Annotated in this window: 60 protein-coding genes, 1 other RNA gene and 1 other annotated feature (1 of these 62 running past the window's edge); of the genes, 14 read left to right on the top strand and 47 right to left on the bottom strand. The window is 40.3% G+C overall.

The features are described 5' to 3' along the window. The 10 genes from hisB to LKD41_RS00260 form a co-directional block, all read right to left on the bottom strand. A protein-coding gene (gene hisB, locus LKD41_RS00305; protein WP_022243844.1) for an imidazoleglycerol-phosphate dehydratase HisB crosses the window boundary here: on the bottom strand, positions 1–371 show its 5' portion. Its footprint begins 223 nt before the window's first position; 371 of the gene's 594 nt are visible here — the first part of the coding sequence; the start codon lies at positions 369–371; its stop codon lies off the left edge, out of view. Between the two features lie 15 nt (positions 372–386). Continuing rightward, a complete protein-coding gene (hisD, locus tag LKD41_RS00300; protein WP_022243845.1) occupies positions 387–1,685 on the bottom strand; it encodes a histidinol dehydrogenase in 1,299 nt (432 codons plus the stop codon). Positions 1,686–1,687: 2 nt separating this feature from the next. Beyond that, positions 1,688–2,341, bottom strand: a complete 654-nt coding sequence (gene hisG, locus LKD41_RS00295) for an ATP phosphoribosyltransferase (RefSeq protein WP_022243846.1) — start codon at positions 2,339–2,341, stop codon at positions 1,688–1,690. A 2-nt stretch (positions 2,342–2,343) separates the two neighbouring features. Next, the gene (gene hisZ / locus LKD41_RS00290) at positions 2,344–3,537 is read right to left on the bottom strand and encodes an ATP phosphoribosyltransferase regulatory subunit (protein WP_227700072.1); all 1,194 of its coding nucleotides are present in this window, start codon (positions 3,535–3,537) and stop codon (positions 2,344–2,346) included. Positions 3,538–3,630: 93 nt separating this feature from the next. Next, on the bottom strand, positions 3,631–4,164 hold the full coding sequence (locus tag LKD41_RS00285; protein WP_117698628.1) for a Holliday junction resolvase RecU: 534 nt from the start codon (positions 4,162–4,164) through the stop codon (positions 3,631–3,633). Next, positions 4,164–4,811, bottom strand: coding sequence for a histidine phosphatase family protein (locus LKD41_RS00280; RefSeq protein ID WP_227700071.1), 648 nt, complete (start codon positions 4,809–4,811; stop codon positions 4,164–4,166). Before LKD41_RS00280 ends, LKD41_RS00285 begins: the two co-directional genes overlap by 1 nt. Before the next feature lie 50 nt (positions 4,812–4,861). After that, the gene (locus tag LKD41_RS00275; protein ID WP_227700070.1) at positions 4,862–5,818 is read right to left on the bottom strand and encodes an RluA family pseudouridine synthase; all 957 of its coding nucleotides are present in this window, start codon (positions 5,816–5,818) and stop codon (positions 4,862–4,864) included. A 12-nt stretch (positions 5,819–5,830) separates the two neighbouring features. Continuing rightward, entirely contained in the window at positions 5,831–7,801 is a 1,971-nt protein-coding gene (locus LKD41_RS00270; RefSeq protein WP_227700069.1) for a YgiQ family radical SAM protein, read from the bottom strand. Between the two features lie 4 nt (positions 7,802–7,805). Beyond that, a complete protein-coding gene (locus LKD41_RS00265) occupies positions 7,806–8,522 on the bottom strand; it encodes a pseudouridine synthase (RefSeq protein ID WP_227700068.1) in 717 nt (238 codons plus the stop codon). A 98-nt stretch (positions 8,523–8,620) separates the two neighbouring features. Next, positions 8,621–9,475 (bottom strand): M23 family metallopeptidase, encoded by an 855-nt coding sequence (locus LKD41_RS00260; protein ID WP_227700067.1) that lies wholly within the window; start codon positions 9,473–9,475, stop codon positions 8,621–8,623. A 194-nt stretch (positions 9,476–9,669) separates the two neighbouring features. Between LKD41_RS00260 and LKD41_RS00255 the strand changes: the two genes are divergently transcribed. Next, positions 9,670–10,431, top strand: a complete 762-nt coding sequence (locus LKD41_RS00255; RefSeq protein WP_331470869.1) for a hypothetical protein — start codon at positions 9,670–9,672, stop codon at positions 10,429–10,431. Positions 10,432–10,438: 7 nt separating this feature from the next. Here the strand turns inward: LKD41_RS00255 and LKD41_RS00250 are convergent, their stop codons facing one another. From LKD41_RS00250 to LKD41_RS00205, 10 genes are all read right to left on the bottom strand, one after another. Continuing rightward, positions 10,439–11,071 (bottom strand): hypothetical protein, encoded by a 633-nt coding sequence (locus LKD41_RS00250; RefSeq protein WP_022243855.1) that lies wholly within the window; start codon positions 11,069–11,071, stop codon positions 10,439–10,441. Positions 11,072–11,083: 12 nt separating this feature from the next. Beyond that, on the bottom strand, positions 11,084–11,569 hold the full coding sequence (coaD, locus tag LKD41_RS00245) for a pantetheine-phosphate adenylyltransferase (RefSeq protein ID WP_022243856.1): 486 nt from the start codon (positions 11,567–11,569) through the stop codon (positions 11,084–11,086). Between the two features lie 6 nt (positions 11,570–11,575). Further along, positions 11,576–12,130 carry a 16S rRNA (guanine(966)-N(2))-methyltransferase RsmD gene (rsmD, locus tag LKD41_RS00240; RefSeq protein WP_022243857.1) on the bottom strand — a complete coding sequence of 185 codons (555 nt, stop codon included), beginning with the start codon at positions 12,128–12,130 and terminating at the stop codon, positions 11,576–11,578. Continuing rightward, the gene (locus LKD41_RS00235; protein ID WP_227700065.1) at positions 12,130–12,624 is read right to left on the bottom strand and encodes a CinA family protein; all 495 of its coding nucleotides are present in this window, start codon (positions 12,622–12,624) and stop codon (positions 12,130–12,132) included. The genes rsmD and LKD41_RS00235 overlap by 1 nt, the downstream gene beginning before the upstream one ends. Before the next feature lie 11 nt (positions 12,625–12,635). After that, a complete protein-coding gene (gene pgsA / locus LKD41_RS00230) occupies positions 12,636–13,178 on the bottom strand; it encodes a CDP-diacylglycerol--glycerol-3-phosphate 3-phosphatidyltransferase (protein ID WP_022243859.1) in 543 nt (180 codons plus the stop codon). Next, positions 13,175–14,497: a 30S ribosomal protein S12 methylthiotransferase RimO gene (rimO, locus tag LKD41_RS00225; protein ID WP_227700064.1), complete on the bottom strand. Its 1,323-nt coding sequence runs from the start codon at positions 14,495–14,497 to the stop codon at positions 13,175–13,177. The genes pgsA and rimO overlap by 4 nt, the downstream gene beginning before the upstream one ends. Before the next feature lie 89 nt (positions 14,498–14,586). Then, positions 14,587–14,841, bottom strand: a complete 255-nt coding sequence (gene rpoZ / locus LKD41_RS00220; protein ID WP_022243861.1) for a DNA-directed RNA polymerase subunit omega — start codon at positions 14,839–14,841, stop codon at positions 14,587–14,589. Between the two features lie 3 nt (positions 14,842–14,844). Next, positions 14,845–15,480: a guanylate kinase gene (gmk, locus tag LKD41_RS00215; RefSeq protein WP_117946976.1), complete on the bottom strand. Its 636-nt coding sequence runs from the start codon at positions 15,478–15,480 to the stop codon at positions 14,845–14,847. Between the two features lie 3 nt (positions 15,481–15,483). After that, on the bottom strand, positions 15,484–15,747 hold the full coding sequence (locus tag LKD41_RS00210; protein ID WP_117698639.1) for a DUF370 domain-containing protein: 264 nt from the start codon (positions 15,745–15,747) through the stop codon (positions 15,484–15,486). A 42-nt stretch (positions 15,748–15,789) separates the two neighbouring features. After that, complete coding sequence (locus LKD41_RS00205) at positions 15,790–16,668, bottom strand: YicC/YloC family endoribonuclease (RefSeq protein ID WP_022243864.1); 879 nt, start codon at positions 16,666–16,668, stop codon at positions 15,790–15,792. Positions 16,669–16,819: 151 nt separating this feature from the next. Between LKD41_RS00205 and LKD41_RS00200 the strand changes: the two genes are divergently transcribed. The 4 genes from LKD41_RS00200 to LKD41_RS00185 all read left to right on the top strand — a co-directional run bounded on the left by LKD41_RS00200 (position 16,820) and on the right by LKD41_RS00185 (position 19,950). Continuing rightward, on the top strand, positions 16,820–18,571 hold the full coding sequence (locus LKD41_RS00200) for an Rqc2 family fibronectin-binding protein (RefSeq protein WP_227700063.1): 1,752 nt from the start codon (positions 16,820–16,822) through the stop codon (positions 18,569–18,571). Between the two features lie 65 nt (positions 18,572–18,636). Then, on the top strand, positions 18,637–18,864 hold the full coding sequence (locus tag LKD41_RS00195; RefSeq protein WP_022243866.1) for a hypothetical protein: 228 nt from the start codon (positions 18,637–18,639) through the stop codon (positions 18,862–18,864). A gap of 401 nt (positions 18,865–19,265) precedes the next feature. Next, complete coding sequence (locus tag LKD41_RS00190; protein ID WP_022243868.1) at positions 19,266–19,595, top strand: hypothetical protein; 330 nt, start codon at positions 19,266–19,268, stop codon at positions 19,593–19,595. Between the two features lie 64 nt (positions 19,596–19,659). Next, positions 19,660–19,950 carry a hypothetical protein gene (locus tag LKD41_RS00185; protein WP_227700062.1) on the top strand — a complete coding sequence of 97 codons (291 nt, stop codon included), beginning with the start codon at positions 19,660–19,662 and terminating at the stop codon, positions 19,948–19,950. A gap of 76 nt (positions 19,951–20,026) precedes the next feature. Here LKD41_RS00185 and leuS read toward each other — a convergent pair whose 3' ends face one another. The 3 genes from leuS to LKD41_RS00170 form a co-directional block, all read right to left on the bottom strand. Then, on the bottom strand, positions 20,027–22,447 hold the full coding sequence (gene leuS / locus LKD41_RS00180; RefSeq protein ID WP_117698990.1) for a leucine--tRNA ligase: 2,421 nt from the start codon (positions 22,445–22,447) through the stop codon (positions 20,027–20,029). Between the two features lie 111 nt (positions 22,448–22,558). Continuing rightward, positions 22,559–23,860 carry an InlB B-repeat-containing protein gene (locus tag LKD41_RS00175; RefSeq protein WP_227700061.1) on the bottom strand — a complete coding sequence of 434 codons (1,302 nt, stop codon included), beginning with the start codon at positions 23,858–23,860 and terminating at the stop codon, positions 22,559–22,561. 73 nt (positions 23,861–23,933) lie between these two features. Then, positions 23,934–26,027: an elongation factor G gene (locus LKD41_RS00170; protein WP_117946982.1), complete on the bottom strand. Its 2,094-nt coding sequence runs from the start codon at positions 26,025–26,027 to the stop codon at positions 23,934–23,936. A gap of 318 nt (positions 26,028–26,345) precedes the next feature. On the opposite strand from LKD41_RS00170, the gene aroF reads away from it, so the two are divergent. From aroF to aroA, 3 genes are read left to right on the top strand one after another with little or no spacing between them, the layout of a single operon-like run. Continuing rightward, on the top strand, positions 26,346–27,362 hold the full coding sequence (gene aroF, locus LKD41_RS00165) for a 3-deoxy-7-phosphoheptulonate synthase (RefSeq protein WP_022243873.1): 1,017 nt from the start codon (positions 26,346–26,348) through the stop codon (positions 27,360–27,362). A gap of 1 nt (position 27,363) precedes the next feature. Beyond that, on the top strand, positions 27,364–28,461 hold the full coding sequence (locus LKD41_RS00160) for a prephenate dehydrogenase (protein ID WP_227700060.1): 1,098 nt from the start codon (positions 27,364–27,366) through the stop codon (positions 28,459–28,461). A 54-nt stretch (positions 28,462–28,515) separates the two neighbouring features. Continuing rightward, on the top strand, positions 28,516–29,793 hold the full coding sequence (aroA, locus tag LKD41_RS00155) for a 3-phosphoshikimate 1-carboxyvinyltransferase (RefSeq protein ID WP_227700059.1): 1,278 nt from the start codon (positions 28,516–28,518) through the stop codon (positions 29,791–29,793). 148 nt (positions 29,794–29,941) lie between these two features. Here the strand turns inward: aroA and LKD41_RS00150 are convergent, their stop codons facing one another. The 9 genes from LKD41_RS00150 to deoC all read right to left on the bottom strand — a co-directional run bounded on the left by LKD41_RS00150 (position 29,942) and on the right by deoC (position 39,952). Beyond that, positions 29,942–30,283: a PilZ domain-containing protein gene (locus LKD41_RS00150; protein ID WP_022243876.1), complete on the bottom strand. Its 342-nt coding sequence runs from the start codon at positions 30,281–30,283 to the stop codon at positions 29,942–29,944. Positions 30,284–30,357: 74 nt separating this feature from the next. Next, positions 30,358–31,383: a tRNA preQ1(34) S-adenosylmethionine ribosyltransferase-isomerase QueA gene (gene queA, locus LKD41_RS00145; protein WP_118172547.1), complete on the bottom strand. Its 1,026-nt coding sequence runs from the start codon at positions 31,381–31,383 to the stop codon at positions 30,358–30,360. A gap of 17 nt (positions 31,384–31,400) precedes the next feature. Then, positions 31,401–33,824, bottom strand: coding sequence for a phenylalanine--tRNA ligase subunit beta (gene pheT / locus LKD41_RS00140; protein WP_227700058.1), 2,424 nt, complete (start codon positions 33,822–33,824; stop codon positions 31,401–31,403). 82 nt (positions 33,825–33,906) lie between these two features. Further along, complete coding sequence (gene pheS, locus LKD41_RS00135; RefSeq protein ID WP_022243879.1) at positions 33,907–34,926, bottom strand: phenylalanine--tRNA ligase subunit alpha; 1,020 nt, start codon at positions 34,924–34,926, stop codon at positions 33,907–33,909. A gap of 100 nt (positions 34,927–35,026) precedes the next feature. Continuing rightward, positions 35,027–35,243 (bottom strand) — a binding site (T-box leader). Between the two features lie 47 nt (positions 35,244–35,290). Further along, the gene (locus LKD41_RS00130; RefSeq protein ID WP_022243880.1) at positions 35,291–36,145 is read right to left on the bottom strand and encodes a YihY/virulence factor BrkB family protein; all 855 of its coding nucleotides are present in this window, start codon (positions 36,143–36,145) and stop codon (positions 35,291–35,293) included. A 2-nt stretch (positions 36,146–36,147) separates the two neighbouring features. Further along, entirely contained in the window at positions 36,148–38,376 is a 2,229-nt protein-coding gene (locus LKD41_RS00125) for a SpoIID/LytB domain-containing protein (protein ID WP_227700057.1), read from the bottom strand. Positions 38,377–38,558: 182 nt separating this feature from the next. Continuing rightward, positions 38,559–38,738, bottom strand: a non-coding RNA gene (gene ssrS / locus LKD41_RS00120) — 6S RNA. Positions 38,739–38,821: 83 nt separating this feature from the next. After that, a complete protein-coding gene (locus LKD41_RS00115) occupies positions 38,822–39,229 on the bottom strand; it encodes a cytidine deaminase (RefSeq protein WP_227700056.1) in 408 nt (135 codons plus the stop codon). A 78-nt stretch (positions 39,230–39,307) separates the two neighbouring features. Continuing rightward, positions 39,308–39,952: a deoxyribose-phosphate aldolase gene (gene deoC, locus LKD41_RS00110; RefSeq protein WP_022243883.1), complete on the bottom strand. Its 645-nt coding sequence runs from the start codon at positions 39,950–39,952 to the stop codon at positions 39,308–39,310. A gap of 221 nt (positions 39,953–40,173) precedes the next feature. On the opposite strand from deoC, the gene LKD41_RS00105 reads away from it, so the two are divergent. Further along, the gene (locus tag LKD41_RS00105) at positions 40,174–41,535 is read left to right on the top strand and encodes a citrate/2-methylcitrate synthase (RefSeq protein ID WP_227700055.1); all 1,362 of its coding nucleotides are present in this window, start codon (positions 40,174–40,176) and stop codon (positions 41,533–41,535) included. A 125-nt stretch (positions 41,536–41,660) separates the two neighbouring features. Here LKD41_RS00105 and LKD41_RS00100 read toward each other — a convergent pair whose 3' ends face one another. Further along, positions 41,661–42,005 carry a hypothetical protein gene (locus LKD41_RS00100; RefSeq protein ID WP_022243885.1) on the bottom strand — a complete coding sequence of 115 codons (345 nt, stop codon included), beginning with the start codon at positions 42,003–42,005 and terminating at the stop codon, positions 41,661–41,663. Between the two features lie 216 nt (positions 42,006–42,221). Here LKD41_RS00100 and LKD41_RS00095 point away from each other — a divergent pair, with 216 nt between their 5' ends. Both LKD41_RS00095 and LKD41_RS00090 read left to right on the top strand, forming a co-directional pair. After that, positions 42,222–42,599: a response regulator gene (locus LKD41_RS00095; RefSeq protein WP_117698987.1), complete on the top strand. Its 378-nt coding sequence runs from the start codon at positions 42,222–42,224 to the stop codon at positions 42,597–42,599. 2 nt (positions 42,600–42,601) lie between these two features. Next, positions 42,602–43,483, top strand: a complete 882-nt coding sequence (locus LKD41_RS00090; RefSeq protein ID WP_227700054.1) for a chemotaxis protein CheX — start codon at positions 42,602–42,604, stop codon at positions 43,481–43,483. Positions 43,484–43,605: 122 nt separating this feature from the next. On the opposite strand, the gene thrC is transcribed toward LKD41_RS00090, so the two are convergent. Both thrC and LKD41_RS00080 read right to left on the bottom strand, forming a co-directional pair. Continuing rightward, the gene (gene thrC, locus LKD41_RS00085; RefSeq protein ID WP_022243888.1) at positions 43,606–45,096 is read right to left on the bottom strand and encodes a threonine synthase; all 1,491 of its coding nucleotides are present in this window, start codon (positions 45,094–45,096) and stop codon (positions 43,606–43,608) included. 72 nt (positions 45,097–45,168) lie between these two features. Beyond that, a complete protein-coding gene (locus LKD41_RS00080) occupies positions 45,169–46,575 on the bottom strand; it encodes a WD40/YVTN/BNR-like repeat-containing protein (RefSeq protein ID WP_227700053.1) in 1,407 nt (468 codons plus the stop codon). 281 nt (positions 46,576–46,856) lie between these two features. Between LKD41_RS00080 and LKD41_RS00075 the strand changes: the two genes are divergently transcribed. Continuing rightward, positions 46,857–47,666 carry a hypothetical protein gene (locus LKD41_RS00075; RefSeq protein WP_227700052.1) on the top strand — a complete coding sequence of 270 codons (810 nt, stop codon included), beginning with the start codon at positions 46,857–46,859 and terminating at the stop codon, positions 47,664–47,666. Here the strand turns inward: LKD41_RS00075 and leuD are convergent. Beyond that, positions 47,653–48,141, bottom strand: coding sequence for a 3-isopropylmalate dehydratase small subunit (gene leuD, locus LKD41_RS00070; protein ID WP_022243891.1), 489 nt, complete (start codon positions 48,139–48,141; stop codon positions 47,653–47,655). The genes LKD41_RS00075 and leuD overlap by 14 nt on opposite strands. 12 nt (positions 48,142–48,153) lie before the next feature. Continuing rightward, the gene (leuC, locus tag LKD41_RS00065) at positions 48,154–49,413 is read right to left on the bottom strand and encodes a 3-isopropylmalate dehydratase large subunit (RefSeq protein WP_227700051.1); all 1,260 of its coding nucleotides are present in this window, start codon (positions 49,411–49,413) and stop codon (positions 48,154–48,156) included. A 131-nt stretch (positions 49,414–49,544) separates the two neighbouring features. On the opposite strand from leuC, the gene LKD41_RS00060 reads away from it, so the two are divergent. Next, on the top strand, positions 49,545–50,447 hold the full coding sequence (locus tag LKD41_RS00060; RefSeq protein ID WP_022243893.1) for a LysR family transcriptional regulator: 903 nt from the start codon (positions 49,545–49,547) through the stop codon (positions 50,445–50,447). 252 nt (positions 50,448–50,699) lie between these two features. On the opposite strand, the gene ilvC is transcribed toward LKD41_RS00060, so the two are convergent. From ilvC to LKD41_RS00010, 10 genes are all read right to left on the bottom strand, one after another. Next, positions 50,700–51,722 (bottom strand): ketol-acid reductoisomerase, encoded by a 1,023-nt coding sequence (ilvC, locus tag LKD41_RS00055; RefSeq protein ID WP_117698982.1) that lies wholly within the window; start codon positions 51,720–51,722, stop codon positions 50,700–50,702. 24 nt (positions 51,723–51,746) lie between these two features. Beyond that, entirely contained in the window at positions 51,747–52,247 is a 501-nt protein-coding gene (ilvN, locus tag LKD41_RS00050) for an acetolactate synthase small subunit (RefSeq protein WP_022242269.1), read from the bottom strand. A gap of 187 nt (positions 52,248–52,434) precedes the next feature. After that, positions 52,435–52,803: an Hpt domain-containing protein gene (locus LKD41_RS00045; protein ID WP_117698981.1), complete on the bottom strand. Its 369-nt coding sequence runs from the start codon at positions 52,801–52,803 to the stop codon at positions 52,435–52,437. 71 nt (positions 52,804–52,874) lie between these two features. Next, positions 52,875–53,027, bottom strand: coding sequence for a hypothetical protein (locus LKD41_RS00040; RefSeq protein WP_227700050.1), 153 nt, complete (start codon positions 53,025–53,027; stop codon positions 52,875–52,877). Beyond that, complete coding sequence (locus LKD41_RS00035; protein WP_227700049.1) at positions 53,024–53,218, bottom strand: hypothetical protein; 195 nt, start codon at positions 53,216–53,218, stop codon at positions 53,024–53,026. Before LKD41_RS00035 ends, LKD41_RS00040 begins: the two co-directional genes overlap by 4 nt. Beyond that, positions 53,215–53,562, bottom strand: a complete 348-nt coding sequence (locus LKD41_RS15715; protein WP_304621906.1) for an ATP-binding protein — start codon at positions 53,560–53,562, stop codon at positions 53,215–53,217. Before LKD41_RS15715 ends, LKD41_RS00035 begins: the two co-directional genes overlap by 4 nt. Before the next feature lie 323 nt (positions 53,563–53,885). After that, positions 53,886–54,128 carry a hypothetical protein gene (locus tag LKD41_RS00025; RefSeq protein ID WP_227700048.1) on the bottom strand — a complete coding sequence of 81 codons (243 nt, stop codon included), beginning with the start codon at positions 54,126–54,128 and terminating at the stop codon, positions 53,886–53,888. Positions 54,129–54,216: 88 nt separating this feature from the next. Continuing rightward, positions 54,217–54,378 carry a hypothetical protein gene (locus LKD41_RS00020; protein WP_227700047.1) on the bottom strand — a complete coding sequence of 54 codons (162 nt, stop codon included), beginning with the start codon at positions 54,376–54,378 and terminating at the stop codon, positions 54,217–54,219. 1 nt (position 54,379) lies between these two features. Then, positions 54,380–54,595, bottom strand: coding sequence for a helix-turn-helix domain-containing protein (locus LKD41_RS00015; RefSeq protein WP_022025722.1), 216 nt, complete (start codon positions 54,593–54,595; stop codon positions 54,380–54,382). Between the two features lie 907 nt (positions 54,596–55,502). Then, complete coding sequence (locus LKD41_RS00010) at positions 55,503–55,742, bottom strand: helix-turn-helix domain-containing protein (RefSeq protein ID WP_117841102.1); 240 nt, start codon at positions 55,740–55,742, stop codon at positions 55,503–55,505. 230 nt (positions 55,743–55,972) lie between these two features. Here LKD41_RS00010 and LKD41_RS00005 point away from each other — a divergent pair, with 230 nt between their 5' ends. After that, entirely contained in the window at positions 55,973–57,346 is a 1,374-nt protein-coding gene (locus tag LKD41_RS00005) for a ParB/RepB/Spo0J family partition protein (protein WP_331470859.1), read from the top strand. The last annotated feature ends 49 nt before the right edge of the window (positions 57,347–57,395 follow it).

Genomic DNA, 57,395 nt, shown 5'->3' with positions numbered 1-57,395 from the left:
AATTCTGCATCAAAGGATAGATACGGTCTTCCGGATAAATCCACCGCACAAAGCACCAGTGTCTCATCCATGGGAAGCATACAGCTTCCAAAACGTTTGATACCCTTTTTGTCACCGACTGCTTTTTTAATGGCATTGCCAAGGACGATTCCGGTATCTTCAATGGTATGATGACAGTCCACCACCAGATCTCCGGTCACTTTGACATTTAAATCAAATAATCCATGTCTTGCAAAGCCATCTAACATATGGTCGAAAAATCCAATTCCGGTATCTACCTTTGCATCCCCTCTGCCGTCCAAATCAAAGGAAAGGTAAATATCTGTTTCTTTTGTTTTTCTTGTATATTCTGCAATACGTCTTTGTTCCATGAAGCAAACCTCCGTTTAGTTTTCGTCTTCAAATCTTACTTTAACGGAATTTGCATGTGCCGTCAACTGTTCGCACTCTGCAAACTGGGCAATATCTTTATATACTTCCTCTAATGCTTCTCTGGAATAGGAAATAATGCTGGATTTCTTAATGAAATCATCTACGGATAATGCAGAGAAGAATTTTGCGGTTCCATTGGTTGGAAGAACATGGTTTGGTCCTGCAAAATAATCTCCAAGCGGTTCACTGCTGTATTCACCGATGAAAATTGCTCCGGCATTTCTTACCTTGGTCATAACTTCAAACGGATTCTTTGTTACAATTTCCATATGTTCGGATGCAATTTCATTTACTGCAGCAATGGCTTCCTCCATATTATCTGCAATTAAAATATATCCATAGTTATCTAAGGATTTCTGGATGATTTCTTTTCTGGAAAGCTGTGCGGTAAATTTTGCCGCTTCCTCAGAAACACGCTCTGCCAGTTCACGGCTTGTGGTAATCAAAATTGCAGAAGCCATTTCATCATGCTCTGCCTGGGATAAAAGGTCGGCTGCAACATATCTTGGATTGGCTGTTTCATCTGCTAATACTAAAATCTCACTTGGTCCGGCGATGGAGTCGATGCTGACATAACCGAATACGGCTTTTTTTGCTAAAGCTACATAAATATTTCCAGGGCCAACAATTTTATCTACTTTTGGAATGCTTTCGGTACCAAAAGCGAGAGCTGCAATTGCCTGTGCGCCTCCTACTTTATAGATGCGGTCTGCACCGGCTTCTCTTGCTGCAACCAGGGTAGAAGGATTTACCTTACCATCTTTTCCAGGCGGTGTTGTCATAATAATTTCATCAACTCCGGCAACCTTGGCCGGAACAATATTCATCAGTACGGAAGAAGGATAAACGGCTTTTCCACCCGGTACATAAACACCGACACGGGCTAATGCGGTTACCTTCTGACCTAAGATAATACCTTTATCCTGGCTGTCAAACCAGCTGTTCTGACGCTGTTTTTCATGATAGGTGCGGATATTTACAAGAGATTTCCGGATGACTTCAAGGAGCTTCGGATCTACTGCATCATAAGCCTCCTTAATCTCTTCTTCTGTTACTAAAATATTATCTTTATTAATCGTTGCGCCATCAAATCTCGCTGTATAGTCAAATAATGCAGCATCTCTGTTGGCACGTACCGTTTCAATGATTTCCTGTACGCTGGCTTCAAATTTGCCGTAGCTGTTGGGGCTTCTCTTTAAAAGATTCTCTAATATATTACCCTTTGTCTCTTCTGTCAACTCTAAAATACGCATGTTTATGCCTCCTTTAATACCGATTTTAAATCTGTAATTAATTTCGTAATCCGCTCATGTTCCATTTTCATACTAACCTGATTTACGACCATCCGGGCAGAAAGCGGGCAAACTTCTTCTAATACTTCAAGTCCGTTTTCACGTAAGGTTGAGCCTGTCTCTACAATATCACATATTACCTCAGCAAGTCCAACAATCGGGGCAAGTTCGATGGAACCGTTTAATTTGATAATTTCTACAGTCTGATGTTTCTTATTATAAAAATAGTCTTTTGCAATGCGCGGATATTTGGTTGCCACACGGATCAGTTCGTGATGCTGTAATAATTCTTTGGATTCTTTTGGACCGCAGATACACATTCTGCATTTTCCAAAGCCCAAATCCAATACTTCATAAATATTTCTTGCTTCCTCTAAAATTGTATCCTTTCCCACAATACCGATATCTGCCGCACCATATTCTACATAAGTTGGTACATCCGGTCCCTTGGCAAGGAAGAAACGAAGCTTTAATTCTTCATTGACAAAAATAAGTTTTCTGGTATTCTTGTCTTTCATTTCTTCACAGGTAATGCCGATTTTTTCAAAAGTCTCTAAGGTTTTATTTGCCAGTCTTCCCTTACCTAATGCAAAGGTTAAATATCTCATATCTTCCATTTCTATTCTCCATCCATAAATGTCAGTTCTGCAATCTGATTTCGCAATGCATATGCTTCATAATCTGCTTTTGATTTATCCATTGCCCAGGCAATCAGTTCCACATTGCAGTCCTTTGCCCTCAGTGCAATGGCTTTCTCTACTGCTTCCCTGCGGTATTCTGGTTTGTATACAATCAGCTGATTGTCATGTTTTACGGTAATCTCAATTTTCTGTCTTGAAATTGCTGCCATTAACTGGTCTACTACAATCGCAAATCCAATGGAAGCTGCATCTTTTCCAAAATAAGTAAGAAGCTTGTCATAACGACCACCCTTTACAATCGGTTCACCGCTTCCATAAGTATAACCGGCAAAAATTACTCCGGTATAATAATGATAGCTGCTTAACATACCAAATTCATAGGTCACATATTTGTCTACGTCATATACTTTAAGCACCGCATCTAAGTCTTCCAATCTGCGTATTGCTTTATAAACCTTTGGATAATCAGCCGCATAGGTCTTTGCTTCTTCAAAGGAAGCTGCATTATCATAAATGGTTCCAAGCATTCCGAATAATTCTTTTAAATTCTGATTCATGGAACAGTCGGAAATCTCTTCTTCCACGCCAAAGAAATTCTTATTAGCAATCAGTTCCCGGATAACTTCTTCCTGTTCTTCGGAAAGCCCTGCCGCTTCCATTAAGCCACGGAAGAATTCCACATGTCCCACACTAATCTGGAAATCCTTTAAACCACTGCTCTTTAATGCATCAATTGCCATAGCAATCATCTCTGCATCGCCATCTACGGTATCATCGCCGATTAACTCTGCACCAAGCTGGGTGGATTCCTTTAATCTTCCCTGATAGCTATGGTTATTGATAAAGGTATTTCCCATATAAGAAAGGCGGATTGGCATATCCTCATCCATAAAATATTTTGCGGCAGACCGTGCAATAGATGGTGTTATATCCGGTCTTAATACAAGGGTATTTCCTTCCCGGTCAAAAAATTTATATAATTCGTTGGATGGAATGGTTCCAACTTCTTTTCCAAATATATCGAAAAATTCAAAGGTTGGTGTCTGAATACTGTGGTATCCGTGTCGTTTTAAAGCCTTATGCAGCCGATCCTGCAGCTCTAATTTTTTTTCACACTCTTCATTATAAATATCCCGGACACCCTCTGGTGTATGTAACAATTGATTTTTCATATAAACCTCCAGTTTTTCTCAAAGCACTTTAGCGTGCTACCATGCTACCACGGTGAATTGCTTTTCCTAGTATATATTACCTGGAAATAATTGTCAATCCCTTAGCTCCAAATCTTTTTTCAAGCCTTCCAGATAAGGAACCAGGATTCCTGACTTCTTTGGCAGGAAAAATTCCGGATTTAATTCTTCTAACCGGAAGCTCTTCCGTCCGCCATTCTGGGCTCTCTCCCAGAATTCATAAAGCTGTCGGAATGGCATATAGTAAAATTCATCCCGTTGGGTATAAAATATCAGAATAAAGGAAATACCCTGCTGATTTTCAAAATCCTGCATAAACTGAATCTGGTGAGCATGCACATTGGCAAGAGGAAACGTATCGGTGTGACATTCCTTGGCATCAAAGCAGACCGGAATGCCCTGTACTGCCCCGATATAATCTACGGTACTTTTCTGGTCAAAATAGGCAAGGGTAATATGTCTTGTTTCTTTATCAATATTAATTGGTGTAATCGGTGTCGGAATTTTCTGTATCATTGCTAAATTATGCTCTGCATATTTTTCATTGGTCCGGTTGATAAATTCCTCTAACGTAGAACCTCTTAATCCTCTGGAATTCCAAGTTGGCATCAGAGTATACTTCCTTTCTTTTCTTCCGGCAGTGTGTAATAAATTTTATGTTCTTCGAGAATCCTTATTTTCTGATTCTTTACTTCTAATATATTTACACTGCAGTTTGGCTGGTGGCTGTTCCAGAAATCCTTGATTTCAAGTCCTTTTATGTATGCAAGAAATGCCCGGATGATTCCACCATGACAGCAGATGAGCACACGCTTCATTTTTTCTTCCAGCGGAAAAATTTCATGCTTTAAAAAGTCTTCCACCCGGGCAAGTAACGCTTCGTAGCTTTCGCCCTGTTCCGTGGCACGATACTGTTCCGGTGCATGAAATAAAGCATCAATATTTTTAAGGGCCGGATTCCAGCTGAGATCAGCAAGCTTTTGCCCTTCCCCTTCTCCGAAGTTCATTTCACGGATACGTTCATCATAGGAAAGCGGGGTATCCGTTCCTCTCAAAATAATCTCTGCCGTCTGTCTGGCACGAATTAACGGACTGCAATAACAGTAGTCAAAAGTCAGTCCTTCTTTTTCGAATCCCTCTTTGGTCTTTTCGGCTAATTCCAGTCCGAATTCATTTAATGGAATGTCAAGGGTTCCCTGTATCAGTCCTTTTTTATTGTAATCGGTTTCTCCATGCCGCATCAGATATACTTTCATCTTACTTATTCATCCTTCCTGTAACATCCGCAGTCTTTCATTAAAAATAATTACTGCTCTATGGCATTCTGATTTGCATAACAAATAGCCTTATTAAAATCATCCGGTGGAGCTGCTTCTACACATCTGCCATCTGCAAATATCATCCGGTAAGCATGTAAAAGCTGATGTTTTACGCCGATGCGTTCCCGGTAAAAATGATTGATTTTTTCATTACCATATTTACTGTCTCCGATAATCGGATGACCAATGGATGCTAAATGGGCACGGATCTGATGGCTGCGTCCGGTAATCAGATGTACCTGCAGCAGTGTGACATCCTGATATACTTCCAGTGGCTCATACTCGGTCTCAATACAGAGTGCATCTGCTGTTTTTTCCTTTGAAATAAATACCCGATTCTGCCTTTCATCCTTCACAAGATAACCCTTTAAATGCTGCGGTGCTGTAATGCATCCGGCTACCAGGCAGAGATAATATTTCTTTACGGTTCTTTTTTTCAATGTCTCGGATAAATCCTGCAATCCCTTTAACGTCTTTCCGGCTGTCAGAAGTCCTGAAGTATTGCGGTCAAGACGGTTGCAGACGGACGGCCGGAAGGTCCGCAAATCCGTTTCCTTAAGGGCTCTGCTTTGAAGAAGATATCCGATAATATATTCATTGGCAGAAATATCGGATGGCTGTGCCTTCTGTGACAGCATTCCTGCAGGTTTATTGATGATTAAAATATCTTCATCTTCATAAACGATATCCAGTGCTGTGGTTGGAAAACTTTCTTTTACCTCTGCTCCTGCAAACTTATCATAAGTTTCATCTGCTAAAAACAGCTTTACCTCATCTCTGGCATTCAGTTTTTCGGAGCCATCTGCCTTTTTTCCATTTAATACAATATTCTTTTTCCGAAGCATTTTATAGACAAAGCTTGACGGTGCTTCTTTTAAAAGCTTTTTTAAATATTTATCAAATCGTTGTCCTGCTTCATTTTCTTTGATGATAAATGTTTTCATAACATATCCTTACTATTTCTTTTTATGAACGGTTCGAATCGTATGCTTCTTCTTCGTATTCTGGCTGGAAGCCTTTTCTGAAAATTTTTCTGTATTTCTGGACTTTCCAGCTTTATACTTTGTCTGATTTTGATTCGGTGTCCGCTTCGTCTTTTTCCTATCCGGAAATGCTTCTTCTTTGGCAAGCTTTCTTGGACGGATGAGGCAATGGGCATCAAAGCCGATTAAATCCGTCCGGTTCGTTTTGACTAACGCTTCATGCACCAGATCATAATTTTCCGGATTCCGATACTGTATCAGTGCTCGTTGCATGGCTTTCTCATGCGGATTGGTTGCTACATATACCGGCTCCATGGTTCGCGGGTCTAAACCTGTATAGTACATACAGGTCGATATGGTGGATGGGGTCGGATAGAAATCCTGTACCTGCTGAGGCATATAACCTAAATCTCTTAAATACTCAGCCAAATCTACTGCCTCCTGCAGGGTCGAACCAGGATGGGAGGACATCAGATATGGGACCAGATACTGTTTTAATCCTAACCGTTCATTCATATCATGATACTTGCGGACAAATTCATTATAAACGGAAACCGGAGGTTTTCCCATTTTCTGTAATACCGGGTCTGAAATATGCTCCGGTGCCACCTTTAGTTGTCCGCTGACATGATATTTACAAAGTTCTTCCAGAAAATTATTTTTCGTATCACATAAAAGATAGTCAAAACGGATACCGGAACGGACAAATACTTTTTTCACTCCTTTGATATTCCGTAATTTACGAAGAAGACTGATATAATCACTATGGTCAGCAACAAGATTTTTACATGGTGTCGGGAACAGACATTGCCGGTTCTTGCAAACACCCTTTGTGAGCTGCTTCGTACATGCCGGTGCCCTGAAATTAGCAGTCGGACCACCTACATCATGGATATATCCTTTAAAATCCTTATCCTGTGTCATCTTCTTTGCTTCTGCAAGAATGGATTCATGACTTCTGGTCTGAATAATTCTGCCCTGATGAAAAGTTAAAGCACAAAAGCTGCAGCCACCAAAGCAGCCACGGTTACTGACCAGTGAAAATTTTACTTCTTCAATAGCCGGTACACCACCATCCTTTTCATAGATTGGATGATAGGTTCTCATATATGGCAGTGCGTAGATATCATCCATTTCCATCTGGGTCAATGGCTTTGCCGGAGGGTTCTGTACGACAAACATTTTCTCATCATAGGTTTCATAAATTCTTCTTGCCGTAAAAGGGTCTGTATTCTGATACTGCAGGTAAAAGCTCTTGGCATACGCTGTCTTGTCTTCTTTGATTTTATTAAAAGACGGCAATTCCAAGGCATCATAAATATCTTCTTTATTTCTGGTCTTAAAAACAGTTCCATCGATATAAGTAATATCCTTTACCGCAAGACCGGAAGCTAATGCATCTGCAATTTCAACAATGCTGTGCTCGCCCATTCCATAAGAAATCAAATCAGCACCGGAGTCCAAAAGAATGGAACGTTTTACCTTATTAGACCAGTAATCATAATGCCCCAGTCTTCTAAGGCTTGCTTCAATACCGCCGATAATGATTGGATTATGTTTATAGGTCTGACGGATCAGATTGCAGTAACTTACCACTGCATAATCCGGGCGTTTTCCCATAACGCCACCCGGTGAAAATGCATCATGGGCACGTCTCTTTTTCGATACGGAATAATGGTTTACCATGGAATCCATATTACCTCCGGAAACGAAAAAGCCAAGCCGTGGCTCTCCCAATATGGTTACGCTTTCCTTATCCCGGTAATCCGGCTGTGCAATGATACCCACGGTATAACCATGTGCCTGCAATATTCTGCTGATAATAGCATGTCCAAAGGAAGGATGGTCTACATATGCATCTCCGCATACATAGACGAAATCCAGCTGCTTTATCCCTGCTTCTTCCATGTCTTTTCTTGAAATTGGTAAAAAACCATTCTGCATTCTCTTATCCTTCCTTTAATGCCTGTAATTCTGACTCCGTCAATGGGCGATACGCTCCTGTTGCCAGAGTTTCATCCAGCTTTAAGCTTCCCATGGAAAGCCGTTTTAAATAAATGACTTTTTTTCCTGTTTTTTCAAACATCCGCTTAATCTGATGATATTTTCCTTCGGTAATAGTAACTTCAATTTCTGATTCTGAATCACTTTTTAAAATCACAAGTTCAGCAGGCTTTGTGAGGTTTTTCTCTCCGATATCAAGACCCTTCCGAAAAGCCGCAACATCTTCAGCAGTCACTTTTCCTTCTATTCTGGCATAATAAGTTTTTGCCACATGTTTCTTCGGAGATAAAAGCTCATGAGCCAACGCACCATCATTGGTGATAAGGAGCAGTCCTTCCGTATCCTTATCCAGTCTGCCTACCGGAAACAAATCTTTTCTTACAGCATCTTCTATAAAAGAAATTACAGTTGGAAAATGCTTATCTTCCGTGGCACTGACACAGCCGGCAGGCTTATTTAGCATATAATATTCCCACTGGGAATAATTAACCTTTTCGCCTTCGAGGTTAACAACATCCTTTTCCGGTGAAATCTTATATTCCGGACGTTTGATGATTTCTCCATTTACGGTAACACGTCCCTTGGAAATATAGGTTTTCACCTGACTCCTGCTTCCCTTGCCCATTTCTGTTAAAAATTTATCTAATCTCAAATCTTTCATTCTGATACGTTCCTTTACTACTCTGATTTGGCAGACACCGCGATAACTCCAGAAGCTCGCCAAGCGTGTTTCTCATCGTTCAAATTCTAATTTAAATCTTAATATTGATAATGTAATATTTTCTTCTCCTGATAGAGATATTGCAGGATGGAATAGGAATTTACACTAAACTCCTGTTTATTTTCATCATTTAAATAAATTCCAAAATGAAGATGCACATCAAAATTACCGATGGTTCCTTCTGTCTTAGAATATCCGGTATCTCCCATAAATGCAATCAGCTCTCCGGCATGAACCTCGTCTCCGATGGAAAATCCTTCTGCATAATCCGACAGATGTGCATAGTAGAAATATGCTCCATGGGGACTCCGGATTCCGATACGATAACCCCCAAGTTCCAGCCAGCCCATCTGCTCTATGGTTCCATCGCAGACACTGATTACCGGGTAATTTCCCCGCGCATTGATATCTGCCATAATATCACAGCCTTCATGTCCTCTGTCTCCACCATAAGTGCGGCTCTGCATCCAGGTGTCTCCAAAAGTTACTTTTTTCTCTTCGTCCCAGATGGTATCCGGAACCGGAAAATAGACAATGTCAGACCAGATACTGTCTAAATAGGCTTCCTGCTTTTCAATTTCTTCTTTATGAAAATGCAGCAATCTTTTGTATACATCTTTCAGCTCGTTTTTTTCTGTTAAATCTGAAGCATAATATGCCAGAAGATACCGGGTAAATGTCATATCGTCCTGAGCCTCACCATCTTCAGACTCATATTCCCTGAATTTTAACACCGTTTCCGGAGAGACTTCCTGATTCCGAAGTTTCTGAAAGAACTCCTGTTGTTCAAATACTATATAAAAGGCTGCCCGCTTTTGAATCTGCTGTAACAGGCTGCAGTCTATGACCAACAGCAAAAAAAAGAGAATAATGACACAAATTTTCTTCTTCATAATAATCCGCATAAAAGTTATTTTATACAATATATTGAACTATGAAAAAAACTATTTCTCTTCTGATTCTTTTTTTGTGCTTAATATTATTATTTGTGCATCCCATGCTTACGGTATCAGCCGCAGCAAATGGCCTTATGCTCTGGTATCAGAATATTCTGCCTGCATTGCTTCCTTTTGCCATTCTATCCAATATTCTGATTTCATCCGGGGTTTTTTATCATATTTCAGGAATCCTCTATCCATTCATCCATCTCCTGATTCCCTGCAGCAGAAATGCCTGTTTTCCACTTCTGTCAGGGTTTCTATTTGGTTTTCCTATGGGAAGCCGTATCTGTGCCCAGATGTTAGAAGAAAATCAATTATCGAGGGATGAGGCTGTCATTCTCTTTGCCATCTGCAATAATATCAGTCCCATGTTCATTGCAAGCTATATTGTTCACGATACACTCCGGCAGGACGGTCTTTTATTACCGACACTTGGGATTCTCTATCTGCCGCCCCTGATTCTATGCCGCATTCTCTATGCTTTTCAGTGTGATAATCTAAGGCAAAAAGAAACGGCACCACGATTAAAATTAAACTTTTCAATCATCGATGCCGGTATCATGAACGGTTTTGAAATTCTTTGTAAACTCGGTGGATATATCATGCTCTTTTCTATTCTGTTAGAACAGATTACCTTTTATGTGCCACAAAAGCTCTTACAATTACCACTTTGTATTTCATTAGAAGTTACGAATGGAATCCGGCAGATTTCCGAAGAAGCTCTCTCTCCACAACTTGGTTATGCCTTAATTTTAAGTCTTACCTCTTTTGGCGGATTATGCGGCTTCGCCCAGACCTATTCCATGGTTGCAAGCCAGAAGCTTTCCATGAAATATTATCTGCTGGTCCGAATCAGTCTTGCATTCTGTGCTTTCCTTCTGGGGTACATGATATATCCGGCAGGATAAATATATATTACTCTTCCGGAATCTCATTTGCCGGTGCTTCCTGTGTGGCAGGCTCTGCTGCTGTTGTTTCCTGTTTTGCCTGTCCGGAAGAAGCATCTTCTTCCTCTGGAAGCAGTTCATTCCGGTTTGCCGTCACAACATCCAGACAACCCTGAAGGGTATGAATCAGATTATCATATCTTGCCTGTGAACCTTCAATGGCATGACTTAAAATTTCTTCAATATTCTTAAGACTGCTGTCCGTATACTGAATTGCACCCATACGGATATTATTGGCATCATTGGTTGCTTTATCAAGAATCTCCTGTGCCTGCTTGGTAGCAATCATAACAACCTCATTTGCCTGGGCATAAGCCTGTTGCATAATCTGGTGTTCACTGACAAGCTCGCTGGTCTGTACCTGTGCCTGAGCAATGATGGCATCTGCTTTTGCCTGGGCATCTGCCAGAATAGCTTCTTTGTTGCTGATAATCTTCTGATAACGCTTGATTTCTTCCGGCGTTTTCATTTTTAATTCCGTCAGAAGTTCTTCTAACTCATCCTTATTAACAACAATTTTTGTACTGGATAATGGCTGATATTTGCAATTATCAATATATTCTTCGATTTCTTCTATGATTTGTTCCATTCTGCTACTCATCGTCCACACTCCTTATTTTTTGATATTATATTTATCATAAATCCGCTCTATAAACTGTGGTGGGACAAAATGAGAAATATCGCCACCATAAGAAGCATATTCCTTTACAATTGTAGAGCTGAGATAGGAATATTTTACATTCGTTGTAAGAAATACCGTATCTATCTTTGGATTTACACGATGGTTCGACTGTGCAATCTGAAGTTCATATTCAAAGTCCGTTACCGCACGCAATCCTCTGACGATAATGGTTGCATCAATTTTTTCCATAAAGTCAACTAAAAGACCATCAAAAGAAGCAACGGTTACATTCGGCATATCTTTTGTTATCTCTTTTAACATACTAACACGTTCATCTAAAGAAAACAACGAGTTTTTTGCACTGTTATTTAAAACTCCCACAACCAGCTCGTCCACTATTTTCGAAGCACGTTCAATCATGTCAACATGACCATTTGTGACCGGGTCAAAGCTGCCCGGATAGATTGCTTTTTTCATCATAGGTTATTCCTTTCTGGATATAAAGGCATGTAAATTTGTCTTATATTTTTTGCATTTATCAAGTGTAAAACCAAGCTCCTCAAGATACTCAAAACCAGTCTTTAGGGACGCTTCTACAATAATTACCGTATCTTCATCTACCAGGGTCGATTTAGAAAGCAGCATCAGCACATCCTTTTCCAGTTCCTGATTGTAAGGCGGATCCATGAAAATAATCTGGAATGTCCCTTTTCCTTCCAGACTCCGGATAGCTGCCATAACATCCATCTGCATTAAACGACACTGGTCATTAAATTGGGTAAAGTTAATATTATCCTGTATACATGCTGCTGCTTTTTTCCCACTTTCCACAAAAACAGCTTCTTTCGCTCCACGGCTGACAGCTTCCAATCCAATCTGTCCGCTTCCTGCAAACAAATCTAAGAACCGGCAGTCCGCAATCTCGTATTGCAGCATATTAAAAAGTGTTTCTTTAATACGGTCTGTTGTCGGTCTTGTGTCTATTCCTTCAATTGTTTTCAATGGAAGGCTTCTTCCTTTTCCGGCTATTATTCTCATTAAAATCCCTCTTTTATCAGTAAATCATCCAGTTCCTGCAATGCTGTCTCCACCGCATGCATACGCACTTCACTACGGTCTCCGGAAAATACATAACGTATAACTTTCACAAAATCATTTATTTTATAACCAATGTATACCAGTCCTACCGGGAACTTTTCACTTCCACCGCCGGGACCTGCAATACCGGTTACTGAGATTCCGACATTCGTACCTGCAACTTTTGTTACGCCACGAACCATTTCTTCTGCTACTTCTTTACTTACTGCAGTGTGTTTCTGCAAGGTCTCTTCCGATACACCTAGTACTTTATGCTTTACCGCATCCGAGTAAGTGATATAAGATTCTTCCAGCACATCCGAAGCACCCGGCACATTAATCAAAGTTGCGGCTACAAGTCCTCCGGTACAGGATTCTGCGGCAGCAATGGATAAATGATTCTCCGCCAGCCGTTTTACAATTTTATCTTCCAGGTTTTCCTGTCTATTTTCCATGGGAATCCTCTTTATTTCTGTTCTTTTAAAACAGCTCTGTTTTTCCAGAGATAATCAATTAGAGATACAACCGTTAATACCAGTGCAATATAAGTAAGTACGGTTCCTAATAACTGGAAGTAACAGTTATCAAAATTAAGAATCAATACAATGACCATAAGCATCTGGAATGTGGTCTTAAATTTGCCCCAGTAGCTGGCTGCAATTACAACGCCGTTATCAGCTGCTACCAGACGGAAACCACTGATGATAAACTCACGGCTGATAATTACGATTACAATCCAGGCTGCAAGCTGTCCGGTTTCAATCAGGCAGATCATTGCGGCACATACCAGCAGTTTATCCGCAAGCGGGTCCATAAATTTGCCGAAATCTGTCACAAGATTATACTTTCTTGCAATCTTCCCATCCAAAAGGTCTGTAAGACTTGCTACAATAAAGATTGCTACAGCAATATAATTTGCATAACCCGGACAAATCGGTGCCAACATAAACACTACAAAAAACGGAATCAAAATCACTCTGAAAATTGTTAATTTGTTTGGTAAATTCATGCTAATTCTCCTATCAAATCATATTCATAAGCTCCGGTTACTTTTACTTTGGCAAAGTCTCCGGTCATTAAGGTTTCCTCTGTATTTACAAAAATATATCCGTCAATAGATGGCGCATCACGGTAGGTTCTTCCTACATAAGCATTCTCATCTGCAACTTTTCCTTCGATAAAAGCATAAAGTTCACGGTCAACCATATCTTCATTTTTCTCAAAAATAATTTCTTCCTGAAGTTCCATGACTTCCTGTTGCCACAGCTTCTTCTTCTCTTCCGGAATCTGATTTTCCATCTCAGCCGCTTTCGTTCCCTCTTCCGGAGAATAGGTAAATGCGCCCAGACGGTCAAATTTCATTTCCTGTACGAATTCCAACAGCTCTTTATGCTGCTCTTCTGTCTCTCCCGGGAAGCCACAGATTAAAGTGGTCCGGAGCGTAATATCCGGAATTTCTTTCCGCAGATGATGAATAATACGAACCAGGTCATCCTTATTGGTCTTTCTTCCCATTCTCTTTAATACATCTGAATTTGCATGCTGAATCGGAATATCCAGATAATGGCAGACTTTATCATTTCGTTTGATTGCTTCAATCAGTTCATCATCAATTTCTTCCGGATAACAGTAAAGAATACGAATCCAGTACAATCCCGGAATCTTGTTTAATTCATCTAAAAGCCAGTGCAGGGATTTTTTTCCATAGAGGTCAATTCCGTAAAGAGTGGTCTCCTGGGCTACCAGAATCAGTTCCTTTACACCGCCCTCTACCAGTTCTCTGGCTGTTGCTACCAGTTCTTCTATCGGAATACTGCGGTAGTTACCTCTGATATATGGAATGATGCAGTAAGTACAGCGTTTGTTACAGCCTTCTGCAATTTTTAAATGGGCATAATGTCCACCGGTGGTAACACATCGTTTGGTATGCAAGGTCGGAAGTCCTTCCAGTGAATTTAAATTGGTATAATGTTTTCCTGCCATAACTTCTTTCACAGCAGAAACAATATTATCATAGGAATTGGTTCCAAGAATTGCATCTACTTCCGGTATTTCTTCCTCAATCTCACTCCGGTAACGCTGGGCAAGGCACCCGGTTACAATCAATGCCTTTGCATGTCCGGTTTTCTTATATTCTGCCATTTCAAGTATTGTGTTAATACTCTCTTCTTTGGCATCATTGATAAAACAACAGGTATTAATTACTATCACATCTGCCTGCGTTTCATCATCAATAATGGTATATCCGGCATCACGGATCATACCAAGCATATATTCTGAATCTACCAGGTTCTTATCACACCCCAGCGATACAAAGAAAATATTCATTCATTCCTCCGTAACAGGAAAGAGTCCTGTATATATTTTTCTCTTACATGACGAAAGGGTTACCAAACCATGTTGGCAACCCCGCTATGCTACTCGTTATCTTCTGAAACAGCATCTTCTCCCATGATTTTTACCTTTCCGGTATAAAGCTCTTCTACTGCGATAGAAAGCGGTTTCTTTCCTTTTGCATTTTCAACCAATGGTTCATCTCCACCGATAATCTGTCTTGCTCTCTTTGCAGTAGCAATTACAATAGAATATCTGCTGTTTACGACCGGTTCTTCTCCGATTTCAACGTCGTTATTTACGACCTTCATTAACTCAACATAAGATGGATGTATCATAATTTATTCTCCTTTCGAAAAGCACTTCAGCTCTTCTCTGATTTTATTGATGAAATTTATATTACGTGATGCACAATCATGCTCGTTCTCAATGATGCTATGGATATTCTCCACACATGCAGGGACGGTATCGTTCACCACAATGTAATCATACTGATTCATAAACTCTGCTTCCTGGGATGCTCTGTTTAATCTTGCATTGATGGTTGCCATATCTTCAGTTCCACGGTTCACCAGGCGGTTCTTTAATTCATCCGCATCCGGTGGTGTTACAAAGATTAAGATAGTGTCCGGAAAACGTTTCTTTACGTCAAGTGCTCCCTGAATCTCTATCTCAAGAATTACATCTTTTCCAGCCTCTAACTGTTCATCTACATAGGCTTTTGGTGTACCATAATAATTTCCCACATAACAGGCATGCTCAATTAACGCATTGTCTGCTATCATCTGTTCAAATTCTTCTCTGGTACGAAAGAAATAATCAACACCATCCACTTCTCCGGGTCTCGGATTTCTCGTGGTAGCTGAAACAGATAATGCATACGTATCCTTGTACTCCGCCATCAGAGCTTTCATCACAGTGCCTTTGCCGGCACCGGAGAAACCGGATACTACGGTTAATATACCTTTTCTTTTCATTTACTATTCCTCACTCAGTTTATTTCCACTAATCTCGTTAAATCTGCCAGTCAGTGTATCCGGCTGTAACGCAGAAAGAACGATATATCCGGCGTTGGTAATAATCACCGCACGGGTACGTCTTCCCTGGGTTGCATCCACCACGCACTCTTCTTCTTTGGCTTTCTGAATCATGCGCTTGGCAGGTGCAGAATCCGGCTGAATCACAGCAACAATCTTATCTGTATTTACTACATTTCCAAATCCAATATTCATAAGTGCTGCCATTTTTCACCATTCCATTCTTACTACAGGGTTTACGGAAATCATTTATTCAATATTCTGAATCTGTTCGCGGACTTTTTCAATATCCGTTTTCAGATTAATACCGGTATCCGAAATTGCAAGATCACTTGCCTTGGAAAGAATCGTATTTGCTTCCCGGTTCATCTCCTGGGCAATAAAGTCAAGCTTCCTTCCAACGGTTCCACCGCCTGTTAAGGCAGCTTTCATCGCTTCGATATGGCTCTTTAAGCGGACAGTCTCTTCATCCACACATATTTTATCAGCAAATATTGTAACCTCCGTTGCAATTCTTGCATCATCCATCTGCTTATCTTCTAAGATTTCTTTTACCTTGGTTTCTAATCGCTCACGGTATTCTTTCATAACGATTGGAGAACGATCCTCAATAAAATCCACATAACCAATCATTTCATCTAATTTATTCAGAAGGTCTGTTTTTAAATTCTCGCCTTCTTTTTCTCTGGTTTCAACAAATGCCTCACATGCATTACGCAATGTCTTCTCAAGAAGTGCCCAAAGTTCTTCTTCGTCATTATCCTGTTCTTCCATTATAAAAACATCCGGATAACGTGACAATGTGCTGACACGGATATCATTTTCCAGTTGGAAATGCTCTGCCATCTGCTGTAAATATTTTAAATATTCGCCAGCAAGTTCTTCGTTGTATTTCAGCGAGAAGTTGGCTTCGTTAAAATCTTCACAGGTAATGAAGATATCTACTTTTCCACGCTGTATGTATTCTTTGATTAAGTTACGCACGGCACTTTCAAAGAAACTTAATTTTTTAGGAAGCTTAACATTTACATCCAGATAGCGGTGATTTACTGATTTAATCTCTACCGTTATCTTACGGTTGTCTTCCTCTATCTCACACCTGCCGAAGCCGGTCATACTTTTAATCATAGCTGCCTCCTAATGCATAGATATATGTATTATAGTAGAATTTTCTTTATTAGTCAAATTCAAAATGCCGTATTTATTGAAATTTTAGAAAGATTTCTTTATAATAAAATCCTGTAAAAGAATCTATTCTTTCCAAAGGAGGTCATATTATATGGCACTAGACGGAATTACCGTAGCTGCACTTACTGCAGAATTAAATCAGACAATTTTAAATGGACGAATCAGCAAAATAGCCCAGCCTGAGGCGGACGAGCTGCTGCTTACCATAAAGGCACCATCCGGCCAGTACCGGCTTTCTTTAAGTGCCAGTGCTTCCCTGCCTTATATCTATCTTACAGCTCAGAATAAAGTCAGTCCCATGACTGCACCGAATTTCTGCATGGTATTACGAAAACATATTGCCAACGGCCGGATTATTGCCATCAGTCAGCCCGGATTAGAACGAATCATCCGGATTACGGTCGAGCATTTGGATGAAATGGGCGACCTGAAAAAGAAAAACCTGATTATAGAATTAATGGGGAAATACAGCAATATTATTTTCTGTGATGAAAACGAACGCATCATTGACAGCATCAAACGGGTTCCATCCCAGATGAGTTCCGTCCGTGAAGTTCTGCCGGGAAGAGAATATTTTATCCCGGAGACCCAGGACAAGCGGAATCCCCTTGACTGTTCCTATGAACAGTTCTGTGAAAAGGCGTCTTCTCTTCCACTGCCACTTGCCAAAGCACTTACTTCTGCTTTTACCGGAATCAGTGGACAGGTTGCAGCAGAAATCTGTTACCGTGCTTCTTTAGATGCAGATACACCGATTAATACCTTAGAAGAAGACGCACTGCTGCACCTTTATCATAATTTCAGCTGGCTGATGGAGGATGTCGGAAACGCCAACTTCAAGCCATGTATTCTTTATAAAGGAGAAGAACCGGCAGAATATGCTGCCATCTTACCAACTCGCTATGAACATACGGAAGGCTATCACATTGAACCGGCAGATTCTATTTCCGCCGTATTAGAACAATTTTATGCCAGCCGCAGCCTCTACACCCGTATGCGTCAGAAATCTGTGGATTTGCGTAAAATTGTATCCACTCACTTAGAGCGAAGCAGTAAAAAACTGGATTTACAGTTAAAACAGTTAAAAGATACGGAAAAACGTGATAAATTTAAAGTATACGGCGAATTATTAAATACCTACGGCTATCAGGTTACCGAAGGAGCCAAATCAGTAGAGGTGCCAAATTACTATACCGGTGAAATGCTTACCATTCCTCTGGATGAAACACTTTCTCCACTGGACAATGCAAAAAAATATTTTGCCCGGTACAATAAATTAAAGCGTACCTTTGAAGCATTAAATACCCAGACCGAAGAAACCAAGACAGAAATAGCACACTTACAGACTATTCAGGCTGCGCTTGCCATTGCAGAATCCGAAGATGACCTTGCCCAGATCCGGGACGAGCTGGAAACCTATGGCTATATCCGCAGGAAAATGAACGGTAAGAAAAACCAGAAATTCAAAAGTAAACCATTCCATTATCGTTCCAGTGATGGCTTTGATATTTATGTTGGAAAAAATAATTTCCAGAATGACGAACTTACTTTCAAGGTTGCCAATGGAAATGACTGGTGGTTCCACGCCAAAGGAATGCCCGGCTCCCATGTTATTGTAAAAACCGAAGGCAGGGAGCTTCCGGACCGGACTTTCGAAGAGGCCGGCAGACTGGCAGGCTACTATTCTTCCGGCCGTGATAACGAAAAAATTGAAATCGATTATTTACAGCGTAAAAATGTAAAGAAACCAAACGGTGCTGTTGCCGGTTATGTCATTTACTATACGAATTATTCCCTGACAATTCACCCGGACATTTCCGGCATCGAAAAAATTTCAGAATAATTTAGTCACACATTTTTACTTCTTCCATATTATGAAGTGTAAGATAAATTTTGGAGGATTTGAAAATGAGTGATTTAGCTGCTACTGGCTGCGGATGTGGATGTAACGAAGGAAATAACTGCTGTTCTTTAATCTGGATTATCCTGTTACTCTCCTGCTGTGGCAACAATGGATTTGGAGGATGTGGCAATGGATGCGGCAACGACAGCTGTATCTGGATTATTTTACTGTTGCTCTTCTGCGGCGGCTGTGGTGACAGCTTCGGATTTAACAACAACGGTTGTGGATGCTAATTCATCTGCAAAGCGGGGCCTCTCAACGAGGTCCCTTTTTCACTTTACAGGAAATTGCTTTCCTGTAAAGTAAAAAATGCTCCGCGAGGATGCGCACTGCGGCGTATAAGGTAGATGTCGCAAGCGACCGCCGCAGGCGCAAGAATGTGTCAAGACACATTCTTTGTTCTGTCATATCTTTGACCGCCTTTTTCCGGTGCGGTCCACTTCTTCTTTTCCGCTTCCTTTTTTTCATACACTCTTCATCTATTTCATATACTTCATTTCCGTCAATGATTAATTTTCCCATGCTGGCATCAAATCCTTTCCGGTTTCTATAAAAAAGTTCTACATTTTATTATATGCGTCAAAGTTATATTTTCCGCTGTTCTATCATAATTTAAAAGAAAAAGGATTATTTTATGGATTCTGAGTATAAACCAACCTTCTTTGACTCGCAGTTACAAAACCACCAGTTACAGATTATGAAAACCATGATTCCATATCTTTCCGCCAGTCAGCAGCGTCCCTTTGCGCTTCTCATCAAATATATGGAACTACAAAAAACAGCCCAGCTTTTTTCCAATGACGCCCTTACGATTCAGGAAGTCAGCAGTCATTCTCCACAGGAGCGGATGTTTCAGATGCTTACCGATATCAGTGAACAGTGTACACCCGGCGAGAAAGAAAATATTGAAAACTTTTTAAATATGTATCAGATGCTGTCTGCTTATGATACCCTGTTTTCCTGATTTCATCACTTTATCATTTGTTATTTTATGGTTCCCTATCAACTTGTTAAGAACGGAGGATTTTATGAATTTAGACTTTTTAAAAGGCAATCCTGCCTTAAATGATATTTCACCGGAAAAGCTGCAGTTTCTTATGGATTTTGCTTCTAATAATGCCGATACAAAAGATGCCAAATCCATGGCTTCCACGGTCATGAACGCTGCCAACAATGCCAAACAGAACGGCATGACATTTTCGAATACTGAAACAACTTTATTAATTGAATTATTAAAGCAGAATATGTCCGAAGCAGAACGTGTAAAAGCGGATAAAATGCTGCAGATAATGCAGATGTTACAGAAAAAGAAAAAATAGTCTCTTATAACACAAGCGAGGATATGCAAAATGCACATCCTCGTTTGCGAAATATTTATTATGATTTTATCATTGCTTATTTCATTACAATATTAATGATTTTACCCGGTACATAAATCTCTTTGATTACGTTGCCGGTAAGCTTATCTGCAATTGCAGCTTTTCCTGCAGCAAGAGCATCCTCTTTGGAAGCATCTTTTGCAATGCTGACAACACCCTTTGTCTTGCCGTTAATCTGTACTGCAATTTCAACTTCATCATCTTCCATTGCATCTTTATCATACTCCGGCCATCTTTCTGCAAATACAGAAGTATCATGACCAAGCTCGCTCCACAGTTCTTCTGCAATATGTGGTGCAAACGGAGCAAGAAGAAGCACATAAGTTTCAAGTGTCTTCTTATCTACGCCACCCTTCTTGGAAAGGTCGATCAGTTTGTTGTTGTATTCCATAAATCCTGAAATTACAGTATTTAAGCTGAAGCTTTCCAGTCTCTGGGTGATATCATATACCAGTTTATGACGAATCTTAACCAGTTCTTTGGTCTCAGCAACATCTGCATCCTTCTGGCTCATTACAAGATTCCAGAATCTGGTGATAAAACGGTATACGCCATCGATTCCGCGGTCATCCCATTCAGAATCCAATTCTGGTGGTCCAACAAACAGCTCATATAATCTTAAGGAGTCACAACCGTAGTCACGAACCAGATCATCCGGCGAAACGACATTTCCTTTGGATTTACTCATCTTGATACCATTCTTACCGGTAATCATACCCTGGTTAAACAGTTTGGTGAATGGCTCATCAAAGTCAATTACTCCGATATCATATAAGAATTTGGTATAGAAACGGGAATACAGAAGATGCAGTACTGCATGCTCTACACCACCGATATACATATCAACCGGAAGATATTTATCTGCTTTCTCGCGGCTTACTAATTCATCTTTGTTCTTGTTATCTACATAACGTAAGAAATACCAGGATGAACCTGCCCACTGAGGCATGGTATTGGTCTCACGTTTTGCAGGCTTACCACAGCAAGGACATGTGGTATTTACCCACTCCGTAATATCTGCCAACGGTGATTCTCCGGTACCTGTCGGCTGATAAGATTCAACCTCCGGTAACAGTAATGGAAGCTCTTCTTCCGGAACCGGAACTGCTCCACAATCCGGACAATGTACGATTGGAATTGGCTCGCCCCAGTAACGCTGGCGGGAGAATACCCAGTCTCTTAATTTATAGTTGGTTGTCTTCTTACCAAAGCCCATCTTTTCAATCATTTCCGGAGCTTCTTTCTTAAGAACGGACGACTCCATTCCATTCCAGTCACCAGAATTAATCATAATACCTTTTGCTTCGGTATAAGCTTCGGTCATATTTTCAATTTCCTTACCATCTTTGGCAATAACCTGGATGATTGGAATATTGAATTTCTTTGCAAATTCAAAGTCACGGTCATCATGTGCAGGAACACACATAATTGCTCCGGTACCATAATCAGCTAATACATAATCAGAAAGCCAGATTGGAACCTTTGCGCCGTTCAGCGGATTAATCGCATAAGAACCGGTAAATACACCCGTCTTTTCTTTATCCTGCAAACGATCTACAGAAGATTTCAGGGATGACTGATAGATATAATCCTCTACTGCAGCTCTTGTCTCATCAGTTGCAAGCTCTTTTGCCAAAGCATGCTCCGGTGCAAGTACCATGAAAGTTGCTCCGTGAAGAGTATCCGGTCTTGTGGTATAAACAGTAATCTCTTTATCGCTTCCATCCACCTTAAAGTTGACTTCTGCTCCATTACTCTTACCAATCCAGTCAGTCTGCATTTTCTTAACCTTTTCCGGCCAGTCAAGTTTATCAAGGTCTGCAAGAAGACGGTCAGCATATTTGGTAATCTTAAGCATCCACTGCTTTAAGTTCTTCTTGGTAACATCAGCACCACAACGCTCACATTTACCATTTACAACTTCTTCATTGGCAAGACCAGTCTTACAGGATGGACACCAGTTAATTGGCATCTCTTTCTCATAAGCAAGTCCAGCTTTAAACATTTTTACAAAAATCCACTGTGTCCATTTGTAGAATTCAGGATCGGTGGTATTTACTTCCATATCCCAGTCATAGATTGCAGCAATTTCCTGAATCTGACGCTTGATATTCCTGATATTTTCAGCGGTAGATTTTTCCGGATGAACACCCATCTTAATTGCGTAGTTCTCTGCCGGAAGACCAAATGCATCCCATCCCATCGGGTGAATGACATAATATCCATGCATAAGCTTATAGCGGCTCCATACATCAGATATTACATAGCCTCTCCAGTGACCTACATGGAGTCCGTTTCCGGATGGGTATGGAAACATATCCAGACAATAGTATTTCGGCTTCTTGCCATCATTTACGTTAATTGGCTTATCTTCCCAGACTTTACGCCATTTCTGCTCTACCGCTCTGTGATTATACGGTACTGTTGTTTGTGACATCTTCAATTCCTCCTAATTTAAACAGCTTTCGTCCATAAAATAAGGACATGCTGATAGAATGCCTTTTTAGAGACTTATACTCATAAAATTCTATCACATGCCCTCAATTTGTCAAGGAAAAATGGTATTTGTATCAATTGTAAGAATCCGGTCTATCGGACAAATGCTCTTCCCTTTTCCGTCTGTGCCTTCAAAATATTTCGAGCTTGCCGATTCAAACAGCACATAGATATTGCCGTCTGCATAATTAATTTCTTCGGAACATGGTGGCATTTCTACCTTAAGTTCCGGTGTCCGCGGCTTTGTATCCATTACATCTACATTCTGGTAAATCTTTAAATAGGATGAATTGCTTCTTCCATAGGATGTGCTTAAATACACTCTGTCCTGTTCATCAAAAGCAATTCCCTGCACCTTTTCCGGTATCTGGTAGCGCTGCTGTTCCATCAGTTCTCCATCCTGATATTTATAAGAAATCATAATGGATTTGAATAAGGCATTGTGTGTTGCTACCCAGAGAATTCCATCATGCCAGGTAATGCAGGATGGCATATTCGCTACACGGTATTCTTCAAACATTCCGGTGGCATCCACAAAAATCTTCGGTTTGGACTCTGCAATCTTTTTTATATAACTGTAACTAAGCCGCTCCAAAGACCTCGTGTCCGAATGGCAGATCCAGACATTTCTTCCATCGTAGGTAAGTCCTCCAAGATGGCTGTTCTTTTTCATGCCAAGAGTAACCATATATTCTCCGGTCTCTTTGTCAAAGATATAAAGGGCTCCAAGGCTTTCCGAATCATCCGTATTATATGCTGTAATCATATAATAATCTTCGGTAATACAGATACCCTGCGGACACTGGTTGTCCGTGGATGTCATATTCTGTGCATAATCCTGTTCCCTGGTGGATGGCATTCCCGGAATATTTACATCATAGGCAAAGCTGAATCCACAATCCTTTAACATCCGGTCATTTCCGCTCATCTGTGATGCCGTGGAATATGGATACATTTCCACGCTGTAAGAAGAATCAATCTTCTTGGTCCATTTTGCGTATAAAGATACGTCTCCGAAATTATCAATGTTTATCTCTGTAATCTTATTCTGATAACTGCTTTCGGTATACCAGCCAGCGAAATTATATCCCGGTTTTTCCGGTATATCAAGGGTTAGAGGAAGTTCTTCTATAATATAGTTATAAGTCAAATCAGAAGTAGGGATTCCACCATTTAAGTAATAGGTGATATCATAATCTTCCTTTAATACATTGGCATCTTCCGGCTCCATGCTGTAATAAAGAGAGGTAGTGATTGGCAGAGAACGAAGTGCTTTTGCTTCTGAAAACTGCGAATTATCGAAAAACAGCGCAATAATCAAAACAATTGCAAAAAAAGTTCTTTTCTTTCCCATGTCACCACCACCTCTCTTTCGTCATCCGTTTGTCTTAACAGATATTTTTTCTCATTACACTTATCTCACTACACTATTTATCTTCTTCTGAAGCAAGCTTGGATGCCCGCTCTTCCATCTGTACCCTTGCGACTTCCTCCGGTGCCTGTTCGTATCTGGCAAACTGGTAGGAGAAATCTCCGCTTCCCTGTGTCATGGAACGAAGTCTTGTGCCATAACCATATAATTCAATATAAGGAATATCCGCTAAAATCTCGGTGGTTCCTTTGTTATCCGGTGTCATGCCAAGAACTCTTGCCCGCTTCTTATTTAAATCTCCCATTACATCTCCGGTATAAACGTCTGGTAATGTAATCTTAAGGCTGGCAATCGGTTCTAAAAGCACCGGCTTTGCTTCTAAGATTCCTTTCTTTAAGGCTTCTCTTGCAGCAACCTTAAATGCCATTTCCGAAGAATCTACTGCATGATAGGAACCGTCATAAAGCACTGCCTTGATACCAAGTACCGGATATGCCGCCAAAGGTCCTTTCTGCACGCCCTCCTGAAGCCCTTTTTCTACTGCAGGGAAGAAATTCTTCGGAACCGCTCCGCCAACCACTTCCTGCGAGAACTCATAGGCTTCCTCAAGATTTCCCGATGGTGAAAAACGCATCTTTACATGTCCATACTGGCCATGTCCACCAGACTGTTTCTTATATTTATATTCCACATCTGAGGTTCCTCGGATGGTTTCACGGAATGCAACCTTCGGACGGCTCAGTTCAATCTCTACTTTATACTTATTCTTTAAGGTTTCTACCAGAACCTCCAACTGCTGTTCCCCTATACCATAAATCAGTGTCTGGTGATTAGCACTGTCATTTACTGTCTTAATGGTTAAGTCTTCCTGCATGATTTTCTGCAGTGCCTGGGAAATTTTATCTTCATCACCTTTATTCTTTGCTTTATATCTCATGCCGGTATATGGCTCTGAAATACTTGTCCGGATAAAGAGTATCGGATTGGCTCTTGTAGACAGGGAATCGGTTGTCATAGCTCCGGAAAGCTTTGCTAATGCTCCGATATCTCCGGCATGAAGCTCCGGTACTTCCTGTGGTTTGCTGCCGCACATTACATAGAGCTTTCCAATCCTGCCTTCTGTATCCCGATGATGATTAAAAAGCAAATCATCGGTTTTTAACACACCGGAATTTACTTTTATCAGAGAATATTTTCCAATAAACGGGTCTACAATTGTTTTAAAAATATATGCTGATTTTGGCTTTGAGAAATCATAATCTGCGGAATATACTTCATTGCTCTTGGCATTAATTCCGGTACAGGAACGTTTATCCGGGCTTGGGAAGTATTTTATAATATCATCTAACAAGGTATACATACCCTGTGCAAGAATACTGGAACCCATGGAAACCGGAACCATGCTGGCATCTGCCACATTCACGCGAAGTGCCTGACGTATTTCGTTTTCCGAGAATTCATCACCATTAAAATACCGCTCCATGAATTCTTCACTGGTTTCTGCTACCGCTTCCATCAGGGCATCGGTACAGATTCCAAGGTTATTCTGGCTGTATTCCGGAATCTCACATTCTACTACTTCACCCTTATCATTCCATCTCTGGGCACTCTTACGAACCACATTGATATAGCCTACAAATTTCTCGTTTTCACGAATCGGCAGATGGAATGGTGCAATCCGCTTGCCATATAACTGCTGTAAATCTTCTACTACCTGCCGGAAGCTTGCATTATCAATATCCATCTCCGTAACAAATATCATTCTCGGAAGATTGTATTTCTCGCAGATGTCCCAGGCTTTCTTCGTACCGACTTCAATTCCATTCTTGCCGGATACCACGATAATTGCTGCATCTGCGGCACTGACTGCTTCTTCCACTTCACCGACAAAGTCAAAATATCCCGGAGTATCTAAGAAATTAATCTTGGTATTATCCCAGATAACCGGAACAACCGAAGTATGGATGGAAAACTGTCTTTTGATTTCTTCTTTATCAAAATCACTGATAGTATTTCCATCAGAAATCTTTCCCATACGGGTTGTCATGCCGGATAAATATGCCATTGCTTCCACCAGACTGGTCTTTCCCGCTCCACCATGTCCTAAAAGCACGACGTTTCTGATTCTGTCCGTTGTAAATACTTCCATATGTTATTCCTCCTGTACTATAGATTTATGTATATATTTTACTAAATCAAGTTATTTTCTTCAACTATATTATGTATTATACACAACATTTATGAATGAATTGTAAATGTGCAGTAAACATTTTGCACTATTTTTGATCATTTTATTGTTAAATTTTATATTTTCACACGTTAAACTTTAACGCTTTAAAGTATTGACATTGTATTCTGATTCCGTTATAGTATACATGCACCACCGGAGAGATACGGTTGCATTCCGTTTCTTCTCATATTATAATAGTCCGGTCAGGTGACATTTTTTAAGTGAGGATTATAAATTATGATTATTGTTATGAAACCATCCGCTCTTCCACAGGATGTAGATAAAATTGTAGATGCAGTGGAAAAAGAAGGCTTAAAAACACATCTTTCCCATGGGGAAGAAGTTACAATCATCGGAGTTGTCGGTGATAAAACCAAATTAGATATTCAGCGCATTGAAGCCAGCCCTGAAGTAGAAAAGGTAGTTCCGATTACCGAAAGCTACAAGCTTGCCAATAAGAAGTTCCACCCACAGCCAACCAGTTTCAAGGTTAAGGATACCGTAATCGGTCCTGATACCATGACAATTATGGCTGGTCCCTGTGCCGTTGAAACAGAAGAACAGCTTCTTTGCATTGCCCGTGCAGTCAAGAAGGCAGGAGCAACCATTCTTCGTGGTGGTGCTTACAAACCTCGTACTTCCCCATACTCTTTCCAGGGTCTTGAGGAAGAAGGTTTAAAATATATGAAGACCGCTTCTGATGAAACAGGTCTTGCAACCATTTGTGAAGTAACCAGTGCACATGCCGTAGAATCTGCTGTAAAATATGTCAGCATGCTTCAGGTCGGTGCCAGAAATATGCAGAACTTCGAATTATTAAAAGAAGTTGGCCGTGCCGGTCTTCCTGTCTTATTAAAGAGAGGTCTGTCTGCTACGATTGATGAATGGTTGAATGCAGCAGAATATATTATCTCTTCCGGAAGTCCAAACGTTGCTTTATGTGAACGTGGTATCCGTACTTTCGAGACTTCCACCAGAAATACCTTAGACTTAAGTGCAGTATGTGTCTTAAAGGAACGTACCCATCTTCCGGTCATCGTTGACCCAAGCCATGCAACCGGTGTCCGCTCTTTCGTTGAGCCGCTTGCTAAAGCCGGTATTGCCTGCGGTGCCGATGGTCTGATGATTGAAGTACATAATGACCCTGCACATGCACTTTCCGATGGTCCGCAGTCTCTGAACTTCGAACAGTTCGATTCTGTTATGGAACATATCAAACCATATATTTCCTTAAGCGGAAGGAGCTTAATGTAACATGGACTTTAAGAAAATCGGTTTTATTGGTCTTGGTCTTATCGGCGGTTCGATGGCTAAGACCATAAAACGCATTTACCCGGAAACAGAACTGATTGCCACATCCGGTCATCTTTCTACCATAACTGCAGCTTTTGAAGACCATACTATTTCCAATGATACGCTGCTTGCAATGAAAGATTTCTCCGACTGTGATATTATCTTTCTCTGCTGTCCGGTACAGAAAAATATTGAATACATAAAAGAATTAAAGCCCTTTTTAAAAAAGGGCTGTATTCTTTCTGATGTAGGAAGTGTCAAAGGGGATATTCATGAAAGTATTACAGCCCTTGAGTTAGAATCCTTTTTTATTGGCGGACATCCTATGGCAGGTTCTGAAAAGACCGGCTATCAGGCTGCAACCGCCTATTTATTGGAAAATGCTTATTATATTTTAACCCCGACTGCAAAAACTGATACCACAATGCTTCATGCGTTCCGGGATTATATTGCATCCTTAGGCTCAGTTCCTATGATTATGGATGCGAAAACCCATGACCATGCAACCGCTTCTATCAGTCATCTACCGCATATTATTGCAGCAAGTCTTGTGAATCTGATTCGTGAAACCGATGATGAAAATGAGACGATGAAGACGATTGCAGCAGGCGGATTTAAAGATATTACAAGAATTGCATCCTCTTCTCCTGTAATGTGGCAGCATATCTGTGCCTCTAACCGGGAGCAGATTTTAACACTCATTGACCGCTATACGGAAGAGTTAAATACCATGCGTAGTCTGATTGCTGAAAGAAAAGAAAAGGAAATCTATGAATTCTTCTCTCATGCCAAGGATTACCGGGATTCTATCACCATTACTTCTTCCGGTCCATTGCGTAAAGTCTTTGAATGTTATTGTGATCTGATTGATGAAGCCGGTGGAATTGCAACCATTGCTACGATTCTTGCCAGCAACAATATCAGTATTAAAAATATTGGAATTATCCATAACCGTGAATTTGAAAACGGTGTACTTCGTATTGAATTATATGAAGAAGAAGCACTTAACTGTGCCATTGCACTGCTTCGCAAATATCATTATACAGTTTATGAACGATAATATTTAGATAAAATATTGACAATATTTCAGAATGCATCCAGAAAGGATTTTATTATGCAGATCAAAAAAGCCCATGCCTTACATGGAGAAATAAATATTCCGGGAGACAAATCTATTTCCCATCGTGCAATTATGTTTGGTTCGCTTTCCAACGGCACAACCGAAATCACCAATTTCTTAGAGGGTGCCGACTGTCTTTCTACGATTTCCTGCTTTCAGGAAATGGGCATTGAAATTGAACGGGAAAAAAGTCGTGTACTTGTCCATGGAAAAGGATTACACGGTCTAAAGGAGCCACAGCATATCTTAGACGCGGGGAACAGTGGAACTACTACCCGGCTGATTTCTGGTATCTTAGCCGGTAATCCATTTGTCAGCCAGTTAGATGGGGATGATTCCCTTCGCACCCGTCCCATGAAGCGTATCATGGAACCGCTTCGTCTCATGCAGGCAGATATCGAAAGTTTAAAGGATAACAACTGTGTTCCTTTAAAAATAACCGGACATGAATTACATGCCATTGATTATACTTCCAAGGTTGCATCTGCCCAGGTAAAATCCTGTATACTTTTAGCCGGCTTATATGCGGACGGAATTACCAGCGTAACGGAACCGGTACTCTCCCGCAACCACACAGAACTAATGCTTCGCTCTTTCGGCGCTAAAGTCACCTCTGAAGGAACAACTGCATCCATTGCACCGGATCCTGTTTTAAACGGACAGAAAGTGGAAGTTCCTGGAGATATTTCTTCGGCAGCCTATTTTATTGCGGCAGCGTTACTTACTCCTGGTTCCGAAGTCTTAATCCGCAATGTTGGAGTCAATCCCACAAGAGACGGCATCTTAAAAGTTGCCAAAGCAATGGGCGGCTCCATCGAACGGCTGAATCCAAGAACCGCATCCGGTGAGCCGGTCTGCGACCTTCTGGTAAAAGGCAGTTCACTTCATGGTACCGTGGTGGAAGGGGAACTCATCCCGACTTTAATCGATGAAATCCCTGTGATTGCTGTTATGGCAGCCTTTGCAGAAGGAATCACCATTATCCGGGATGCTGCAGAACTTAAGGTAAAGGAAACCGACCGTATTCTTACGGTAACAGAAAACTTAAAGTTATTAGGCTGTGATGTTACCCCAACGGATGATGGCATGATTATTCACGGCGGAAAGACCTTACACTCCGCAGCCATTGATGCAGGACTTGATCACCGGATTGCTATGAGCTTTGCCATTGCTGCGTTAAATATTGATGGTGGTATCGAATTAGAGCATTCTGAAATTGCAGAGGTTTCTTACCCTGATTTCTACAAAGATTTAGAGAAATTATCTATGTAAATCATATGTCAGATTATAAATCCACTTAAAAAAGCACCAAATCTGCTACAGGCAGTTTTGAAAACATCAAACCGCTTTCAGCCCTTTATTTTCAAGGGTTAAAAGCGGTTTTCATCAACACATTTTATTCTGTAACTCAGTTTTTCTTTTAGACATCATTGAAAATCTGATAAATATCAATTTTTAATGCATCGGTATCTGACATTCCAACAAATACACAGCCATATTTATAGGTTCCGTCCCCCTTCGGGTCACATCTGACAATCTCAAGTACCGCATCAATGACCTCTTTCGTCCAGATCTGAATCTTGGTATCATAGTAGGTTCCAACTTTCAAATTCTGGTCAGAAACAAATCCGATTCCGGAACGTGAAATATCGGTAACTACCACATGAATAAATTTTAAAGTAGTAATATCATCCTGATCCAGACGTTCCAGCTGAACAGATACATCTAAATCCAATCGTTTATGTTTTCTTCTCTCGTCCATAGTCCTCTCCTTCTATCAAGATTAAAGCTAATAAAATTATTTTATCCTATATTTCGAATTCTGACAATAAGAAATTATTTTATCAGCATAGCGTCCCCAAAACTAAAGAAACGGTATTTTTCTTCTACTGCTTTCTTATAGGCAGCCAGAATATGTTCCCTGCCTGCAAGAGCAGACACTAACATCACAAGGGTAGACTGTGGCAGGTGGAAATTCGTAATCAGAGCATCTATAACCTTAAACTTATAGCCCGGATAGATAAAGATATCCGTCCAGCCGCTCTTTTCCCGTAAGGTGCCATCTTCTTCTGCTGCAGACTCTAAAGTTCTTGTACTGGTGGTTCCCACGGCAATTACCCGGTGACCATTTGCTTTGGCACGATTGATTTTATCGGCTTCCGACTGTTCAATCCGGTAGAATTCCGAATGCATATGGTGCTCTTCGATGGTATCGACTTTTACCGGACGGAAAGTGCCAAGTCCCACATGAAGGGTAACTTCTGCTATATCTATGCCCATATCACGAATCTGCTGTAATAATTCCGGTGTAAAATGAAGTCCCGCTGTTGGGGCAGCGGCAGAACCATCATATTTGGCATATACTGTCTGATAACGGTTCTTATCCTTTAACTGATGGGTAATATAAGGCGGCAATGGCATCTGACCAAGCTGGTCTAAAATCTCTTCAAAGATTCCATCATAGTGAAACTGAATCAGCCGGTTACCATCTTCTACGACCTCTAAGACTTCTCCGGTCAAAAGTCCCTCTCCAAAAGAAATCTTAACACCAGGCTTACATTTCTTTCCCGGTTTTACCAGTGTTTCCCAGATATCATTTTCTTTTCTCTTTAAAAGAAGAATCTCTATTTTGGCTTCCGTTCCCTCTTTGACTCCAAACAGTCTTGCCGGAATTACCTTGGTATTATTTAACACAAGACAGTCTCCCGGCTGCAGATAATCTACTACATCACGGAATATTTTATGTTCAATATCTCCTGTTTTCTTATCTAAGACCATGAGTCTGGAACTGGAACGATCCTCCAGAGGATCCTGCGCAATCAGTTCCTCCGGTAAATCGTAATCAAAATCTTTTACATCCATGTTTCTTTCCTCTATTTCTAAGCTCTCAGTTCAATCTTCATTGCTTCTAATGCTTTTACAATGCGGTTCATTGCTCCGCTTAAATCTGCTTCCTCTAAGTTCTTATCCTTTGCACGGAAGGTCAGTGAATAAGCAATAGATTTATAACCCGGTTTAATCTGGGCTCCTTCATAAATATCGAACAGTGTGTAGTTCTCTAAGTAAGCGCCGCCCTTGCTGTCGAATACTTTTTCGATATCTCCTGCAAGAATCTCTTTGGGAACAACCATACTGATATCACGGGTTGCTGCCGGGAATTTGGCAATACCTTCATATTTACGGTCAAAGGTTGTTTCATCCATAATAGATGGCATATCAATCACTGCAACGTATACTCTGTCTTTGATATTGTAATTAGCAGCTACAATCGGATGAACCTCTCCTAAGTAACCAATTACTTTACCATCATATACAATGTTTGCCTGACGGCCCGGATGCAGATAAGGCCTTCCGGACTTCGGATCATATTCAGCTTTCTTCGTCATTCCAACTTTATAGAAGAATTCTTCTACCACGCCCTTCATGGTAAAGAAATCACCTTCACCATACATACCAAGGGTAAACTGCATTCTCTCGTCCGGAAGTTCAGTTACCGGTACACTCTTTGGCAGATAAATGTTGCCTAATTCATAAAGACGTACATCTTTATTTCTTCTGTTGTAGTTGGTTGATAACGATGTCAGCATTCCATTTAAGGATGTGGTACGCATAATACTGAAATCTTCTCCCAAAGGATTGGAAATTGTTACGGTCTGGCGTAATGGTGAATCTTCCGGAAGTAATAATTTATCAAATACCTTCGGGCTTTCGAAGGAATAATTCATGCCCTGTGAAAAACCGCAGAACTCTGCAATTTCTCTTGCAATTGCTTCGATTCTTAATTTATAGGATAACATTCCGGTAGTAGCTTCTCCGCTTGGCAGGGTTGTTGGAATGTTTGCATAACCAAAGAATCTTGCTACCTCTTCTGCAAGGTCTGCATCACACTCTAAGTCCTGTCTCCAGGATGGAACTAATACTTCATTGGTTTCTTTATCATAACCTAATTCCAGACGTTTAAAATAGGAAAGCATTTCTTCCGGCTTAATATTGGTTCCTAATAATTTATTGTATTTCTCCGGTTCAAAAGGAATCCGTCTGCCCTCTTTCTTATTCTCGTAAATATCAATGGCTCCGCCAACTACTTCACCAGCGCCTAATTCTTCGATTAACTGGCAGGCTCTGTTCATAGCTTCCATAGCAAGGTTCGGATCCAGACCTTTTTCAAATTTGGAAGACGCATCGGTACGAAGCCCGATTTTCTTACCGGAAAGGCGGATATTGGTTCCATCGAAGCATGCAGCTTCAAAAAGCATGGTTTTTACATTGTCTGTAATCATGGAATTCTCGCCACCCATAATACCTGCAATACCGATTGCTTTCCTGCCATCACAAATCATCAGAACGTTTTCATCCAAAGTACGCTCCTGACCATCCAAAGTTGTAAATAATTCGCCTTTTCCGGCACGTCTTACAACAATCTCTTTTCCCTCGATGGTATCCCAGTCATATGCATGCATCGGCTGTCCGTATTCTTCCATAACATAGTTGGTAATGTCCACAATGTTATTGATTGGACGGATTCCCTGGGCTGCAAGTCTGCGCTGCATCCACTTTGGTGATGGAGCAATCTTAATATTCTTTACCACACGGGCGGTATAACGAGGACATAATTCTTTGTCTACTACATTTACTTTAATATAGTCATTGACATCCTCATCATTTCCGGTCTCAGTTACAACCGGCGGTACAAATTCTTTCTTAAAGGTTGCTGCTGCTTCTCTGGCAATTCCAAGGATTGAGAAACAGTCTACACGGTTGTTTGTAATCTCATATTCCACAATAGTATCGTCAAGGCCTAATGCTTTAATTGCATCATCACCCGGTTTTACCTCATCCTCTGCGAAGATGTAGATACCATATTCCGGAGCTTCCGGATACATATCACGGGTAGAACCAAGTTCTTCAATGGAGCACATCATTCCATTGGACTCAATTCCTCTTAATTTACCTTTTTTAATTTTGATGCCGCCTTCTGTCATCTTTCCATCATGTCCACCGGCAACACGTCCGCCATCTAATACAACCGGAACTTTATCTCCTTCTTTTACATTCGGAGCACCGGTTACAATCTGGATGTCCTCACCTGTTCCCACATCTACCTGACAGATGATTAACTTATCAGCATCCGGATGCGGCTCGATTTTCTTAATCTGTCCAACAACGATTTTCTCTAAATCGGCATCCATTTTCTTGTAAAATTCTACTTTTGAACCGGACAGAATCATTGCATCGGTATATTCCTGTGCATCTACATTAAGTCCCGGAACCAAAGCTTCTATCCATTTTAATGATGTATTCATATTGTTTCTCCTTCTATCAACTCTCTACTGTGTTCTTTTCTTTCCGACTACAGGAAGCATGTCCCTTCAACTTCCCTGTTCATTAAAACTGTCTTAAGAAACGGTCATCATTCTCATACAAGAGACGCATATCATCAATTTCATATTTCAATAAAGCAATACGCTCAAGACCAACTCCGAATGCAAATCCTGAATATTCTTCCGGATCAATACCGCTCATACGAAGCACCTTCGGATGAACCATTCCACAGCCTAAGATTTCAATCCATCCTTCTCCCTTACAGAAACGGCATCCTTTACCGCCACATTTAAAGCAGGTGACATCCATCTCTGCACTTGGCTCTGTAAACGGGAAGTGATGCGGACGGAATTTTACTTTGGTTTCCGGTCCGAACAGACGGGCTGCAAACTCCTGCAGCGTTCCCTTTAAATCTGCAAATGTAATATTCTTATCGATTACCATTCCCTCAATCTGGTGGAAAGATGGTGAATGGGTTGCATCTACTTCATCTGCACGGAATACTCTTCCCGGTGCAATCATACGGATTGGAAGCCTGCCTTTTTCCATGACACGGACCTGTACTGGTGAAGTCTGGGTACGAAGCACGATTTTATCATTAATATAGAACGTATCCTGCTCGTCTTTTGCAGGATGATTTGCAGGAATATTTAACGCTTCAAAGTTATAATAATCATATTCTACTTCCGGTCCTTCCACTACTTCATAGCCCATACCGGTAAAGATACGCTCTACTTCTTCCAATGCAATGGTATTCGGATGACGATGGCCGACACGGTTCTTTTTAGCCGGAAGTGTAACATCAATTACTTCATGTTTTAATTTCAGTTCCATCTGGGCAGCTTCTAATTTCTGTTTTGTCTCATCTAATTTCTTTTCAATAGCTTCCCTGGTCTCGTTTACCAGCTGTCCTACCAGAGGTCTGTCCTCCGGTGCTACATCCTTCATTCCTTTTAATACTGCGGTGAGTTCACCTTTCTTTCCGAGAAATGCAACTCTGACATCATTCAGTTTGCCAAGTTCGCCGGATGATTCAATCTGATGAATTGCCTCTTCCCTGATTTTCTGCAGCTTTTCTTTCATAATAATATCTCCTTCTATCATTTTATTTCATTCATAAATAAACTACGAGAAACACGCTTTGCGAATTTTTCACGTAAAAAAACGCGAAGCATTTTCTTCCCATAGGGACGAAATTACTCCGCGGTACCACCCTGATTTCTAAATCATTAGACACTTATAAATACTTAACGCGTATCACGTCACAGACTACTAACATTCACCTGTGCAGCTTCCGTGCGAAATTCAATTACTGCCTTACCTTAAGGAAACTTTCAGCCGATGATTTCCTCTCTCTTTAAAAAGTACAATAACCTACTGAACACTTTCATTGCCTTTTACTTTTTCACTAAATGTTATAATACCACAGGGTTTCTAAAACTTCAAGTTATTTTTTATCCCGTTTCCGCTCCTTCTTCTGCTGTATGAATCCTGCAATATATTCGTCGAATACCACATTGAATTCCGCACATAACATCAGGATATACATGCAAAAATACATCCATAACATAATTAATACCAATGTAGTCAGGCTTCCATACATGGAAAATCCATTAAAATAATTCACATAGATAGATAATCCGGCAGAAAACACACACCAGGCAATGGCACAAAGTACTGCACCCGGAAGCTGGGAACGAAAGGTTGCCTTACGGTTTGGTATCAATGTAAAAATCACTACAAAGAGAATGACTAACACCAGTATCATAATAAGGCTTCCACGTTCAAATATGAGGCTTACAATATGTGTCATTATCGGAATATGCTTCACCAGAAGATGTTCTAATGATTTGCCAAATACCAGTAATACCAGCGAGATTACAATAGCAATGACAAATACAATGGTATAAATAATCGCCCAGAAACGGAGAACAAACCAGTTTCTGGTCTCCACAATATCATTTACCACATTCAACCCATTTGCCATATACTGCACACCCTTGGCTGCCGACCACACTGCTGCGATGGCTGCAATCGATACGATTCCAAAGGATTTGGTATAGACTTCATTGATAATATTTACCAGGAACGGTGCAATATATTCAGGCATTGTTTCATTTACAATCTGTAAAATCATCCCTTCCGTTACCGGCGTGTACTGCAAAAGGGAACTGAATACCATAAGAAACGGGATGCTGGATAAGAGGATAAAAAATGCCGCCTGTGCTGCAAATGCATTGATATTATCCCGTTTACATTTATCTAAAAATGATTTTACATTTCCAATCAGTTTCCAGAGCAAACTTATGCACCCCCTTCTTCCTTCGTCTTATTTTGTGGCTGATATAACTCAGTCAGTTCTGTATCCTGATAAAAATAATTTAATATCCTTTTATAATCAAAGCCCTGCACGCAAAGCTTTTGTGCCCCATTCTGGCTCATGCCAATGCCATGACCGTAACCACCGCCAAGGACTGCATAAGTTCCATCCCCTTTTGCCTGTATACTGATATAAGCACTGGGCAGAATACTCATTTCCACACTGCTTCCATCCAAAAGGTTAATATTCGTAATACCACAGCCCAAAATTGCACGCATATTATATTCGGACTGTACGCTGACTGCACCATTCTGGAATTCAAGTTCCAGTTCTAAAATAACACCACTCTGATTGCGTTTTACCACATTTATTGCCTGCAATGAGCCAAAGTTGCTGCAACTGTCTGTTGTTTCCGTCTTAGATGCATCTTTATAATAACTAATTGCCTCCGGCTGGTGCTCTTTTCTATCAGTTATCGTATGAAGCAATGTCTCATCTTTTCCCTGGAAATCAAGCACAGTATTCCATCGGAAATATTTCAAATCCGATTCATAGCAGGCACTGTCTACGTTACTGATATAATCCAAGAAGCTTTTTTCATCCGATAAATCAATGGGATTTTCTTCACTGCGCACCCAGACGCCCTGCAAATAACCATAAGCATCTTTATCAAGATTCCAGGCTTCGTAATCTCCGGTATGGCCATAGGATGTGGAATAATAATAAGTCTCTATAATATCACCTTTATAAGAAAGTACCTGACCTTTCGTCTCATCTACCGCAGCTACCGTTTCCGGCGTCTGATTCTGCTTATTATACACCTGAAAATTCACACTGTCATCTACATGTGCTCCATAAGCTTCATATTTATTGTGCATCATCTGGATATAAGCATAGCTTCTGGCACAGACAGCCTGTGCTTTTAAGGCTTCCATTCCATAAGAAGATGGAACCTCACTTGGGATAACGCCCTTTACATAGGATTCTAAATCCACTACATTTACCACGGTATATCCTTCCGGATACATACGAAGCTCCATGCTGCCTGCATAAGCCGGGGATATGCGATTGCCCTGATTGTCAGTAAAATAGAATGGCGATGTGCCATCCTCTGCGACTAATGAAACAGACGATGTTGTCAGTATATTGGCATAACAGGATGCTGTAATCACGCTTCCTGCTTCTAATACAGTTTCCGTTTCTCCATAATAAAGATGCACCGGCACATCCGATACCAATGATACATCAGAACGGAACATATTATCATTGTCTAATAACAAAACACGGATGTTTTCTATTTTAGCAGGCTCTGTCAAAAGAATGGCGCAGATCTGTTTTTCTGCCACTACAAATGTAATTTCCATGTTTTCCAGCATCAGTGCATCCATGGAGACTTCCCGGATTCCATCATAAGTTGCATATATTTTCATGGCTTCATCTATCGCAACTTGTCCATATCCCTTAATCTCCATTGCGGTATCTGTTTTTGATATCAGCTTTCCGGTAATGGTATCTTCCTTCCGGCTGATTTTATGTATCTCTTTTTCACTGAAAGAAATATCTGCTACGACATTTGATAATTCTTCATCGGTATCAACCGGCAGCTGGTATTCTGTTCCCTGATAAAGAAATGTAAGATTTCCTTCTATATTTGAAATGAGATAGGCATTTTTCAATGCCACATCTTCTTTATCCTTTGCGGCGACCCCGATTACTTTATCCTCCAACAGATAAACACCATAACTGTGAAGCTTCTGATACCACTTTGGATTGGATGTAATGGTATAAGTGCCATCCTGTGTGGTAAGCTGCTTTTTTTCTTTTTTCAATACAAGAATGTCCTTTTTTAAGACAGACGTATCGGTATCAAGATAACTTAAAATTTCATCATATATAGCAAACCAGGCTGCCCGGTCAATGTTTTTTTTCGAATCATCCAAAGGAATATATTCTTTTAAATGAAGCAATTCCAGAATGCCACTTACATCATCATAGGTAAGTGTTCCCTGTTGCGGCAGTTTCTCAGCCCATTCGTCCTTGGAATAATAAGTAAACTGCAGCAGGGAGGGAATCTCATTCCGATAAACACATTGTTCGGAATATCCATTTTTCTCCCCTTTTGTATCCGTTATCAGAACCACCAGTATAAGAACCAGAAGTGCTCCACAAAACAGCAACAGATAATTACTTTTTTTACTTTTCACTTTTCGCATAATAACTCCTTTATTGCCTGTTGCAGAAAAGAAGCTGCTTTTCAGCAGCTTCTTTTTTCTCTTTTGTATTTTCGGTTCTTTTGTAAACATGCTTCTTTGGTATACTATATGTTTATCTTCCGTACCTTATGATTCTTTTGTACACAAAGATTCTTTCGTCTATTCATACCTTATCTTTAGCAAATATACCCAAAATGCCGTTTCCTGTATTTTGACTCCTAGCAAAGCTAGGTGGGTAACCTCAACCAATACTCTGCCTTCCACTGCAAACGGAGGCCTGACATCCTATTGGAAATATTGGAATCCCGTTTAAAGTAAATGTAGGTTCAAAATAACAGGCGTGTCGAACATCCCAGGCATAAAACTATCTGCTTTCTGTAATTGTTATTATACTCTAATATGTGTCGTTTTTCAATGTAAAATTCCTGTCAAATTGTGGAACAATTTATAATTGCAGATCTTTTGGCGAAAAAGATGCCGGAAATAGTTCTTCTAATTTCATGACTTTAATGCCTCCAGCTCCATCTTCCATAATTACCTCAAACGTGCTTCCATCTACAAACTCTGTCAGTACCTGCCGACAGACACCACAAGGTGTAAGAGGTTCTTCCCTGTCTCCCACTACAGCAATTGCCAGAAAATCTTTTTTCCCTTCCGATACCGCCTTAAAGACTGCTGTCCGCTCCGCACAGTTCGTGGGCGTAAAGGCTGCATTTTCGATATTACATCCGGTATAGATACTGCCATCCTTGCAATAAAGGGCTGCACCTACATGAAAATTGGAATACGGTGCATAGGAATATTTTTTGGCTTCTTTTGCCGCTTCTAATAATTGTCTTTTGTCCGTCTCCATGACACTCACCTTTTCTAAATTATTTCTGTTTTACAATTTTTTCATTATCTTATCATTCTTCATTGCTCTTAATATCTGCTATCCCAGAATATCAACGGCAGAACTTGTGCCAAGCCGTGAACAGCCTGCCTTAATATAATTTTCCATATCTTCTTTGGTACGGATTCCTCCGGCCGCCTTAATCTTAACCTCTGCTCCAATGTGTTCTTTCATTAATAATACATCTTCCATGGTAGCACCTGCCGTTCCAAATCCGGTGGATGTCTTGATAAAATCTGCTCCGGCATTGGTTACCGCATGGCACATGGCAATCTTTTCTTCTTTTGTAAGATAACAGGTTTCGATAATAACCTTTAAGATTTTATCTCCTGTTGCCTCTTTTAAAAGACGGATTTCCTCTTCTACTTTATGATATGCCCCATTCTTTACATCGCAGATATTAATTACCATATCAATTTCTTCTGCGCCGTCTTCCAATGCTTTCTTTGTCTCTGCCAGCTTTCCTTCAGTATTCGCATATCCTAACGGAAATCCTACTACGGTACAGATTTTGATTTTATCGCCGTAAGTTTCTTTTACCCGGCTGATGTAACAGCTTGGGATACAGACTGATGCGGTATGGTATTTTATTGCTTCTTCACATAATTTTTCTATGTCCTTCCATGTGGTAAAGGCTTTTAACGCAGTATGATCCACATAACGATATAATTCTTCTTTTTCCATTTTGTGCCTCCGGTATTTTTTCTTAATTGTAATATATATTCTGTAATTTATCCAGCAAAAAACGTTTTATCAGAGAACATTTTTACATTAGTACCATCTTCCTATAATTCTAAATTTTTTAGAAAACAATTTTAAACTTTCTTTAAAATTTACGCTTTTTTCTTGTTTTCTACAACCGAAATATGATAACATATTAAAATAATTAAAAGAGGAGGAACAATATGACAGGACGTTTTTATGAAATCACACCGGAAATAATGGAACTTGCGAATAAATGCTCCGCATCATCCATCATTCCTTCTGAATTATATACGAAATATAATGTTAACCGTGGTCTTCGTGATTTAAACGGAAAGGGTGTTCTGGTAGGACTTACACACATTTCTGATGTATGCTCTACCAAGCTGGTAAATGGAGAATACATTCCAGCTGAGGGCGAACTTTATTACCGTGGCTATAACGTAAAAGATTTAGTAAAAGGAATTGCACCGGACAGCCATTTTGGATTTGAGGAATGTGCTTATCTTCTGATGTTTGGTGAGCTTCCAACCAAAGAACAGTTGAAAAACTTCTGTGGACTGCTTTCCGAATACCGTACACTTCCAACCAGCTTTGTACGTGATATTATTATGAAAGCTCCAAGCAAAGATATGATGAATACACTGGCACGAAGTGTGCTTACACTTTATTCCTATGATGACCGTGCCGATGATATTTCACTTCCTAATGTATTGAGACAGTGTTTGCAGCTTATCAGCTTATTCCCACTGCTTTCTGTATATGGTTATCAGGCTTACCGCCATTATCATGATGGTGCCAGCCTTTATATTCATACCCCACAACCGGAATTATCTACTGCAGAAACAATTCTTCATATTCTGCGGCCAGACAGTAAATATACCCCATTGGAAGCAAAGCTTTTAGATATCGCATTAATCTTACATATGGAGCATGGTGGCGGAAATAACTCTACCTTTACTACCCATCTGGTATCTTCTTCCGGAACCGATACTTATTCTGTTATTGCAGCATCCCTTGGTTCCCTTAAGGGGCCGAAACATGGTGGTGCCAATATCAAAGTGGTTCAGATGTTTGAAGATATGAAACGCACTGTAAAAGACTGGACAGACGAAGACGAAGTAGGTAAATATCTTACTGCACTTCTTCATAAAGAAGCTTTTGACCATGCCGGTCTTATCTATGGAATGGGTCATGCAGTATATTCTCTTTCCGACCCAAGAGCAGTCATCTTCCGCGGTTTTGTGGAAAAGCTTTCCCAGGAAAAGGGATATGAAAAAGAATTTGCACTCTATTCCTTAGTAGAGCACCTTGCACCGGAAATCATCGCCAAAGAACGTAAAATCTATAAAGGTGTAAGTCCAAACGTAGACTTCTTCAGCGGATTTGTTTATCATATGCTTGACCTTCCCTTAGAACTCTATACACCAATTTTTGCAATTGCAAGAATTGCCGGCTGGAGTGCCCACCGCTTAGAGGAGCTTTCCCAGAATGGAAAAATTATGCGTCCTGCATATCGTAACATCGGTGAACGCAAAGAATATGTTCCGATTGATAAACGTTAAATCGCAAGATTCTGTCACCTGCAGCTTCTTATGGAATGCCTAGACACAAAAACTGTAGTTCTTATCCGGTATCTTTTCCAGATATAAACTACAGTTTTTTATAAATTATTATAAATAAATATTTTTTATAAATACTTCTCTCTGGCATTCTTTAATGTACTGACCAAAAACAGACAGGATAACACCAGCAGCAGAAGGATTCCTGATTTAATAATAATCGGCAGTTTAAAGATGGTCTCACCCAATGCCGTCACAATGCCATATACTAATGCCAGTGCTCCGCAAAGAAGCATTTTCGGTGTTACTTCTTCTCTTATCTTCTCCGGATGTTTACATTTCTTTAATTCCTCCGGCGTTGCCAAAAGGCTGCTTGTCTTTCCGGTACTTTTCATCCATATGCCATTCATAAGAACATAGACACCTACCAGTGCTACCACAACATCTACTACTAAATTCCAGTTTACTTTCATAATATGTAACCTCTTTTACTCTTTTTTCCTGATTCTGATTTATCTTACCACACTTTACATTGCTATGTGAACATATTTATCATATAACTTTCTATTTTTATTTGTTTTTTATGCAAAACCACGAATTTTATCGAAAAAGCCATTGAAACTTTAGTTCAACTATTGTAGTATATTAATATGTTCTAATTATTCTAGTTGTATTTGGAGGGATTATATATGAAATTAGACGAAGCAAAAATCCTGATTGGAGATGACTCCATTCTGGCGAGAAAACAGTTGAAAGACATTATTGCGCAGTATGGTGGTACAACTTTTGTTGAGGCAGCAAATGGTCAGGAAGCAATTGACAAATTCAAATCCGATAAACCTGATATCGTTTTTCTTGATATTGTTATGCCAGTAAAAGATGGTATTGCTGCTGTAAAAGAAATTAGAGAATCTGACCCGAAAGCGGTTATTATTATCGTATCTTCTGTTGGTACACAGGCTCAGTTAAAGAATGCAATTGAAGCCGGTGCAAAGGATTTTATCCAGAAACCGTTGAATGTTGAACAGATTGAGCGGGTACTGAAGAATTATTTTGAAGGGAGATAATTATGTATACACAGTTTTTTGGTAATTTTCTTTTAAGCAAAAGTGCTGTTCCTGCGGATAAGCTGGTAGATGCATTAGAGAGGCAGTCCTCTTCCTATCTGAAATTAGGTACTCTGGCAATTCATGCCGGATTATTAAATGCTTCCCAGGTTGACGCTATTATATGCCGTCAGACCCATGAAGATAAGAAATTTGGTGAAATTGCAATCGAAGGCGGATATCTTACAAAGGAACAGGTTGACAAATTACTCTCCTCGCAGAAACCAGACTACCTGCTTTTAGGTCAGATTTTGATTGAAGACGGACTGCTTACCAACAGTCAGTTTGAGGAATTACTTGCAGAATATCAGGCAAGTAATGAAATTGATGATTTAAATGTTGCTAACGAACAGAATGATATGGTTGAAAAGCTGATTCATAAATTCTTCCATTTTGATAATTCTGATATGTCAGGAAAGATTGTTGCATACCTTAATCTTCTCTTTAATGATATCGTCCGTTTCATCGGAAAGGATTTTACACCATTAAATCCACTGATGAAATCCGAGTATATGACCAACTATTGTGTTACCCAGAAAGATGAAGGTTTACTTTCTTTCAATTCTGGTATAGACATGAGTAAATCTGTTGCAATTGCTTTTGCATCCCGTTATGCCAAAGAAGAATTCCATGAATTCGATGAGTATGTAAAGGCTTCTATCGAAGATTTCTTAAATCTTCACAATGGATTATTTAATGTAAATATGTCTAATGAATTTTCCCTGGAATTAAACTTATGTCCTCCGGAAGTTCATGAGGAAGAAACGCTTACAAATGCCACTAAGATTTATGTATTTCCAATTATTTTCCCATTTGGAACCATTCACTTCCTGTTGGAAATCTAATCTTAAACCTTTACATTTTATTTACATAAACGAAACCCTGTCAGATTTCTCTGACAGGGTTTCGTTACCTTGTATCCATAAGAAACTGCCGGTAGCAGATTCTCTATGTTTTACATAAGCATTTAGATATTTAAAAATGCTTTTACCGTCTTAGGCATATCTTCTACATCGCATTCTGTCTTATGAAGTACTTCTGCACTGCGGATGTCTTCAATTGCCTGTGGAACTTTTACATTTGCAATCTTGCTTAACTCATCTACCAGTTCAAAATCAGTCATGGAATCATATTTTTCTTTATCAATGGCATCCATTACGCTTCTGGTAAACTTGAACGGGCTTGCTGTTGATGCAATAACAGTCTTGGTATTATCACCGGTCTCTTTTACATATTTGTGGTATACACCGGTTGCTACAGCAGTATGTGTATCAATCACATAGCCGGTCTTCTCATAGAGGTCACGGATTACTTCTGCTGTTTCTTCCTCTGTGGTGTAATTGCCATAGAAGTCAGCAAGCTGGGCACGCATCTCATCGGTAATCATATATTTGCCCTCTTCTGTTAATGCACGCATGAATTCAGCATTTTTCTCTGCATCATTTCCGGCAATACGATAAATCAGACGCTCTAAGTTGCTGGAAATCAGGATATCCATGGATGGAGAAGAAGTTAGTACAAATTCACGGTTTCTGTCATAGGTTCCGGTTGAGAAGAAGTCAAATAATACTTTGTTCTCATTGGAAGCACAGATTAATTTTGCAATCGGAAGTCCTAAGTTCTTTGCATAGAAAGCTGCTAAGATATTTCCGAAGTTACCGGTTGGAACTACAACATTAATCTTTTCATCTTTTGCAATTGCACCATTTTCATATAATTTTGCATATGCATATACATAATAAACAATCTGAGGAACAAGACGGCCGATATTAATAGAGTTAGCAGAGGAAAACTGATATCCGGCTTTGTCCATCAATTCTGCCAGTTCTTTATCAGAAAACATTTTCTTAACGCCGGTCTGTGCCTGGTCAAAGTTACCATGAATACCAACTACATGTGTATTTGCCCCTTTCTGGGTAACCATCTGCTTCTCCTGAATCGGGCTGACACCATTCTTTGGATAGAATACAATAATCTTAGTACCAGGAACGTCTGCAAATCCTGCTAAAGCAGCTTTTCCGGTATCACCGGAAGTTGCTGTTAAAATAACAATTTCATTCTTTACATGGTTTTTCTTTGCAGCAGTTGTCATAAGGTAAGGCAGAATGGATAATGCCATATCCTTAAATGCTATCGTAGCTCCATGAAAAAGCTCCAGATAATATGCACCGTCTGCATCTACTAACGGAGCAATCTCTTCTGTATCAAATTTAGAATCATACGCACTATTGATACAATGCTTTAACTCTTCTTCTGTAAAGTCTGTTAAGAAAAGCTTCATTACCTCATAAGCAGTCTCCTGATAGCTCATTTTTGCCAGGGTATCCATATCAACGTCAAGCTTTGGTAATGAATCCGGCACAAATAAACCACCGTCTCCTGCAAGACCCTTTAAAATTGCCTGTGAAGCTGTTGCCTTTTCATCTGAGTTTCTTGTACTTGTGTAAATCAAATCCATTTTTTGTCCCTCTTTTGCTCTCTGCATAAAATTTGTTCTGTCTTTCATTATATAAGAACCTGCAGTTTACTGTCAATAACTTATCCCAGAATAATTCCATGTATTCCCACTATCTATGGATTCAAAAAGAATTCCATCGTTTTCACCCATAGCAGATATTACTTTTATTATAAGTTTTCCATCTTTCTGCTGTGGCATCTTGCAATAATCATAGTCTGATATGGAAAATCCATACTCTGCTGCCGTGTCCGGAAGTTCTGTCACTTCATCCATGGAAAGCTCAATCATGGAAAATGTTTTCCCGCCATCCTGTGTCAGATAAAGTGTGGAATAATCACCTGACGCTCCAGCCAATCCGATAACGCCCAGATTTTCATTATAGAATTCTATTCCTTCTGCCACACCAATATTTCCATCAAACGGATCTGCATTTTGCTGATTCCAGCTCTGCCCGCCGTCCTTTGTCATTTCAAGCTCATAAAAACGGCTGCCGGCAGCTGCATCCGCCACCAACAGACGATAACCGGTATTGTCATCTAAAAAAAAGTACACGCTTCCATCTTCCCTGTTTTCTGTCCATGGTGTAGCCTCTTCTCCTTCTTCGTCCTCACTGCCAGATATAGTACTATTATCTTTATTCCCGTTTTTATCTCCTGTGGCATCACCGGAGCTGTTTTTGGCTTTCTCAATCTGTTCCTGCCGGTTTTGCTGGACTAACACTGCAGCACTGGTATATTTTGGATTTATGATATAAGTTATAATTTCACCTGTATTTTCTTCGCCACCAGTAGAAAATGTAACTGCAAAACCTGTAACTTCTCCGCCATATTCCAACTGGCTTAAAATTGAATTTTCATTTGTATCTGCATTTCCATCTATATCTTCATTTTCATCTATATCTGCACTTTCTGCATTTATCACCTGCAGGCTATCTGCACTGGTAAAAGCTCTTTTCCCCGAATAACTTATTCCAAAGGTATGGCTCTTTGTTTCTTCTGCCCAGCTATCTACCCGTTCTTTCACCTTTATATTTCCCAATAGTTCAAAAAGCGGTGTCAGGCACATATCTTCTTCATAATCTGTCTTGGCATAATTATTGATGTAAACTGTCATTTTGCTGCTTTTCTTCCGGTTATAGTCCACAAGATAGGTTCTGGTTTCTCCATTCTCATCCTCCCCATAGAAAAATGTATCTATTGCAGCAATTTCTCCGGTAGCATAGAAAGTCACATTAAAATGGTTCACCAGATAAATTTTCTTAGGAAGCCCGATTTCATTATCCAGATCCTCCAATATCCCTGCCACACTGTCATCAAAGAAATTATCATGCTTTAATGTTATCTTTACTTCATCACTTTTTTGAAACCGTTCGGATGTCTTGAAAAAATATAACCCTCCAAGGCATACCAGTAACAGAATCATCCCTGCTTTTAGCCAGTTTTTTAATTGATATTTCTTTCTTGTATTTTCCCGCTTCAACGAATTGCTCCTTTCCACCTGCAATCATATCACTATTCCAATAACGCCACCAAATATTCCTGATATTTCCACGAATTTTTATATCCTTGCAATTTCCAATATATATTGGTATCATAGCATATTTTTTATTTTAAAGGTTTGATATTTTCTTAAGATATTTTCCTGTTTTCATGCTTTCCTAAAAATGTTATACTCAAAGTGATGCTTACCGTAAGAACTCGCCACCGGCAGCTTCTTACAGATGATTTGTAACTAAGAATTTTAGAATGTGAGGATTTACCATGCTTTCCGGTGCTTTTTCAGCCAAAACAAAAGACGGAACCATCTACTACCGTTCCAGCCTTACCTATAAAAGAAAACATATCAGTCTTGGAAGCTTTCCAACGGAAGAAGAAGCCCATCTTGCCTATAAAGAGGGGACTTCTCTACTTTCTGAGTCTGAAATCACACTGGAAAATTATACTGCATATATTAAACTTTTAGATTTTGCCAAAGCCATTACACTTTTAAATTTCCGTGACAATGGCGTCTATATCAAGAATCCGATTTATCTAAAGCAGAATTATTTTCTCTATTTTCTCGCACCACAGACGGAATATAAATTTGATATTGATGATTTATTCTTTTATTCCAGCCACAAGATTATGCAGCGTGGTGGCCGGCTTTTTGTAAATGAATACGGCATGCAGACCGGGATTCTCTCCCGCTATGGAGTCCGTAATCATGCGGTACTGGATGTAGATTACACTTTCGCCAATGGTAACCCCTTCGATTACAGCTATGCCAATATTATCGTCATTAACCGCTACCGTGGAGTTGTACAAACAGAGCACAATGGACTCCTCCGTTATCAGGCTTTTATCCATATCAATGGCAATTATTCCATTGGTACTTATTCTTCCGAAGAAAAAGCTGCCATTGCCTACAACAAAGCTGTTGATCTGGCAAAGGCAGCCGGTATTCATAAGAATTTTGAAGAAAACTATATTACAGAGTTATCCGCTAGAGAATATGCAGAAATTTATACTAATCTTAAAATCTCTCCAAAATATATCAATTATCTTTCTACACTTTCTGCTATTTCTGATTGATGTAATTTACCAGTCCCTCGCAATCGATAATCTTCTGCATAAATGGTGGGAATGCCTGACCCTGGAAACTCTTTCCAGTGGTCTTGTCGGTAATGACACCAGTATCAAAATTTACCTCTACCTCATCTCCTGCTTTAATTTCCAAAGCTGCTTCCTTACATTCAATAATCGGAAGTCCGATATTGATTGCATTACGATAGAAAATACGTGCAAAAGTCTCTGCTATGACGCAGCTTACACCAGCGGCTTTAATTGCAATTGGTGCATGTTCTCTGGATGAACCGCATCCAAAGTTCTTCTCCGCTACAATAATATCTCCTGCAGATACTTTATTTACGAATTCCTTATCAATATCTTCCATACAATGTAAGGCAAGTTCCTTAGGGTCGGAAGAATTCAGATATCTTGCCGGTATAATAACATCCGTGTCTACGTTGTCACCGAATTTAAATACTTTTCCTTCTGCTGCTTTCATGTTCTAATCCTCCTATATTTCTTCCGGGCTGGAAATCTTTCCTGTAATTGCACTTGCTGCTGCAACTGCCGGGCTTGCCAGATAAATTTCCGAATCCACATGTCCCATACGTCCCACAAAGTTACGGTTGGTTGTAGATACGCATCTTTCATTCTCAGCAAGGATTCCCATATAGCCACCAAGGCAAGGTCCGCAGGTCGGTGTGCTGACAATAGCACCTGCTTCAATAAAGGTTCTGATATATCCGGCTTCCATAGCATCCAGATAAATCTGCTGGGTTGCAGGAATTACGATTACACGTAAACCTTTCTTCACTTTCTTTCCTTTCAGGATAGAAGCTGCAATCTTAAGGTCATCTAATCTTCCATTCGTACAGGAACCGATTACTACCTGATCAATAGTAATGTCGCCTACTTCATCAATGGTCTTTGTATTTTCCGGAAGATGTGGAAATGCTACGGTTGGGCGAAGTGTACTAAGGTCAATGGTATACTCCTCATCATATACAGCATCCTCATCTGCTTCATATACTTTATAAGGGCGCTTGGAATGCTCTTTCATATATGCTTCTGCTTTCTCGTCTACCGGGAAGATTCCGTTCTTTCCGCCGGCTTCAATTGCCATATTTGCAATGGTAAAACGGTCATCCATGGAAAGATACCGGATACCATCACCTACGAATTCCATAGACTTATATAATGCTCCATCCACACCAATCATTCCGATGATATGTAAAATAACATCTTTACCGCTAATCCATGGTGCTGGTTTTCCTGTGATGTTGAATTTAATCGCGGATGGTACTTTAAACCATGCTTTTCCGGTTGCCATTCCTGCCGCCATATCAGTACTTCCAACACCGGTGGAAAATGCTCCCAATGCTCCATAAGTACAGGTATGTGAATCTGCTCCGATAATAACATCTCCTGCAACAGTCAGTCCTTTTTCCGGAAGAAGTGCATGTTCGATACCCATTTCTCCTACATCAAAGTAGTTGGTGATTTCGTTTTTGCATGCAAACTCTCTGACGCATTTACAATGCTGTGCAGATTTGATGTCTTTATTTGGTACAAAGTGGTCCATAACCAGTGCGATTTTATCCTTATGGAACACTCCGTCTACTTTCATTTTCTCTATCTCATGGATAGCCACCGGTGAAGTGATATCATTTCCCAATACCAAGTCTAAATCTGCTTCAATCAACTGGCCAGCCTGAACAGAATCAAGTCCCGCATGTGCCGCAAGAATCTTCTGTGTCATTGTCATTCCCATTTGAAATTCCTCCTGAAATTAAATCATTTTTTCTATACTGTTGCTATTATAGCACAGCTAGTGGTATAATGGAAATACATATTAAACATATTTATTATGATTTTTAGTTATAAACACGGAGGAATCTATAAATGTTGCAGAGTTTATCCAGTTACCGTATTTTCTATACCGTAGCAAAAACACAGAATATATCAAAGGCAGCCAAAGAGCTTTATATCAGCCAGCCTGCCATCAGTAAATCCATACAGAAACTAGAGGAAAGCCTGGGTTGTGAACTCTTCCGCCGAAGTTCCCGCGGCGTATTGCTGACCGAAGAAGGCGAACTTCTTTTTACTCATGTCAGTTCCGCTTTCGAAACTCTGACTTTAGGGGAAGATAAATTAAAGAACTCCTTAGAACTTGGTGTCGGCCACTTAAAAATCGGTGTCAGTTCCACACTCTGCAAATACATGCTTTTGCCTTATTTAAAGGATTTCACAAAACGTTATCCGCATATTAATATTTCTATCGTATGCCAGTCTACCAACGAATCCTTACAGATGTTAGAAGAAAACAAAATTGATATCGGTCTGATTGCAAGGCCGGAAAACCAGAAGACTTTAAATTTCAGCAATGTGGCTGAAATTGAAGATATTTTTGTTGCAACGGAAGCTTACTTAAACGTATTGAATGCAAGGGGCATTTCTTCCGATGCAATCTTACAGCATTCTACACTGATGCTTCTTGATAAGCACAACATGACCCGTCAGTATATTGATGATTATTTACAGGAAAATAAAATCGAGACCAGAGATTTAATCGAAGTCTCTACGATGGACCTCTTAATTGACTTTGCAAAAACCAACCTGGGTGTTGCCTGCGTCATCCGCCAATTTGTCCAGAACGAACTTGCAAATAAAGAGTTATTAGAGATTCCACTTGGTTTTCCAATTCACAAGCGTGAAATTGGCTTCGCTTATAAAAACACCTTAAAGCCTTCGAAATCCTTGGAATTATTTATTGATTTCTATCAGAATTTTCATCCGGGTGAATAAGATGCATCACTGTCAGTTTCTTACAAATGCCTGTCAGCTACGAGAAACATACTTTGAGTGTTTCTCACGGAGCGTTTTTACTTTACAGGAAAGCAATTTCCTGTAACTACGAGAAACACGCTTTGCGAGTTTCTCGAGTTATCGCGGTGCTCGCCAAATCCGCATGCAAGCATGCGATTTTTCTCGCTACTCGCGTAAAAAAAAGCTGCCGCAATTGCGACAGCTTTTTTATCATCTTTTTGAAGTATCTGATTAGTTGTTAACCAGCTTATCCTCTTCGTTGTTCCAGCTATACAGCTTACGAATTTCTTCGCCGACTTTCTCTGATGGATGCTCAGAAGCAAGCTTTCTCATAGCTTTGAAGTGTACCTGGCGTCCTGCCGGTGACATATCAAGTAAGAATTCTTTTGCAAAAGTACCATCCTGAATATCTGTTAAAATCTGTTTCATTGCTTTCTTTGTCTCAGCAGTAACAATCTTAGGTCCTGTGATATAATCACCATACTCAGCAGTGTTAGAGATAGAATATCTCATTCCAGCGAATCCTGACTGGTAGATTAAGTCAACAATCAGTTTCATCTCATGGATACACTCGAAGTATGCATTTCTTGGGTCATAACCAGCTTCGCAAAGTGTTTCGAAACCAGCCTGCATAAGTGCACAAACACCGCCACAAAGAACTGCCTGCTCACCGAAGAGGTCTGTCTCTGTCTCTGTACGGAAGGTTGTCTCAAGAAGTCCTGCTCTTGCTCCACCAATTCCAAGACCATATGCTAATGCCAGGTCAAGTGCTTTACCGGTTGCATCCTGCTCTACTGCTACCAGACAAGGAGTTCCTTTTCCAGCCTGATACTCAGAACGTACAGTATGTCCTGGTGCCTTAGGAGCGATCATTGTTACATCAACATCCTTTGGTGGTTTGATACATCCGAAATGAATGTTAAATCCGTGAGCGAACATTAACATGTTTCCTGGCTCAAGGTTTGGCTCGATATCGTTCTTATACATATCTGCCTGTAACTCGTCATTGATAAGAATCATAATAATATCAGCCTGTTTTGCAGCTTCTGCTGCTGTATATACTTTGAATCCCTGTTTTTCTGCTTTTGCCCAGGATTTGCTACCATTGTAAAGTCCAATAATGACATCACAGCCTGATTCCTTTAAATTTAATGCATGTGCATGTCCCTGGCTACCGTAACCAATGATGGCGATTTTCTTACCATCCAGTAAGGAAAGGTTACAATCTTCCTGATAATAAATTTTTGCTGCCATTTTTTCAGCCTCCTGTTTTAATGATTAATCTAAATATGTAACATCGGCAGACCCTCTGGTCAAACCTGTGATACCGGTTCTAGCGAGCTCTAATATCTCATAGCCCTGTAACAGATCCATAAATGCATCTAATTTATCCTGATGCCCTGTCAGTTCAATTACCATGGAATCGTTGGTGACATCAACCACCTTGCCATGGAAAATATTGGTAACGCTTAAGATTGCCTGACGCTCTGTATCCTTCGCTTTAATCTTAACCAGAATCAGTTCTCTGGTCACTGATGTACCCGGTTCTAATTTTTTAATATTCCGTACATCTTCAAGCTTTGCAAGCTGCTTTTCAATCTGCTCTAAAATCTGCTCGTCACCACTTGCTACTATAGTTATTCTGGTATATCTTGGATCTGCAGTTACACCAGATGAAAAACTATCAATGTTATATCCTCTCCGGCTGAAAAGTCCTGAGATATGACTTAATACGCCTGAGGTATTCTCTACTAAAATAGATAATGCCTGTTTTCTCATGTGAAAACCATCCTTTTTCTTTCATTCACATTACAGTTATTCTAGCATATCAGTTCTGTTTGTCAATACTAAAATGGCTTAAAGTAATAATATTTTTTCGTACAATAACCTATGGTTATATCATTAATAACAATAACATAAAACTACAAGAAACACATTTTGCAATTTGGCGGGCTGCCTGCATAAATTACGGCTGTGAATCCCTGTATTTCCGGATAATATCAATTGTCTTCTGATAATCCATTCTGACTTTCCTAAATTGCTGCAGCATCTCTTCTCCGTATATTTTATAGCGGAGCTGTTCGCACAGAATTATGCTTGATTTGCTCAGCCGTCCCAACCCGAGCGTCATGGTCTCTCCCTTTAAGGTGTGTACCAGATCAAAGGCTTTCTCATAATCCCTTTCCTGTAAAGCTTCATCAATCCGCTGTACTTCATCGCTTTCTAAGAATTTTATCAAAAAACGGTGTACCAGCTCTTCCTTCCGGAGTCTGCGCATGACCTCTGCATAATCTCCCTCCAGTTCCTTGTAGCATTGCTCTAAATCCATACTCATATTCCCTTTCTGTTGATTTTCTCATAGCATTATAGTACACCACCGTTTTTTCTTTTTCAAGCAATTCTTCCTTATTGTCTGGTGTTTCCATCCGGCATGTTTCCACCCGGCATATTTCCACCCGGTGCATTTCCGCCCGGCATGTTTTCGCCAGATGAATTTCCACCCGGTGGATTTCCACCGGACATACCTCCGCCCATGCTGCCCATATCTGAAATTGTCAAATCTTAAGCATCGGTGAGTGTTGCATCATCTGCTGTCTGTCCTTCTTCCATTCGATATCTCCGTCTAATATCCGCATCACATCATAAATGGTAAGTATCGCTGATTCTTTTGCACAAAGCCCGTTTATCTTGCTTTTCTTCTCCCGGATTGGAAGAACTACTTTAAAATCAATCTCCTGATTTTTCGTCACTTCGGCTGTAATACTTCGCCATGAGCATTTGCAATTACTCTTGCCACAGAAAGTCCAATTCCGTAACCACCTTTTTTCTGGGTTCGTGCTGTATCAGCCCGGTAAAAACGGTCAAACAGTTTTTCAAGATTTCCCTCCGGCTGCACCGGCGGTTCATTCTGTTGCTTTACACTTTGTTGTGGTTCTTCCGAGAGCATAATAAGTGTCCTGGTTATTTCTTTTCTTGCATATTCCAATGTCTCTTCTCCATCATATACCGTATCAACCTGGTACTTATGAAATACAAGAATATCTGTAACAGCTTCTGCCATGTTTTCTTCGTCTTCTGCATAGAGTAACTTCATAAAAACATCCTCCTTGTTGCATAACCTGCCAGGCATACCATAACTAGCTTCTTACAAGCATTTTGGAACTATAGAAAACACATTTTGCAGGAAAGCAATTTCCTGTAAAATAAAAAAGCCAGGATAAAATCCTGACTATATTTTCGGGGAGTACCTCCCGAACTCCGAAGAACCCGAGAGGCATGAGTTATGAAAAATTATATTAGCTTAATAGCTAGTACTTTTACACTATATCTTATAAAAATATGTTTGTCAAGTGTTTCCCTACAATTTTTCTTAGGGACTTACTTGGGTATATTTCCGGTATATTTCCATTTGAATTTCTACAGTTTTTGATATATTTTTTCTACGTCATAATCCGGCGCCATAGTTGCTGCAATTTCATATATCTTCCTGATATTTTCCGGCTCTTCTTCCAGCATATCAGATGTTTCTTCTACGGAGTTGCCTTTTTGCAGTTTCTTGATTACCTGACGAATTAGTTGCAGTTTTTCGCCCTGCTCCAATTTATTTTCCAGTTCTTTTTCAATTTCATCTTTCATTAATTCACGCAATGCTTCACACATCTCATTTTTCCTCCTTAACAGACTATATACCTGCTTATTTGCATTTACACTTACTTGAAGTACCGAATCAATATTGCTCCGTTCATTCTTACTTTCCAAATAATGTATGAATTGAAATAGGACAACTTGACGGATTATCCAAATACTCTTGTGCATAGGAAAATACCGCATTTTCAGATCCACTTCCTGTTATCTTACCAACATAGATCTGCTCTCCCTGCTGTTCAATAAATACATGAAAATCTCTCATTTTATTTGCCTCGCTTTTCCATACACAAATCCATACCTAAAAGATTTACAATCTCAATCGCCTTTCCAATCTCACACGTTTCCTTTCCTCTTTCCAGATCAGATATAAAGCTGACACTAAATCCTGTAAATTCAGCGATATAAGCCTGTGTATATCCCAATTCTTTTCTGCGTGTACGTAATTCATTTCCAAAAGCTTCTGCATCTGCTATTTTCATGACGCCTCCTTGTCGCATAGTCGAACGGCTTATTTTTGATATATTTATCATATACTAAGCCGTTCGGCTATGTCAATACCAGATGTGATATTTCATTCCTTCATATTTCACAGTAAGCTCAATCAATACCGTTTTACGAACCTTGAGACTCACCAATTTAAGTGCAGGAAAGCTGTTCATGCACAATCCTCGAAACATGCTGCATCGTACGCGAGCTTACATATGAACCATCTTCACGCTTGCATACAAAATTTACTTCATGCTCTGTACAAGTCTCACCTATTCTGTTTTGCGGAAGAACTGTGTTTCTTCTTAATACTTCATCCGTCACCTTAAAATCTGAATAATAATGTGAATACTACTCGTCATAATATTTACATATGGCGACTTGAGGGCAGCGTGCAGCTATTTTTACACCAAATCCAGAAAATGAGTAAAAAAAAGAGACCCATACCAAAAATGATATGAGTCTCCAAAAAGCCTATAAAATCAAGCTTTCTATTTAGAATTTACCAGCCTTTGCTGCTTCCTGAACAGAAACGGCAACTGCTACTGTAGCACCAACCATTGGGTTATTACCCACGAAATTCTTCCGTTTAATAATATATTTCACTATGTCATTTAATGTTCAGTAATGATTTCAAATTAGCCTATTACACGCTATTACCTAAATATTATTATGCTTACCAATATTATTTTTTGAAATATGTTATTTTCTACAATGTTGTCCTGTCGTTGACTTTGCCTGATTCTGACATTATCACACCACACATAACATCAAGTGTCTAACACGTTTTTATTATATCATCACCATCTTTTTTTACAATACTAACGCTTATGAAATATACTAATAAAACAAGGTCAGTCTTTCCACACCATGATGATTCCAAGACTGACCTTAATGTCACTAATCCATATTCTGTTGCAATTCTTTTATGTTGTCCAAATCAGACAAATCCATTCCTTCATATCTCTCAACAAAATCTATCAATGTTGATTTACGAACCTTTAGACTACCTAACCGAAGTGCAGGTAATAGTTTTCTGTTAATCAGCTCATATACCAGATGCACATTCACCCCTAATACCGCTGCCGTCTCACGCACATTGTACAAAAGCTTTTCGTCTTTTAAATCCTTTTTATCCATTTTACACCATCCCTCCTAAATATGTTCCTAAAATCGTATTTGCAACGGTGTACAAAGGGAACATAATAAAAAACTTAATAATGGACTGCCAATCTTACACAAAGTACCGCCCAAACGAGACTACGGGCGGTATTTTTGTATCATGGCGGAGAAAGGAGGAACTTCCCACGGGGGCTTGACTGAAAAGTTGAGCCCCTTTTTTCATGCCAAAAAACAGGAGGTAAATGCTTATGGCAGATGATAAAACCACAAAAACGCCGGAACAGCCGGTAACGGATAGCGGGCCGGGCAAGGAAACGCCTCCCGCTCCCCCAAAAGAGCCGGAGAAGGTTTCCGTTTCCCCGGAGCCGGAAAAAAAGACGGAACCAGAGGTAAAGAACCCACAGGTTTCCGTCTATAACTTCGCTGAAATTATGAAGGAAAAGAAAGCCGAGGAACGGGCGGCAACTCCCGGCGTGGAAAAGCCTGACCCGGCAAAAGTGGAGAAACCGGAAAAGCAGCCGGAGACTCCGAAAAAAGCAGAGGAAAAGCCCAAAGAGCCGGAACCGCCGAAGCGCCGGGGCCGTCCCCCGAAAGCAGATAAGGACAAGGACGCAGCCTCGAAGTCCAAAACTCCCGCACAGAAACCGGAAAAGGCGGTCAAAAAGGAACCGGAGAAAAAAACGGCTCCAACGGTGCAGACCGCTCCCACTCCGAAGGAACCCGAAAAGCCGAAGGATGCACCACGCCGGGGCAAGGAGCAAATCGTCTATATCAAGCTGAACGAGCTCTACGCCTTCAAAAACCATCCCTTTGAAGTCCGGGATGATGAAGAAATGCGGGCTATGGTGTCCAGCGTCAAGGACAAGGGCGTGACTCAGCCCGCTATCGTCCGTCCCCGTGAGGATGGCGGCTATGAGATCGTGTCCGGCCACCGCCGCCAGAAAGCCAGCGAGCTTGCCGGGTATGCGGATATGCCCTGTATCGTCCGAAACCTGACAGACGATGAAGCCATCACACAGATGGTCGAGGACAATCTCAACCAGCGTGAAGAAATCCTCCCCAGTGAGCGGGCCAAAGCCTTGAAAATGCAGCTTGAGGCTATCAAGCACCAGGGCTCCCGCACTTCGGGCCAGATTGACCCGAAGGACGCAGGTAAACGCTCCAACGAGATCGTGGCCGAGCGCAATAAGATGGCGGTCAAGCAGGTGCAGCGGTATATCCGTCTCAATGAGCTGGTTCCAGACCTGATGAAGCTGATGGATGAAAAAAAGCTGGGTTTTACTACGGCGGTGGAGCTTTCCTATATCGGCAAGAAGAACCAGAACTATATCGCCGTCGCCATTGACAGCCAGCAGTCCTCGCCTTCACAGGCGCAGGCAAAGCGTATGCGTGAGTTGGACGAAAAGAAGCTGCTCAACGGGGATGTGATCGACGGCATTATGATGGAGGACAAAAAGGAGGTAGACAAAGTGATTTTGACAGGTGCGGAACTGAGCAAGTATTTCGGCAAGGAAACTACGCCGAGGGAAATGAAGGACCAGATCATCAAGCTGCTGGACGACTGGAAGGGTCAGCAGAAGGAACACGAAAAGCCGGAGAAGAAAACCGAACAGGAAAAGTAAGCTAAAACTTCGGGTCAGCATGGCCCGAGGATTGGGGGGGGGGGGGGGG

Source organism: Roseburia sp. CLA-AA-H209 (genome assembly GCF_020687575.1).
Taxonomy (GTDB): domain Bacteria; phylum Bacillota; class Clostridia; order Lachnospirales; family Lachnospiraceae; genus Roseburia_C; species Roseburia_C amylophila.
The sequence above is the reverse complement of the archived record's forward strand: the minus strand, read 5'-3'. Positions and strand labels throughout refer to the sequence as shown.

Bases quoted from the DNA above. Each gene is read 5' to 3' on its own strand.
- hisD (WP_022243845.1), bottom strand. From the start codon at position 1,685: ATGCGTATTTTAGAGTTGACAGAAGAGACAAAGGGTAATATATTAGAG.
- hisG (WP_022243846.1), bottom strand. From the start codon at position 2,341: ATGGAAGATATGAGATATTTAACCTTTGCATTAGGTAAGGGAAGACTG.
- hisZ (WP_227700072.1), bottom strand. From the start codon at position 3,537: ATGAAAAATCAATTGTTACATACACCAGAGGGTGTCCGGGATATTTAT.
- LKD41_RS00285 (WP_117698628.1), bottom strand. From the start codon at position 4,164: ATGCCAACTTGGAATTCCAGAGGATTAAGAGGTTCTACGTTAGAGGAA.
- LKD41_RS00280 (WP_227700071.1), bottom strand. From the start codon at position 4,811: ATGAAAGTATATCTGATGCGGCATGGAGAAACCGATTACAATAAAAAA.
- LKD41_RS00275 (WP_227700070.1), bottom strand. From the start codon at position 5,818: ATGAAAACATTTATCATCAAAGAAAATGAAGCAGGACAACGATTTGAT.
- LKD41_RS00270 (WP_227700069.1), bottom strand. From the start codon at position 7,801: ATGCAGAATGGTTTTTTACCAATTTCAAGAAAAGACATGGAAGAAGCA.
- LKD41_RS00265 (WP_227700068.1), bottom strand. From the start codon at position 8,522: ATGAAAGATTTGAGATTAGATAAATTTTTAACAGAAATGGGCAAGGGA.
- LKD41_RS00260 (WP_227700067.1), bottom strand. From the start codon at position 9,475: ATGAAGAAGAAAATTTGTGTCATTATTCTCTTTTTTTTGCTGTTGGTC.
- LKD41_RS00250 (WP_022243855.1), bottom strand. From the start codon at position 11,071: ATGAGTAGCAGAATGGAACAAATCATAGAAGAAATCGAAGAATATATT.
- coaD (WP_022243856.1), bottom strand. From the start codon at position 11,569: ATGAAAAAAGCAATCTATCCGGGCAGCTTTGACCCGGTCACAAATGGT.
- rsmD (WP_022243857.1), bottom strand. From the start codon at position 12,130: ATGAGAATAATAGCCGGAAAAGGAAGAAGCCTTCCATTGAAAACAATT.
- LKD41_RS00235 (WP_227700065.1), bottom strand. From the start codon at position 12,624: ATGGAAAATAGACAGGAAAACCTGGAAGATAAAATTGTAAAACGGCTG.
- pgsA (WP_022243859.1), bottom strand. From the start codon at position 13,178: ATGAATTTACCAAACAAATTAACAATTTTCAGAGTGATTTTGATTCCG.
- rimO (WP_227700064.1), bottom strand. From the start codon at position 14,497: ATGAATATTTTCTTTGTATCGCTGGGGTGTGATAAGAACCTGGTAGAT.
- rpoZ (WP_022243861.1), bottom strand. From the start codon at position 14,841: ATGATACATCCATCTTATGTTGAGTTAATGAAGGTCGTAAATAACGAC.
- gmk (WP_117946976.1), bottom strand. From the start codon at position 15,480: ATGAAAAGAAAAGGTATATTAACCGTAGTATCCGGTTTCTCCGGTGCC.
- LKD41_RS00210 (WP_117698639.1), bottom strand. From the start codon at position 15,747: ATGGCAGCACTTATGAATATTGGATTTGGAAATGTAGTAAATACAGAT.
- LKD41_RS00205 (WP_022243864.1), bottom strand. From the start codon at position 16,668: ATGATTAAAAGTATGACCGGCTTCGGCAGGTGTGAGATAGAGGAAGAC.
- LKD41_RS00200 (WP_227700063.1), top strand. From the start codon at position 16,820: ATGGCACTAGACGGAATTACCGTAGCTGCACTTACTGCAGAATTAAAT.
- LKD41_RS00195 (WP_022243866.1), top strand. From the start codon at position 18,637: ATGAGTGATTTAGCTGCTACTGGCTGCGGATGTGGATGTAACGAAGGA.
- LKD41_RS00190 (WP_022243868.1), top strand. From the start codon at position 19,266: ATGGATTCTGAGTATAAACCAACCTTCTTTGACTCGCAGTTACAAAAC.
- LKD41_RS00185 (WP_227700062.1), top strand. From the start codon at position 19,660: ATGAATTTAGACTTTTTAAAAGGCAATCCTGCCTTAAATGATATTTCA.
- leuS (WP_117698990.1), bottom strand. From the start codon at position 22,447: ATGTCACAAACAACAGTACCGTATAATCACAGAGCGGTAGAGCAGAAA.
- LKD41_RS00175 (WP_227700061.1), bottom strand. From the start codon at position 23,860: ATGGGAAAGAAAAGAACTTTTTTTGCAATTGTTTTGATTATTGCGCTG.
- LKD41_RS00170 (WP_117946982.1), bottom strand. From the start codon at position 26,027: ATGGAAGTATTTACAACGGACAGAATCAGAAACGTCGTGCTTTTAGGA.
- aroF (WP_022243873.1), top strand. From the start codon at position 26,346: ATGATTATTGTTATGAAACCATCCGCTCTTCCACAGGATGTAGATAAA.
- LKD41_RS00160 (WP_227700060.1), top strand. From the start codon at position 27,364: ATGGACTTTAAGAAAATCGGTTTTATTGGTCTTGGTCTTATCGGCGGT.
- aroA (WP_227700059.1), top strand. From the start codon at position 28,516: ATGCAGATCAAAAAAGCCCATGCCTTACATGGAGAAATAAATATTCCG.
- LKD41_RS00150 (WP_022243876.1), bottom strand. From the start codon at position 30,283: ATGGACGAGAGAAGAAAACATAAACGATTGGATTTAGATGTATCTGTT.
- queA (WP_118172547.1), bottom strand. From the start codon at position 31,383: ATGGATGTAAAAGATTTTGATTACGATTTACCGGAGGAACTGATTGCG.
- pheT (WP_227700058.1), bottom strand. From the start codon at position 33,824: ATGAATACATCATTAAAATGGATAGAAGCTTTGGTTCCGGGACTTAAT.
- pheS (WP_022243879.1), bottom strand. From the start codon at position 34,926: ATGAAAGAAAAGCTGCAGAAAATCAGGGAAGAGGCAATTCATCAGATT.
- LKD41_RS00125 (WP_227700057.1), bottom strand. From the start codon at position 38,376: ATGCGAAAAGTGAAAAGTAAAAAAAGTAATTATCTGTTGCTGTTTTGT.
- LKD41_RS00115 (WP_227700056.1), bottom strand. From the start codon at position 39,229: ATGGAGACGGACAAAAGACAATTATTAGAAGCGGCAAAAGAAGCCAAA.
- deoC (WP_022243883.1), bottom strand. From the start codon at position 39,952: ATGGAAAAAGAAGAATTATATCGTTATGTGGATCATACTGCGTTAAAA.
- LKD41_RS00105 (WP_227700055.1), top strand. From the start codon at position 40,174: ATGACAGGACGTTTTTATGAAATCACACCGGAAATAATGGAACTTGCG.
- LKD41_RS00100 (WP_022243885.1), bottom strand. From the start codon at position 42,005: ATGAAAGTAAACTGGAATTTAGTAGTAGATGTTGTGGTAGCACTGGTA.
- LKD41_RS00095 (WP_117698987.1), top strand. From the start codon at position 42,222: ATGAAATTAGACGAAGCAAAAATCCTGATTGGAGATGACTCCATTCTG.
- LKD41_RS00090 (WP_227700054.1), top strand. From the start codon at position 42,602: ATGTATACACAGTTTTTTGGTAATTTTCTTTTAAGCAAAAGTGCTGTT.
- thrC (WP_022243888.1), bottom strand. From the start codon at position 45,096: ATGGATTTGATTTACACAAGTACAAGAAACTCAGATGAAAAGGCAACA.
- LKD41_RS00075 (WP_227700052.1), top strand. From the start codon at position 46,857: ATGCTTTCCGGTGCTTTTTCAGCCAAAACAAAAGACGGAACCATCTAC.
- leuD (WP_022243891.1), bottom strand. From the start codon at position 48,141: ATGAAAGCAGCAGAAGGAAAAGTATTTAAATTCGGTGACAACGTAGAC.
- leuC (WP_227700051.1), bottom strand. From the start codon at position 49,413: ATGGGAATGACAATGACACAGAAGATTCTTGCGGCACATGCGGGACTT.
- LKD41_RS00060 (WP_022243893.1), top strand. From the start codon at position 49,545: ATGTTGCAGAGTTTATCCAGTTACCGTATTTTCTATACCGTAGCAAAA.
- ilvC (WP_117698982.1), bottom strand. From the start codon at position 51,722: ATGGCAGCAAAAATTTATTATCAGGAAGATTGTAACCTTTCCTTACTG.
- ilvN (WP_022242269.1), bottom strand. From the start codon at position 52,247: ATGAGAAAACAGGCATTATCTATTTTAGTAGAGAATACCTCAGGCGTA.
- LKD41_RS00045 (WP_117698981.1), bottom strand. From the start codon at position 52,803: ATGAGTATGGATTTAGAGCAATGCTACAAGGAACTGGAGGGAGATTAT.
- LKD41_RS15715 (WP_304621906.1), bottom strand. From the start codon at position 53,562: ATGAAGTTACTCTATGCAGAAGACGAAGAAAACATGGCAGAAGCTGTT.
- LKD41_RS00025 (WP_227700048.1), bottom strand. From the start codon at position 54,128: ATGTGTGAAGCATTGCGTGAATTAATGAAAGATGAAATTGAAAAAGAA.
- LKD41_RS00020 (WP_227700047.1), bottom strand. From the start codon at position 54,378: ATGAGAGATTTTCATGTATTTATTGAACAGCAGGGAGAGCAGATCTAT.
- LKD41_RS00015 (WP_022025722.1), bottom strand. From the start codon at position 54,595: ATGAAAATAGCAGATGCAGAAGCTTTTGGAAATGAATTACGTACACGC.
- LKD41_RS00010 (WP_117841102.1), bottom strand. From the start codon at position 55,742: ATGGATAAAAAGGATTTAAAAGACGAAAAGCTTTTGTACAATGTGCGT.
- LKD41_RS00005 (WP_331470859.1), top strand. From the start codon at position 55,973: ATGGCAGATGATAAAACCACAAAAACGCCGGAACAGCCGGTAACGGAT.